The 57,671-nt window shown below is 70.4% G+C and carries 50 protein-coding genes (2 of these 50 cut by a window edge); 26 read left to right on the forward strand and 24 right to left on the reverse strand.

Annotated features, from left to right (window positions below; translation table 11 throughout):
- On the forward strand, window positions 1-1,354 hold the 3' portion of the coding sequence (locus tag MB1_RS06895; protein WP_439646927.1) for a protein adenylyltransferase SelO. The gene continues 236 nt to the left of window position 1, outside the view; 1,354 of the gene's 1,590 nt are visible here — the last part of the coding sequence; its start codon lies beyond the left edge, outside the window; its stop codon occupies window positions 1,352-1,354.
- Between the two features lie 21 nt (window positions 1,355-1,375).
- On the opposite strand, the gene MB1_RS06900 is transcribed toward MB1_RS06895, so the two are convergent.
- Window positions 1,376-1,798, reverse strand: coding sequence for a VOC family protein (locus tag MB1_RS06900; protein WP_066905158.1), 423 nt, complete (start codon window positions 1,796-1,798; stop codon window positions 1,376-1,378).
- 253 nt (window positions 1,799-2,051) lie between these two features.
- Here MB1_RS06900 and MB1_RS06905 point away from each other — a divergent pair, with 253 nt between their 5' ends.
- Window positions 2,052-3,089, forward strand: coding sequence for a DUF6670 family protein (locus MB1_RS06905; protein WP_066905160.1), 1,038 nt, complete (start codon window positions 2,052-2,054; stop codon window positions 3,087-3,089).
- Between the two features lie 47 nt (window positions 3,090-3,136).
- Window positions 3,137-4,030, forward strand: a complete 894-nt coding sequence (locus MB1_RS06910; RefSeq protein WP_245650073.1) for a DMT family transporter — start codon at window positions 3,137-3,139, stop codon at window positions 4,028-4,030.
- Here the strand turns inward: MB1_RS06910 and MB1_RS06915 are convergent.
- Window positions 4,017-5,420, reverse strand: coding sequence for an NAD(P)/FAD-dependent oxidoreductase (locus MB1_RS06915; protein WP_245650074.1), 1,404 nt, complete (start codon window positions 5,418-5,420; stop codon window positions 4,017-4,019). The two genes, MB1_RS06910 and MB1_RS06915, sit on opposite strands and share 14 nt — an antisense overlap.
- 257 nt (window positions 5,421-5,677) lie before the next feature.
- Between MB1_RS06915 and MB1_RS06920 the strand changes: the two genes are divergently transcribed.
- Entirely contained in the window at window positions 5,678-7,204 is a 1,527-nt protein-coding gene (locus MB1_RS06920; protein WP_066905163.1) for a high affinity choline transporter 1, read from the forward strand.
- Here MB1_RS06920 and MB1_RS06925 read toward each other — a convergent pair.
- The 5 genes from MB1_RS06925 to MB1_RS06945 form a co-directional block, all read right to left on the reverse strand.
- Window positions 7,171-7,878, reverse strand: a complete 708-nt coding sequence (locus MB1_RS06925; protein ID WP_066905588.1) for a TetR/AcrR family transcriptional regulator — start codon at window positions 7,876-7,878, stop codon at window positions 7,171-7,173. The two genes, MB1_RS06920 and MB1_RS06925, sit on opposite strands and share 34 nt — an antisense overlap.
- A 150-nt stretch (window positions 7,879-8,028) precedes the next feature.
- Entirely contained in the window at window positions 8,029-11,706 is a 3,678-nt protein-coding gene (gene uca / locus MB1_RS06930) for an urea carboxylase (protein WP_066905590.1), read from the reverse strand.
- An 8-nt stretch (window positions 11,707-11,714) separates the two neighbouring features.
- Entirely contained in the window at window positions 11,715-12,425 is a 711-nt protein-coding gene (locus MB1_RS06935; protein ID WP_066905164.1) for an urea amidolyase associated protein UAAP2, read from the reverse strand.
- Window positions 12,419-13,150 carry an urea amidolyase associated protein UAAP1 gene (locus MB1_RS06940; RefSeq protein ID WP_245650075.1) on the reverse strand — a complete coding sequence of 244 codons (732 nt, stop codon included), beginning with the start codon at window positions 13,148-13,150 and terminating at the stop codon, window positions 12,419-12,421. Before MB1_RS06940 ends, MB1_RS06935 begins: the two co-directional genes overlap by 7 nt.
- Before the next feature lie 323 nt (window positions 13,151-13,473).
- Complete coding sequence (locus MB1_RS06945) at window positions 13,474-13,971, reverse strand: MarR family winged helix-turn-helix transcriptional regulator (RefSeq protein ID WP_066905168.1); 498 nt, start codon at window positions 13,969-13,971, stop codon at window positions 13,474-13,476.
- A gap of 170 nt (window positions 13,972-14,141) precedes the next feature.
- Here MB1_RS06945 and MB1_RS06950 point away from each other — a divergent pair, with 170 nt between their 5' ends.
- Window positions 14,142-14,591 (forward strand): anthrone oxygenase family protein, encoded by a 450-nt coding sequence (locus MB1_RS06950; protein ID WP_066905170.1) that lies wholly within the window; start codon window positions 14,142-14,144, stop codon window positions 14,589-14,591.
- A gap of 46 nt (window positions 14,592-14,637) precedes the next feature.
- On the opposite strand, the gene MB1_RS06955 is transcribed toward MB1_RS06950, so the two are convergent.
- From MB1_RS06955 to arsM, 3 genes are all read right to left on the reverse strand, one after another.
- Window positions 14,638-15,135, reverse strand: coding sequence for a LysE family translocator (locus MB1_RS06955; RefSeq protein ID WP_066905171.1), 498 nt, complete (start codon window positions 15,133-15,135; stop codon window positions 14,638-14,640).
- A 120-nt stretch (window positions 15,136-15,255) separates the two neighbouring features.
- Window positions 15,256-15,771: an Lrp/AsnC family transcriptional regulator gene (locus MB1_RS06960; RefSeq protein ID WP_066905172.1), complete on the reverse strand. Its 516-nt coding sequence runs from the start codon at window positions 15,769-15,771 to the stop codon at window positions 15,256-15,258.
- 131 nt (window positions 15,772-15,902) lie between these two features.
- On the reverse strand, window positions 15,903-16,628 hold the full coding sequence (arsM, locus tag MB1_RS06965; RefSeq protein WP_066905173.1) for an arsenite methyltransferase: 726 nt from the start codon (window positions 16,626-16,628) through the stop codon (window positions 15,903-15,905).
- A 109-nt stretch (window positions 16,629-16,737) separates the two neighbouring features.
- On the opposite strand from arsM, the gene MB1_RS06970 reads away from it, so the two are divergent.
- Complete coding sequence (locus tag MB1_RS06970; protein ID WP_066905177.1) at window positions 16,738-17,598, forward strand: helix-turn-helix domain-containing GNAT family N-acetyltransferase; 861 nt, start codon at window positions 16,738-16,740, stop codon at window positions 17,596-17,598.
- An 18-nt stretch (window positions 17,599-17,616) separates the two neighbouring features.
- On the opposite strand, the gene MB1_RS06975 is transcribed toward MB1_RS06970, so the two are convergent.
- Complete coding sequence (locus MB1_RS06975) at window positions 17,617-18,372, reverse strand: beta-ketoacyl-ACP reductase (protein ID WP_084351104.1); 756 nt, start codon at window positions 18,370-18,372, stop codon at window positions 17,617-17,619.
- 390 nt (window positions 18,373-18,762) lie between these two features.
- Between MB1_RS06975 and MB1_RS06980 the strand changes: the two genes are divergently transcribed.
- Window positions 18,763-22,269: an indolepyruvate ferredoxin oxidoreductase family protein gene (locus MB1_RS06980; RefSeq protein ID WP_066905181.1), complete on the forward strand. Its 3,507-nt coding sequence runs from the start codon at window positions 18,763-18,765 to the stop codon at window positions 22,267-22,269.
- 31 nt (window positions 22,270-22,300) lie between these two features.
- Here MB1_RS06980 and MB1_RS06985 read toward each other — a convergent pair whose 3' ends face one another.
- Window positions 22,301-23,320, reverse strand: coding sequence for a LacI family DNA-binding transcriptional regulator (locus MB1_RS06985; RefSeq protein ID WP_066905182.1), 1,020 nt, complete (start codon window positions 23,318-23,320; stop codon window positions 22,301-22,303).
- Between the two features lie 54 nt (window positions 23,321-23,374).
- On the opposite strand from MB1_RS06985, the gene MB1_RS06990 reads away from it, so the two are divergent.
- Entirely contained in the window at window positions 23,375-24,325 is a 951-nt protein-coding gene (locus MB1_RS06990; RefSeq protein WP_218000199.1) for an amidohydrolase family protein, read from the forward strand.
- Window positions 24,322-24,846, forward strand: coding sequence for a cysteine dioxygenase (locus MB1_RS06995; protein WP_066905183.1), 525 nt, complete (start codon window positions 24,322-24,324; stop codon window positions 24,844-24,846). Before MB1_RS06990 ends, MB1_RS06995 begins: the two co-directional genes overlap by 4 nt.
- Here the strand turns inward: MB1_RS06995 and MB1_RS07000 are convergent.
- From MB1_RS07000 to MB1_RS07010, 3 genes are all read right to left on the reverse strand, one after another.
- The gene (locus MB1_RS07000; protein WP_066905185.1) at window positions 24,813-26,327 is read right to left on the reverse strand and encodes an aromatic amino acid ammonia-lyase; all 1,515 of its coding nucleotides are present in this window, start codon (window positions 26,325-26,327) and stop codon (window positions 24,813-24,815) included. The two genes, MB1_RS06995 and MB1_RS07000, sit on opposite strands and share 34 nt — an antisense overlap.
- A gap of 156 nt (window positions 26,328-26,483) precedes the next feature.
- Window positions 26,484-26,978, reverse strand: coding sequence for a transcription elongation factor GreA (greA, locus tag MB1_RS07005; protein ID WP_066905186.1), 495 nt, complete (start codon window positions 26,976-26,978; stop codon window positions 26,484-26,486).
- 257 nt (window positions 26,979-27,235) lie between these two features.
- Window positions 27,236-27,733 (reverse strand): DUF4307 domain-containing protein, encoded by a 498-nt coding sequence (locus MB1_RS07010; RefSeq protein ID WP_084351106.1) that lies wholly within the window; start codon window positions 27,731-27,733, stop codon window positions 27,236-27,238.
- 212 nt (window positions 27,734-27,945) lie between these two features.
- On the opposite strand from MB1_RS07010, the gene mca reads away from it, so the two are divergent.
- From mca to MB1_RS07025, 3 genes are all read left to right on the forward strand, one after another.
- On the forward strand, window positions 27,946-28,839 hold the full coding sequence (gene mca / locus MB1_RS07015) for a mycothiol conjugate amidase Mca (RefSeq protein WP_245650076.1): 894 nt from the start codon (window positions 27,946-27,948) through the stop codon (window positions 28,837-28,839).
- Window positions 28,840-28,853: 14 nt separating this feature from the next.
- The gene (locus tag MB1_RS07020) at window positions 28,854-29,120 is read left to right on the forward strand and encodes a hypothetical protein (RefSeq protein WP_066905597.1); all 267 of its coding nucleotides are present in this window, start codon (window positions 28,854-28,856) and stop codon (window positions 29,118-29,120) included.
- Window positions 29,121-29,267: 147 nt separating this feature from the next.
- Window positions 29,268-30,071, forward strand: coding sequence for an isoprenyl transferase (locus tag MB1_RS07025; RefSeq protein ID WP_066905187.1), 804 nt, complete (start codon window positions 29,268-29,270; stop codon window positions 30,069-30,071).
- Between the two features lie 44 nt (window positions 30,072-30,115).
- Here MB1_RS07025 and coaA read toward each other — a convergent pair whose 3' ends face one another.
- Window positions 30,116-31,039: a type I pantothenate kinase gene (gene coaA / locus MB1_RS07030; protein WP_066905188.1), complete on the reverse strand. Its 924-nt coding sequence runs from the start codon at window positions 31,037-31,039 to the stop codon at window positions 30,116-30,118.
- 266 nt (window positions 31,040-31,305) lie between these two features.
- On the opposite strand from coaA, the gene glyA reads away from it, so the two are divergent.
- The 4 genes from glyA (at window position 31,306) to MB1_RS07050 (ending at window position 35,863) form a co-directional block, all read left to right on the forward strand.
- Window positions 31,306-32,649, forward strand: coding sequence for a serine hydroxymethyltransferase (glyA, locus tag MB1_RS07035; RefSeq protein WP_084351108.1), 1,344 nt, complete (start codon window positions 31,306-31,308; stop codon window positions 32,647-32,649).
- A gap of 313 nt (window positions 32,650-32,962) precedes the next feature.
- Window positions 32,963-34,282: an RNA 5'-3' helicase PhoH2 gene (gene phoH2, locus MB1_RS07040; RefSeq protein WP_439646928.1), complete on the forward strand. Its 1,320-nt coding sequence runs from the start codon at window positions 32,963-32,965 to the stop codon at window positions 34,280-34,282.
- 55 nt (window positions 34,283-34,337) lie between these two features.
- The gene (locus MB1_RS07045; protein WP_084351110.1) at window positions 34,338-34,904 is read left to right on the forward strand and encodes a MerR family transcriptional regulator; all 567 of its coding nucleotides are present in this window, start codon (window positions 34,338-34,340) and stop codon (window positions 34,902-34,904) included.
- Window positions 34,895-35,863, forward strand: coding sequence for an arsenic resistance protein (locus MB1_RS07050; RefSeq protein ID WP_245650078.1), 969 nt, complete (start codon window positions 34,895-34,897; stop codon window positions 35,861-35,863). The genes MB1_RS07045 and MB1_RS07050 overlap by 10 nt, the downstream gene beginning before the upstream one ends.
- Before the next feature lie 658 nt (window positions 35,864-36,521).
- Here MB1_RS07050 and MB1_RS07055 read toward each other — a convergent pair.
- Window positions 36,522-37,916 (reverse strand): class II fumarate hydratase, encoded by a 1,395-nt coding sequence (locus MB1_RS07055; RefSeq protein WP_157083940.1) that lies wholly within the window; start codon window positions 37,914-37,916, stop codon window positions 36,522-36,524.
- Window positions 37,917-38,027: 111 nt separating this feature from the next.
- A complete protein-coding gene (glpX, locus tag MB1_RS07060; protein ID WP_066905190.1) occupies window positions 38,028-39,068 on the reverse strand; it encodes a class II fructose-bisphosphatase in 1,041 nt (346 codons plus the stop codon).
- 205 nt (window positions 39,069-39,273) lie between these two features.
- Between glpX and MB1_RS07065 the strand changes: the two genes are divergently transcribed.
- From MB1_RS07065 to MB1_RS07085, 5 genes are all read left to right on the forward strand, one after another.
- Complete coding sequence (locus MB1_RS07065; protein WP_066905191.1) at window positions 39,274-39,834, forward strand: DUF4245 domain-containing protein; 561 nt, start codon at window positions 39,274-39,276, stop codon at window positions 39,832-39,834.
- Between the two features lie 208 nt (window positions 39,835-40,042).
- Window positions 40,043-41,239: an acyl-CoA dehydrogenase family protein gene (locus tag MB1_RS07070; RefSeq protein ID WP_066905607.1), complete on the forward strand. Its 1,197-nt coding sequence runs from the start codon at window positions 40,043-40,045 to the stop codon at window positions 41,237-41,239.
- Window positions 41,240-41,289: 50 nt separating this feature from the next.
- Window positions 41,290-42,000 (forward strand): HpcH/HpaI aldolase/citrate lyase family protein, encoded by a 711-nt coding sequence (locus MB1_RS07075; RefSeq protein WP_066905193.1) that lies wholly within the window; start codon window positions 41,290-41,292, stop codon window positions 41,998-42,000.
- A 96-nt stretch (window positions 42,001-42,096) separates the two neighbouring features.
- Complete coding sequence (locus tag MB1_RS07080; RefSeq protein ID WP_066905195.1) at window positions 42,097-43,050, forward strand: LLM class flavin-dependent oxidoreductase; 954 nt, start codon at window positions 42,097-42,099, stop codon at window positions 43,048-43,050.
- Window positions 43,047-44,336, forward strand: coding sequence for an LLM class flavin-dependent oxidoreductase (locus MB1_RS07085; protein ID WP_066905197.1), 1,290 nt, complete (start codon window positions 43,047-43,049; stop codon window positions 44,334-44,336). The genes MB1_RS07080 and MB1_RS07085 overlap by 4 nt, the downstream gene beginning before the upstream one ends.
- A gap of 81 nt (window positions 44,337-44,417) precedes the next feature.
- Here the strand turns inward: MB1_RS07085 and MB1_RS07090 are convergent, their stop codons facing one another.
- The 3 genes from MB1_RS07090 to MB1_RS07100 all read right to left on the reverse strand — a co-directional run bounded on the left by MB1_RS07090 (window position 44,418) and on the right by MB1_RS07100 (window position 46,911).
- Window positions 44,418-44,675, reverse strand: coding sequence for an exodeoxyribonuclease VII small subunit (locus MB1_RS07090; RefSeq protein WP_084351112.1), 258 nt, complete (start codon window positions 44,673-44,675; stop codon window positions 44,418-44,420).
- A complete protein-coding gene (xseA, locus tag MB1_RS07095) occupies window positions 44,672-46,030 on the reverse strand; it encodes an exodeoxyribonuclease VII large subunit (protein WP_281189919.1) in 1,359 nt (452 codons plus the stop codon). Before xseA ends, MB1_RS07090 begins: the two co-directional genes overlap by 4 nt.
- A gap of 137 nt (window positions 46,031-46,167) precedes the next feature.
- The gene (locus MB1_RS07100; protein WP_066905199.1) at window positions 46,168-46,911 is read right to left on the reverse strand and encodes a lipid droplet-associated protein; all 744 of its coding nucleotides are present in this window, start codon (window positions 46,909-46,911) and stop codon (window positions 46,168-46,170) included.
- A 79-nt stretch (window positions 46,912-46,990) separates the two neighbouring features.
- Here MB1_RS07100 and MB1_RS07105 point away from each other — a divergent pair, with 79 nt between their 5' ends.
- On the forward strand, window positions 46,991-47,998 hold the full coding sequence (locus MB1_RS07105) for a 4-hydroxy-3-methylbut-2-enyl diphosphate reductase (protein WP_066905200.1): 1,008 nt from the start codon (window positions 46,991-46,993) through the stop codon (window positions 47,996-47,998).
- 192 nt (window positions 47,999-48,190) lie between these two features.
- Here MB1_RS07105 and MB1_RS26915 read toward each other — a convergent pair whose 3' ends face one another.
- Together MB1_RS26915 and MB1_RS07115 are read right to left on the reverse strand one after the other, a co-directional pair.
- Entirely contained in the window at window positions 48,191-49,246 is a 1,056-nt protein-coding gene (locus tag MB1_RS26915; protein ID WP_369406850.1) for a DUF6542 domain-containing protein, read from the reverse strand.
- 448 nt (window positions 49,247-49,694) lie between these two features.
- Window positions 49,695-50,846, reverse strand: a complete 1,152-nt coding sequence (locus tag MB1_RS07115; protein ID WP_066905203.1) for a DNA recombination protein RmuC — start codon at window positions 50,844-50,846, stop codon at window positions 49,695-49,697.
- Between the two features lie 134 nt (window positions 50,847-50,980).
- Here MB1_RS07115 and MB1_RS07120 point away from each other — a divergent pair, with 134 nt between their 5' ends.
- Both MB1_RS07120 and MB1_RS07125 read left to right on the forward strand, forming a co-directional pair.
- Window positions 50,981-52,168, forward strand: coding sequence for an exonuclease SbcCD subunit D (locus tag MB1_RS07120; protein ID WP_066905204.1), 1,188 nt, complete (start codon window positions 50,981-50,983; stop codon window positions 52,166-52,168).
- Window positions 52,169-52,196: 28 nt separating this feature from the next.
- Window positions 52,197-55,259 (forward strand): AAA family ATPase, encoded by a 3,063-nt coding sequence (locus MB1_RS07125; protein ID WP_066905205.1) that lies wholly within the window; start codon window positions 52,197-52,199, stop codon window positions 55,257-55,259.
- Window positions 55,260-55,297: 38 nt separating this feature from the next.
- Here MB1_RS07125 and MB1_RS07130 read toward each other — a convergent pair whose 3' ends face one another.
- Window positions 55,298-56,566 (reverse strand): AI-2E family transporter, encoded by a 1,269-nt coding sequence (locus tag MB1_RS07130; RefSeq protein ID WP_084351114.1) that lies wholly within the window; start codon window positions 56,564-56,566, stop codon window positions 55,298-55,300.
- Between the two features lie 206 nt (window positions 56,567-56,772).
- Between MB1_RS07130 and MB1_RS24910 the strand changes: the two genes are divergently transcribed.
- Both MB1_RS24910 and ychF read left to right on the forward strand, forming a co-directional pair.
- The gene (locus tag MB1_RS24910) at window positions 56,773-57,399 is read left to right on the forward strand and encodes a CD225/dispanin family protein (protein WP_245650079.1); all 627 of its coding nucleotides are present in this window, start codon (window positions 56,773-56,775) and stop codon (window positions 57,397-57,399) included.
- Between the two features lie 55 nt (window positions 57,400-57,454).
- Window positions 57,455-57,671: the 5' portion of a redox-regulated ATPase YchF gene (gene ychF, locus MB1_RS07140; RefSeq protein WP_066905207.1), read on the forward strand. Its footprint extends 866 nt past the window's final position; only the first 217 of its 1,083 coding nucleotides appear in the window; its start codon is at window positions 57,455-57,457; its stop codon lies beyond the right edge, outside the window.

The following is a 57,671-nucleotide window of genomic DNA, read 5'->3' on the forward strand; positions in this document are numbered from 1 at the left end:
GATCGCGCAGGCCTACGCCGGACACCAGTTCGGCGGCTTCGTCCCGATGCTCGGCGACGGTCGCGCCGCCCTGCTCGGCGAGGTGATCGACCGCGGCGGCCGGCGCCGCGATATCGCCCTCAAGGGTTCCGGCGCCACCCCCTTTTCCCGCGGCGGCGACGGCAAGGCCGCGCTCGGGCCGGTCCTGCGCGAATACCTGCTGGGCGAGGCGATGCACGCCCTCGGCATCCCGACCACCCGTGCGCTCGCCGCGGTCCGCACCGGTGAGACCGTCTTCCGCGACGCCGGGCCGGTACCCGGCGCGGTCCTGACCCGCGTCGCGTCCTCGCACCTGCGCGTCGGCACGTTCGAGTTCGCCGTCCGGCGCGAGGGCGTGATCGATCGGCTCGCCGACTACGCGATCGCCCGGCACTACCCCGAAGCCGCCGACGCGGCCGACCCCTACCTGGCGCTGCTGCGCGCCGTCGTCGAGGCGCAGGCGCGGCTGATCGCCGACTGGATGGGCGTCGGCTTCATCCACGGGGTGATGAACACCGACAACACCACCATCTCCGGGGAGACGATCGACTACGGCCCGTGCGCCTTCCTCGAGGCCTACGACCCGCGCACCGTCTTCTCCTCGATCGACCACGGCGGCCGCTACGCCTTCGGCAACCAGCCCGCGATCATGCAGTGGAACCTCTCCCGCTTCGCCGAGACCCTGGTCGGCCTGTCCGCACAGCTGCCCGGCCCGAACGGAGAGCCGAAGGGGCCCGACGCGGTCATCGAGGAAATGATCGAGGTGCTCAACGGATTCGCCGGTCGGTACGCCGAACTGCGCAACCGCAACCTCGCCGACAAGCTGGGCCTCGACGATCCGGACCCGACCCTGACCGAAGGCTTCCTGACGCTGCTCGAGACCCGCGGCGCCGATCACACCGGAGCCTTCCGGGCGCTGTCCGCGATCCCCGCCCGGCTGGCCGCGGTGGATTCCGCCGGAGCCGAAGCCCCCGTCACGGGACCGACAACCGATCGGGTCGACGATCCGGCCGACGCCCTGCGGACCATCCTCGGACCCGGCGACACCGCCGCGCTCGACGCCTGGCTCGCCGACTGGACCGCCGCCCTCGGCGATGCCCCCGACCGGCTGCGCGCGCGGACCGCGGCGATGCAGGCGGTCAACCCGATCTACATCCCACGCAACCACCTGGTCGAGGAGGCGTTGACCGCCGCTACCGCGGGCGACACGCAGCCCTTCACCGCCTTGCTCGACGTGCTGGCCGATCCCTGGACCGAACGCCCCGGGCTCGACCGCTACGCCACGGCAGCGCCGGTCGAGGTCACCGCCTGCTACCGCACTTTCTGCGGGACCTGACCGGCCGGCGACGCCCCGGCGTCAGCCCGCGGCGGGAGCGGAGATGTTCACCAGCCAGTTGACGCCGAACTGATCCTTGAAGCTGCCGAACTGGTCACCCCACGGCGCGGCGACCAACGGCTGGCCGATCTCGGCGCCGGCGCTCAGCTTGTCCCAGTAGCCGCGCAGTTCGGCCTCGTTGTCCCCGGAGAGGGAGACCGAGATCGAGTCGCCGACCGTCAGCTCCATCGAACTGGGGGTATCGGCGGCCATCAGCGTGAAGCCGGACGGGGTGATCAGCTGCGAGTGCATCACCTTGTCGCCCTCGCCGGGGAAGGCGTCCCCGGCGCCCATTTCCCCGAAGGTGGAGACGGTCAGTTCCCCGCCGAGCGCGTCGCGGTAGAACTCCATCGCCTTGCGGGCGTCCCCGCGAAAGTTCAGATACGGGTTGAGCGTGGTGGACATGGCCTGGCCTTCCGGATCGAATGGACGGCGTCGTCGGGCGTCGTCGCGGCCATGATGCCACCGGCCCCCGACATCCGACGGTGAATATCCGGAGAACGTCCACGGAAGTTGTGCAACCACAGCCGAATTCGACGGATTGTCCGGTGCCCTCGGGTCGCCGCCCGCGATCGAGCCTCTTGACGAGCGCCGATCGACGACTACCCTACCGATGAGTAATAAGAGCTTACCGGCGAGTAGGTTAGGGAGCGCGCAGATGGTTGCGGAGAGCATCAGGTCAACGCTGGATCGCGTGGTCGAATGGGGTGAGCCCGTCGTCAACCGTATCGACGCGATCAACGCGTTCCCCTACGACCCGCAGACGCCCCTACATCTGCAGCAGGACGGCTGGCAGGTGATCCACCACGGCGTGATGATTCCGAACCTCCCGGATCCCGTGCGCTTCTTCGACATCATCTCGGTGATGGGCACCTCGACCTCGATACCCGCCTTCTCCGTCCCGAGCCTGGTGCGGACCACGCGGCGCGATTCGGTCTGGTTGCTGGTGGGGTCGGCGGCTTCGCGGGACAACTTCGGAGTGCTCAGCAAGCAGGACGACTGCGAGTTCTCGGCCGACGGCGCGACCCTGAGCTACGGCAAGAAGCTCGAGATCCGGCAGAACGGCGACGAGATCGCGATCGAGGCGGCGGTGCCGGGGCTGACCGCCTCGCTCGTTCTGCGGCCCACGCCCGTCATCTCCCACTTCGCACATATCCCCGGTCTCTACGACCACTGGAGTCGGCTCTGCCGTTACGAGGGAACCTTCGACACCGACGCCGGTGAGCGCCTGGCCTGCTCCGGGCTGTGCACCTGGGAGTACGCGCGCGGACGCGACAACGTCCCGCTGCCGATCCTGCTGTTCACCTACCAGATCGTGAACATCTCGGACACCGTTCAGGTCCTGTTCGTCGAACTGCGCGGGCCGCTGGATCTGGTTATGCAACGATCGATCTACATTCGGGAACTGGGTGTCGACGGCACGGTCCTGCTGCGCCGCACCGTCACCCACGAGGTCACCGAAACGCTCGCCCCGCATCGGACCCCCGACGGCGTCGAGATGGTCCTGCCCCGGCGGTTCACCTGGGCGGGCCACGACGAGAACGGCGTCGAGATCGTCGCGATCGACGGCACGTGCAACGACGACTTCGCCTACGGCATGGCCGCCGGATTCGCCGGCAGCTACCGCTACGAGGGGCGGTACCGCGGTGCCGAGGTCACCGGGTGCGGGTATATCGAATGGATCGACCGGAGGTAGCTCGCGGGGCGTCCGGTCGCGATGGGAACATCATCGAGGAGGACGGTGTGGGTCTGTCGGTCGATCGGCGTGCCGCGCTCGCCGCGGCGGTGACCGTGGTGCTCTGGGCGTCGGCGTTCGTGTCCATCCGGGCGGCGGGGGAGTACCTCGAGCCCGGTCCGTTGGCGTTCGGCCGGCTGCTGTGCGCCGCGGTGGTCCTGGTGGCGATCTGGGCCATCCGCCGCGGCGGTCTGCCGGATCGGCGGGCCTGGCCGGGCATCGTGACCGCCGGGGTGCTCTGGTTCGGGGTGTACATGGTCGCCCTCAACTGGGGCGAACAACTGGTCGATGCCGGCACGGCGGCGCTATTGGTCAATATCGGGCCGATCCTGATCGCCCTGCTCGGCGGGTGGATTCTTGGGGAGGGTTTCGCCCCGCGCCTCTTCCTCGGTATCGCAGTCGCCTTCGCGGGGGTCGCGGTCGTCAGCCTGTCGACAGCCGGCGACTCGGGCGCGTCGGTCCGCGGCGTGCTGTTGTGCGTGGTCGCCGCCATCACCTACGCCATCGGTGTCGTCGCCCAGAAGCCGGCGTTGCGATATGCAACTCCGTTGCAGTTCACCACCTTTGCGGTGTTGATCGCCACGGTGCTCACCGCCCCCTTCGCGCCGCAGCTGATCTCCGAGCTCGGGTCGGCGCCGCCGGCGGCCGCGTTGAACGCCGCCTACCTCGGGATATTTCCCACCGCGATCGCCTTCATGACCTGGGCGTACGCGCTGCAACATACCGACGCCGGGAAACTGGGAGCGAGCACCTACGCGGTGCCTGCGTTGGTGGTCGCCATCTCGTGGGTGGTGCTGGGCGAGGTTCCGGGATGGCTGACCCTGATCGGCGGCGCGCTCTGCCTGCTCGGCGTGGCGATCTCGCGCAGCCGACCGTCCGCCGATCGCGTCAGCGGCCGCTGATCAGGTTGGCCACCCGGGCGATCGGCGCGGTTCGGCGGCGGCCGTTGAACTCCAACCGATCGGCCCACCCGTAGGCCCGGTACAGCCCGTGAATGCCGATCCACCGCAAGGGTTCCGGCTCCCAGGTGCGGGCGCGCTGGTCGACCCAGGGCAGGATGGTCAGGTCGCTGCGCTCGCCGAGGATCAGGTCGGTCAGCGTGCGGCCGGCCAGGTTGGTCGCGGTCACCCCGGTGCCGACATAGCCGCCGGCCCAACCGATTCCGGTGGATCGGTCGTAGCCGACGGTCGCCCGCCAGTTACGCGGTACGCCGAGCACCCCGCTCCAGCCGTGTGCGATCGGAACATCGGCGATCGCCGGGAACCAGGACACCAGGGTGGCTCGGAGTGCGGCGATCGTGCCGGCGTCGACGCTGCCGTCGTTGTCGGTACGCGAGCCGTAGCGGTAGGGATTGCCGCGTCCACCGATCGCGATGCGCCCGTCCTGCGTGATCTGGGAGTACGAGTAGACGTGGGAGAGGTCCTCGAGGGTGTCGGCGTGCTGCCAGCCGATCTGTTCGAGCGCGTCCTTCGGCAGCGGCTCGGTGATGATCATCGAGGAGTTCATCGGCACCCAGGTACGGTGCTCCCCGGCCAGGTCGGCGGTGAAGCCCTCGGTCGCCCGCACGATATGCCTGGCCCGCAGCCGGCCGCGGGCGGTGGTCGCCAGCCGCGGCTCGATCGCGGTGACCGCGGTGTCCTCGTGGATGCGCACCCCGAGGCGGCGCACCGTCTCGGCCAGACCCCGCACCAGCCGGGCCGGGTGGATGCGGGCACAGTGCGGTTCGTGGAAGCCGGCGAGGGTGCCGGCGATGTCGATCCGCTCGGCGGTCTCCGTCGCGGTGAGCAGCCTCCCGCCGATCTCGGGCCACCGCGCCGCCATCGCGGCGAGTTCCTCGGCCCGGTCGAGCTGGGCGGGGTTGCGCGCGACGAGCAGGGTGCCGCCCTTGCGGATGTGGGCGTCGATCCCCTCCCGCCCGGCGACCGCGATCACCTCGTCGACGGCGTCGTTCATGGTCAGCTGGAACCGGGAGACCAACTCGCGCGGAAAGAGGCGGGCGTAGGTGTCGAGACCGCCGGTGATCGCGGCCGACAGCCAGCCGCCGTTGCGCCCGGAGGCGCCGAAGCCGGCGAAACGCCGCTCGACCACCCGGATGTCGAGGGTCGGATCGGCCCGCGCGAGGTAGTAGGCCGCCCACAGACCGGTATAGCCGGCTCCGATGATCGCGACATCACATTCGTCATCGCCGTCGAGGCGATCGGTGGGCTCGGGGATTCCGATGTCGTTGTACCAGTGCGAGATCCCGCCGGAGAGCGGCTCCCGTTCGCCTGCGGACGCCACCTGCTCGGACACCTGCACCCCTCGTACGACTCGACCGCTTTGTCCACGTGGAGTCTACTGATGGCACCCGCCGGCGCGCCTGCCGTCGAGGTGTGACGAGCCGGGCATCACAACGAATTCGATGCCGCGCATCCGATTCGTCCGATTATGGCGAGCGTTAACGCAGACGTTGCAATTCGGCAAACGTTCACAACAATCCCGCCCCATCGTTGTTTCTATCAACTGACAGAAACCATCGGGGTCGACAGCGTCGACCTTCGGGAGGACCCATGATCATCTTCGGCGTCTCGGTCACGGTTGCCGTCGTGCTGCTCGTCGGCATCGTCGTGGCCCGCAAGATCGACGGAGACTCACAGAACTATCTGGTGGCCGGGCGCCGATTGGGTCTCCCACTGGTATTCGTGTCTCTGATCGGCGCGGCGGTCGACTCGAACGCGACCGTCGGCAATACCGACCTGACCTCCGACTTCGGCTTCTGGGCGGGTGCCTCACTGGCACTGGGCCTCGCGCTGTGTCTGTTCCTGTCCGGCCTGTTCTTCGCCAAGCCGCTCAACCGGATGCGGCTGTTCACCCTCGCCGACTTCTTCCGGATGCGCTACGGGCGCACCTCGGAGGTGACCGCGTCGTTCATCATGATCTTCGCGTTCACCATCCTGCTCGCGGGCAACCTGGTCGCCTGCGGATATCTGATGGACCGCTTCGCGAATATCCCCTACGCCGCCGGCGTGATCATCAGCGTGTTGCTGGTCGTCGCCTATACGATCGCCGGCGGCCTGTACTCCGACGCGTATACCTCGATGATTCAGGTGGTCATCACCGTCGCCGCGACGATCTCGCTGGTCTGGTGGGTCGCGAGCACCTACGGCATCGTCATCCCGGAGGGTATGGGCCCGTTCGACTTCGAGCAGCTCACCACCACCGAGGGCGGCGCCCCGATCAACTGGGCCACACTGATCTCGCTCGGCATCGGTGACCTGGTCGCCATCGACTTCATGCAGCGCATCTTCGGCGCCAAGTCGCCCGAGGTCGCCCGCCGGGCCTGCTTCAGCGCCGCCGCGTTGACCGCCTCGATCGGCACCTGCTTCGCGCTGGTCGCGCTGACCACCTCGTCGGTCCTCGGCCTCTCGCCGGAGAACGGTCCGGTGCTCTTCCAGTTGCTGGACGACTACGCCCCGCCGATGATCGCCCTGCTGGTGTTGTCCGGCATCATCGCCGCGTCCTTCTCGACCGCCTCCGGCGCGATCCTTGCGACCTCGGCGATCGCGGTGCGCAATATCTTCGGGGTGCGCCGGGTGCCCGGACCGCGCGAGGTGGTCGGCGCCGACCCGCTGCTGCGGTGGACCCGCCTGGCGATGGTTCCGGTGGTCGTCTGTGGCTCGTTCCTGGCGATCCAGGTGCACCAAACCGGCATCCTGTTGACGCTGGCGTTCGACATCATGCTCGCCTGCCTGGCGGCGCCGTTCATCTTCGGTGTCTACTGGCGTCGGCCCGGCCCGAGCGCCTATATCGCCGCCGCCGGAGTCGGTTTGGTGGTGCGCCTGACGTTCCTGGCCCTGACGCCGACGCTCTACGGGGTGGACAACAACATCTTCTACATCCCGAACTCGATCGTCGGCACGGGATTCGACGGCTGGGCCACCCTGGTGGCCGCGGTGATCGCCTTCTCGACCTTCGTGATCGTCGGACTGCTCAAGCCGCGCAACGGCAGCCATCACGACGAGGAGCGCACCGAGCGTCAGCGGCTCGACCTGGAGGATTCGTCCTACTCCGAGGACGAGGCCCCCGCACCGGCCTGATAACGACGCGCCTGGACCCCTGCGGCCTCGACGGTATGTCCGTCGAGGCCGCAGAGGCGTAAGCAGGACGCGGCGATGACGTCGGCATCGCGCTCGGGGGCGACGGTGCCATTGCGGCGCAACTGAATCACGATCTCGGCGGTCTGAATGAGCAGCTCTCCCAGGCGATCCCGGCCGACGGATGCCGCCACCTCCGGGGTGGCCGCACGCACGCCGAGGCGGCCGTAGGCATGCTGCAGCTCGCGTCGCTGATCGTGGAAGCGGGCGAAGGTGGGCGACTGCACATCGGGCAGCAGATAGAAGCTGCCGACATTGTGCGGGGTCAGCATCAGGGTGCGGACATCGACCAGCGCCAACAGGTACAACGCCGCGGCGGGCCCGAGTCGGCCGGTCGCCGCCTCCTCGATCGAGGTGACCTCGTCGAGGCTCGGGCGCACCGAGTTGGTCAGCAACTCGATGAGCATCTCGTCCTTGCCCGAGAAGTGGTAGTAGAGCGACGCCTGGCGGATCCCCACACGCTCGGCGATCGCCCGGGTGCTGGTGCCCGCGAAGCCGCGTTCGGCGAAGAGCTCGGCGGCCGCCTCGAGGATCTCGTCCCGAGGCTCCTGCCCCTCTCCGCCCGGCATGAGCCGTGGGCGTCCGGGGCGCGGTCCGCTGCGCTGGTCACTGGTCATCGCCATCCATGGTCCCACGTCGGGGCGATCGGCACCCGGAGGCCCGTACCGGTCGGCTCCGGTCCGCGGGACGCGGCCCCGCACCGACCGGCTCCCACCCGCACGAAGCGGCCCCGGACCGGTGAGGTCCGGGGCCGCTTCGGCGGTGCGCTATTGCGGTCGAACGGCGGCCAGGACCTGGCCCGGCGCAACCTGATCGCCCAGTTGGACGTAGATCTCGACGACGGTGCCCGCCTCGGAGACCGTCAGCGGGGTCTCCATCTTCATCGCCTCGAGCGCGAGGACCCGATCGCCCGCCGCCAGCGTGTCGCCCGGCGTGGCGCTGACCTGCCAGACGGTCGCGGTGAACGGGGCGGTCAACGCGATCGTCCCCTCGGGAACGGTCACCGTGTCCCCGGCGGGGGCGGGCGGTTCGTGATGCATGTCGAATTCGCCCGATTCACGCCACCGTTCGCGTTCGCGGGCGAACGCCTCCGACTGGGTCTGGCGGAATTGTTCGATCGAGTCGTGGTTCTCCGCGAGGAACCCCTGGTACTCCGATAGCGAGAACTCGCCGTCGACCGTCTCGAATGTTGCACGGCCGGCGTCATTTTCGGCGCGCAGCTCCAGTAGCTCGTCGGCGGACACCGGGTACCACTCGATCCGGTCGAAGAAGCGCAGCGACCACGGATGGTCGACGAACATTCCGCTGCGGCGGAACCGATTCCACACCTGGACGGTGCGGCCGACGAACTGGTAGCCGCCCGGACCCTCCATGCCGTAGACGCACAGGTATGCGCCGCCGATGCCCACGGAGTTCTCCGCGGTCCACGTCCGGGCCGGGTTGTACTTCGTGGTCACCAGGCGATGCCGCGGGTCGAGCGGCGTCGCCACCGGCGCGCCGAGGTAGACGTCACCGAGGCCCAGCACGAAGTAGCTGGCGTCGTAGACGATCCGTCGCACGTCCTCGACATCCTCGAGGCCGTTGACCCGTCGGATGAACTCGATATTCGACGGGGTCCACGGTGCGTCGGCGCGCACGCCGGCCATATACCGCTCGATCGCCAGCTTGGTCGCCGGATCGTCCCAGGACAGCGGCAGCCGCACGATCCGTGAGGGCACCGTCAGGTCCTTGGTCGCCCCGATGCTCGGCTCGAGTTCGGCCAACAAAGCCGCGACGTCCCGCGCGAGCAGGACGTCCGGATCGGTGCGCACCTGCAGCGAGCGGATACCCGGCGTCATCTCGACCACACCGGCCGGGGCGTGCTGTTCGAGCAGGGTCATCAACGCGTGTACCCGCATGCGCAGACCCAGATCGAGCGTCATCGGCCCGTACTCGACCAGGACGTTGTCATCCCCGTCGCGGCGGTAGGTCACCGACGGGTGGTCGTCGTCCGCGTCGAGTCGACCGAGCACACCGTCGTCGCCGTCACCCGGTCCGGTGACCGTCGGCGACGCGCAGCTCGCGGACAGCCCGCGCGCCTGCTTCTCGCCGACCGGTACGAACCGGATGGTGTCACCCGGCCGGACCTGGCCGATCTTCCACATCTCGCCGCTGGCGACCACCGCGGGGCAGACGAATCCGCCGAGGCTCGGCCCGTCCGGCCCCAGAATGATCGGGGTATCGCCGGTGAAGTCGATCGCGCCCACCGCGTAGGCGGTGTCGTGGATATTCGACGGATGCAGGCCGGCCTCGCCGCCGTCCGGCCGCGCCCACTGCGGGTGCGGACCGATCAGGCGCACGCCGGTGCGGGCCGAGTTGTGATGGACCGCGTAGTCGGTGGCGTAGAAGGTCTCGATGTCCTCCCGGGTGAAGAACTCCGGAGCCGCGTGCGGCCCCTCGGTGACACCGATCTGCCAGGCGTTGGTCATCGCCGGACGACGCTCCGCCGGGGTCGGCGTGCCGACCCGACCGAGCCGCGCGTCGGCGTCGGTGATCGCCGGATGTGCCGCATCGGAATCCGGGGACCCCGGGCGCAGCACATCGCCGGCCACCAGGGCGCGACCGGCGTGCCCGCCGAACTTGCCGAGCGTGAACGTCGAGGCGCTACCGAGGTAGAGCGGCACGTCGAAACCGCCGCGTACCGCCAGATAGGACCGCATGCCGGGGCCTTCGAGGACACCGATGCGCAGCGTCGCACCGGCGGGTACCTCGACCGGCTCCCACTGCGGGACCGGTTGCCCGTCGAGGTCGACGGTCACCGGGGCACCCGTTACCGCGACGACCCAACTGCTGGAGAAGGTGAGGGTCGGTCCGGTGGCGGTGATCTCCAGGCCGGGCGCCCCTTCCGGGTTGCCGACCAGCAGATTCGCCTCGCGCAGCGAGATCGGGTCGAACGGGCCGCTCGGCGGGACACCGACGTGCCACAGGCCGACCCGGCCCGGCAGATCCTGCACGGTGGTCATCAGGCCGGGCGCGACGACGTCGATGCGCGGATCGGGATCGGACAACCCCGCCGGCGTCGAGGTCGAATGCCGGGCCGCGACGAAGTCGTCGAGCTCGGTCAGACCGATCAACGATCCGAGGTTGGTCACCACGCCGTCGACCCGGCTGACCTGCAGGCCGGCGCGCAGGGTGTCGAGCGCATCGGCCCGGGTGGGACCGGAGGCGATCACCTTGGCGAGCATCGGGTCGTAGAAGGGGGAGACCTCGGAGCCGGTTTCGACCCAGCCGTCGACGCGCACGCCGGGGATCGGGTCGGCGCCCTGACCGGGGAAGACCGCGTTGGTCACCAGGCCGGGGCTCGGCGCCCCGCCCTTGCCCGGATCCTCGGCGTAGACGCGCGCCTCGACCGCGAAGCCGGACGGCTCGAAGGTGCGGGTGAACACCTCGGGATCGACACCGTCGGCGCCGTCGCGGCCCAGCCGCAGCATCAGCTCGACGAGGTCGACGTCGTACACCTCCTCGGTGACCGGGTGTTCCACCTGCAGGCGGGTGTTGACCTCGAGGAAGTACGCCTCCTGCCGGACCGGGTCGTAGATGAACTCGACCGTTCCGGCGCTGCGGTAGTCGACCTCCGCGGCCAGCTTGACCGCGCTCGCGTGCAGCTGTTCGCGCACGGCCGGCGGCAGATCCGGGGCCGGTGCCTCCTCGATGATCTTCTGGTTGCGTCGCTGCAGGGAGCAGTCGCGGTCGCCGATGACGGCGACCCGACCGGCGCCGTCGCCGAAGACCTGCACCTCGACGTGCCGCGCCGGGCGCACGAGCCGCTCGAGGAACATGCCGCTCGAGTCGAAGCTGGCCCGCGCCACCCGGTCGACCTGTTCGTAGGCGTCCCGCAGCTGATCGGCATCGGCGCAGGCCTGCATACCGATGCCGCCGCCACCGCCGGTCGCCTTGAGCATGACCGGATAGCCGATCCGGTCGGCCTCGGCGACCGCCTCGTCCAGGCTGCCGAGCAGCTGCGATCCGGGGACCAGGGGGACCCCGGCCGACTCGGCCAGCGCCCGGGCGGTGTGCTTCTCGCCGAACGCCTCGATCTGCGCGGTCGACGGTCCGACGAAGCCGATCCCGGCCGCTTCGACCGCCCGCACGAAGGGGACGCTCTCGGAGAGGAATCCGTAGCCGGGGTGGATCAGTGTCGCGCCGGTCTCCTCGGCCGCGGCGAGGATGCGGTCGATGTCGAGATAGGACTCGCGCGGCGCGGCGGGGCCGAGCCGCACCGCGACGTCGGCCTCCCGTACGTGCGGCGCGGCCCGGTCGGCGTCGGAATAGACCGCGACGGTGCGCATCCCGAGCGCCTTCGCCGATCGGATGATCCGGCGGGCGATCTCGCCGCGGTTGGCGATCAGGACGGTCCCGTTGGGGGCGTCGGAAACGGGCTCGGGTGCGGCCCCGTTGACCGTGATGGACTCGGTCACCGGCTCGTCTCCGGGGTGACGACGACCATCCGCAGCGGGGTGCAGTTGAAGGCGTTGCAGGGGTTGTTCATCTGCGGACAGTTGGACACGATCACCAGCACATCGCGCTCGGCCCGCACGGCAACCCGCTTGCCGGGCGCCGACATTCCGTCGACGATGCCGAGCGTGCCGTCGGCCTCGACCGGAACGTTCATGAACCAGTTGAGGTTCGAGACCAGGTCCCGCGTCCCCAGGCCGTGCTTGCCCGCCTCGTGCAGGAAGTTCTCCCGGCAGCCGTGCTGGAACTCGGTGTGATAGCCGTAGCGCAGGGTGTTCGACTCCTTGCTGCAGGCGCCGCCGATGGTGTCCTGCCGGGGGATCTCGTTGACCACCACCGTCATCAGCGGGTTGCCGAGGTTGGACCGCAGCACCGTGCCGGTGTCGACGTAGACGTTGCGCTGCCAGGCGATCGTGTCCGGAACGCTGTAGCGCTCATCGTGATCGGTCGCGTCGTAGATCAGGCAGTCGGCCGACTGGTTGCCGCCGACGTCGATGATCGTCAGCACGTCGCCCGCGGCGACATAGGCCGACCACGACGCCAGCGGAGCGACCGTCTCATCGAGCACGGTCGTGCCCGGGACGGCCGACTGCGACCAGTCGAGCGGGCTGTCGGGTGCGTAGACCGCACCGACGGGGACGGTGGAGGTCACTCCGGTCTTGTTCACCATGACGATCCTCCGGTCAATCCCGCCGCCGCGGCGTAGCCGATGCTGTTGAGGTAGGCCCGTTCGACCTCCGGCGTCGCCGAGAAGCGCTCGTCGGCAGCCGATGTGGGCGCGCCGCGCCAGGTGTGCACGCGCAGTGGCCCGACGACGTAGTCGTCGCGCGGGTCGATCGGATGGGGCACGTTGGCCACCAACACGATCAGCGGCAGTTCCGCGATCAGGGTGACGTGGGTGCCGGCGCCGGCCGAACCGGAGAAGGTGGTCGACCCGTCGGATTCGACACGCACGCCCTGGAAGAAGGACACCGCGGGGGGCAGATCCCGACCGGTGAGGCCGTGCTTGGTGGCCGCCTTGAGCAGCAGTCCACGACCGGAGGGGGTGGGTCCCTCGGGCAGGTGGCCGCCGTACTTGTTGTCGTTGGCGGCGTTCGAGGATGTGCCGCAGAAGGTGTCGTGATGGCTCGAGGTGTCCTCGACGATGCTCGCGAGCACCCGGCCGTCGCCGGAGAGCAGCGGATGCCCGACGCCGAGGTAGCCCTGCCACGGAATCTTCACCGTGTCGGCCACATTGAGCCGTTCCCAGGGGGCGATGGCGTTGTAGAGCAGCACATTCGCGCAGGCGTCACCGGTCGGATCGTCGAAGCGCAGGCGGGTGCCGATCGCGATCCGCAGATGGGTATAGCCGCCCGGGGCAACGGTTTCCGCTGAGGTCAGCTCGGAAGGGTCCACACCGTTCGGTACGAACGGCGATGTCGACGCCGGTCGATAGGGCATGTAGTCCGACTGGATGCCGGCTCTCGAACGCGCATCGGCGCGTGCCCGGAGCACGGTGTCGGTGAGATGTTCTGGGGCAGTCATAACGGTCTTTCGAGAGCGTCAGGCCGTGGGCTGCGGTCCGGTTGACCGGCGTCTCCATCCATACCTGTCAAGCGACAGAAATTGGTGACAACAGGTATAGCACGGCGAGTGGCGGGCGGCGAGTCGAAGCAAATCCGAGGGTATCGGCTCCGTCGGCGTCCGGCACGGTGACGATTCGGAACGCCCGCCCGCGGTCAGCGCGGGTAGGTTTCCACAAACGCCGGCAGGCTCGGGCCGCAGCGCAGGACGGCCTCGCGGAATCCGGCGGGGAGCTCGGCGAAGTAGGCGTCCTCGGCGGCGTCGACGGCGGCTACGGCGGCGATGACCGTGTCGTGGCCGAAATCGGTTGGGGCGACCAGACGGGCGCGTGTATCGGTCGGATGGGGGGTGCGGCTGATCAGCTCCGCGGCCTCGAGCTTGCGCAGTACCTGCGAGGCGAGCTGCGGTTCGATCCCGGCGCGGCGGGCGATGTCGATCTGGCTGCACGGGCCCGAGGTGCTCGCCAGCCAGGCGAGCGTCGACAGCACGATGAATTGGGTATGGGTCAGCCCGAGGGGTGCGAGCGCGGCCGAGGTTCGGCGCTGCCAGATGGCGGTCAGATGCCAGAGCACGAAGCCGGGGCGGTGGATCAGCGGATCCGGCGGGACGGCGGTCGGACGGTCGCCGGTTGAGGGTACGGGGACGTCGGTCATGGCTCTCCCGGGCTCGGCGCGCGGGCGTCGGTCTCGGCCCGGCTGCATTCACGGATAGTCGCAGATGCGTTTGTCGCGCCGTTGATCATATGGCGGATGTCGAGCTAGTCTGGGAAGATAGTCGCATATGCGATAATCAATCAGGCGATCGAATGTCTCGAGGGGGATACGTGATCGACGATGCTCTCCGGTTCGCCGCGCTCGTGATCGTCGGCTTCACCGCCTGCGCCGAGTTCGGGTCCTACGCCTTCGTGCACCCGGTGATCCGGCGACTTCCGCAGCGCGAACATGTGCTGGTCGAGCAGGGGCTGTTGGGCACCTTCGGCCGCGTGATGCCTGCGCTGATGACGGCGTCGATGGTGCTCGCCGTCGTCGTCGCGTCCTCGGGCGCGGCCGCGCCCGGCTGGGGGTGGGCGGCGGCCGGCGCGTTGACGGCGGCGGTGGTCTCGACGCTGGTTGTCAACGTCCCGATCAACCGCGCGACCGGCGGGTGGGATGCGTCCGCGCCGCCGGATGACTGGAAGCGGACCCGCAACCGCTGGGAGCGCTTCCAGGGCGTGCGGTCCTGGTTGCTGCTGATCGGATTTGTCGCCCTGTCCGGAGCTGTGGTGGCGGCCTGATCGGGGACCGGAAGCCGCGCCTGCCGCGGCTTCGGGGCCCGGGTCGTCAGGCTCGGGCGGAGTCGGTGGCCAAGCGCAGACCGAAGCCCAGCAGGATCACCCCGGCGGTGGCGTCGAGAGCGCGGCGCACCGTCCTGCGCACCAGATAGGTGCGCACGGTGGCGACCATGGCGGCCACCGCGGCCGGCCACATCAGGCCGAGCAGCGGCAACATCAGCGCATGCGCCAACCACACCGTCACCGGCGCATCGGGTGCGACGAACTGGGGGAGCAGGGCCAGGAAGAAGGCGAACATCTTCGGATTGGTGATGTTGCACAGGAACCCTTGACGAAAACCGCGCGCCCTCCCGGACCCGGCCGCCGCGACGTCGGGTACCGGTGCTCCACGCCGGGCCGACCGCAGCGATTGCAGGCCCAACCACGCCAGATAGGCAACGCCCAACCATTTCAGGGTCAGGAAGATCGGCTGCGACGAGACGATGATCGCCCCGATGCCGAACGAGGTCGCCGTCGCCTGTACCACGGCGGCGGAACTGACGCCCACGCCGGTCTACAGCCCCGACAGTCGGCCGGAGGCAACGGCATTGCGAATCAGCAACATGGTGTCGGCGCCGGGGGTCGCCACCACCAGCACGAACGCTGCGGTCACCGGCCGAAGATTCGCCTACCGGACCGCGCTGGGCGGCGGCGGCGTGGAGCGGCCCCACCCGGCGTCGCGGGTGAAGTGATCCAGCAGCGGCTGTACCCGGTAGTTGAGCGGACTGGTCAGCACGATCGTGGTGACCGAGTGCGTCACCCCCGGGGTGTCCAGGACCCGTTCGACCACCGACTGCAGGTGGGCGTGGGTATCGGTCGCCACGCGGACCAGCAGATCCTCCCGGCCGGTGGTCGTGTGGATCTCGAGCACCGCGGGGATCGCGGTCAGGGTGTTGATGATCTCCTGCAGCCGCGACTGTTCGAGTTCGACGGCGATGTACGCCTGCACGTCCAGGCCGGCGGCGGCCAGATCGACATCGGGACGGTAGCCGCGCACCAGGCCGGTGTCCTCGAGCTTGCGCAGGCGGGCGGCGATCGTATTGCGCGCCACCCCCAACGCGGACGCGAGTTCGACGACCCCCGTGCGGGCATCCTGCGCCAGGCGTCCGAGCAGCAACGCGTCGAGCTTGTCGATCTTGCGCATTCCACCTCCGATGTGACCGCTGTCACTATTCGACCACATCGTGCAGGTATCCAGGCGGAATGTGAGCGTTCGGCCGTTCCCGTGCCGGCCGGGTACCTCGGAGCGCCTCGCCCGGGGGTGCGGGGCGGGTGTCAGCGCCGGGCGCGCACGATCGCGGCGTGCATGCCGTCGGCGACCGCGTGGGTGAACTCGACGGTGATGTCGGTGAAGCCGACCGCGGCGAGCAGCTCCCGATACTCCGACTCGCTCAGCGCGCCGGCCACGCAGCCGACCAGCGAGCCGCGCGCGGCGCGGTCGTCCGGGCCGAGGTGATCCTCGGCGACGACGTCCGAGATGCCGATGCGGCCGCCGGGGCGCAACAGGCGCGCCAGCTCGGCGGCGACGGCCGGCTTGTCCTCGGAGAGGTTGACCACGCAGTTGGAGATGATCACGTCGACGGCGGCGTCCGGCAGGGGGACGCTCTCGATCATGCCGCGCAGGAACTCCACGTTCTCGACGCCGGCGCGGGCCGCGTTCTCGCGGGCGAGGTCGAGCATCTCGTCCAGCGCGTCCACCCCGTAGACCCGTCCGGTCGGCCCGACCCGCTGCGCCGACAGGATCACGTCCAGCCCGCCGCCCGAGCCGAGATCGAGGACGGTCTCGCCCTCGGCGAGGTCCGCGACGGCGGTGGGGTTGCCGCAGCCGAGGCTCGCGAGTCCGGCGGCATCCGGGGCGACGCCGACCGCGGCGCTCGGATAGAGCGAGGCGCCGAACAGTCCGGTCTCGGCGGGCGCGCAACAGGACGCGCCGGATCGGGCGGTGGCGGCCGCTCGGCTGTAGGCCTCGCGAATGTCGGCGCGCAGGTTCGGTTCGGTCATGGCTGCCCCCGGGGGATGTCGACGAACGGATGAGTATCGATAGGCGTCGATAAATATATCGACAATCATCGATGCTGTCAGCATCGAAAGGTATCGATAAAGTGAACCGATGAGCATCTCCACGGGGACCGACGACGGGATCGCAGGCGCCGAGGGGGAGCGGCTCGCCGGCGAGACCGCCGATCGGTGGGCGTTGTGGTTCGCCTGCCTGTCCGACCCGACCCGGCTGCGGCTGCTGCACTGCGTGGCCCGACATCCCCGGGGCATCGCGGTCGGCGAGGCGGCGCGGGAGGTCGGCGTCGGACAGCCGACGGTGTCGCATCACCTGCGCAAGCTGGTCGAGGTGGGGTTCGTATCGGTCCGCAAGCGCGGGACGAGCTCGGTGGTCCTGATCAATCCGCTCTGCTGCACCGAACTACCGCAGGCGGCGGACGTCGTCATGGGAGCGGCCGGACCGCGGCCCTGCTGTCCGTCCGATATCCCCGCGGACGTACGGGTGCGCGCGATGGCCGACACGGACGGCGAGGCGGTGCGCGCGATCTACGCCGACGGCATCGCGACGGGTGTGGCGACCTTCGAGACCGAGGTGCCCCCGTGGTCGACGCTGCGGGCGCGCTGGTTGGCCGACCATCTGTGGGTGGCCGAGGTCGGCGGCGCGGTGGCGGGCTGGGCCACACTGGCGCCGGTGTCGTCGCGCGACTGCTACCGCGGCGTCGCGGAGAGCTCGCTCTACGTCGCCGCTGCGGCGCGCGGTCGCGGGGTGGGACGGGCCTTGCTGCGCACCCAGGTGATGGCCGCCGATACCGCCGACCTCTGGACGGTGCAGGCGGCGATCCTGCCCGAGAACCGCACCTCGATCGGGCTGTACCACTCGGGCGGATTCCGCACGGTCGGCGTGCGCGAACGCCTCGGTCGGCTGCACGGCCGGTGGCGCGACGTCGTCCTGCTCGAACGCCGCGCCCAGCCGTGACAGCCGCCGATCGTCGTCCTACATGTCCATGCCGCCGTTGACCGACACGACCGAACCGGTGATGAAGCCGGCGTCGTCGTCGGCCAGGAACGACACCGCCCGGGCGATCTCCGAGGCCTCGCCGAGCCGGCCGACCGGGATGCGCGAGAGGATCTTCTCCATCGCCGCCTCCGGGACCGCCTTGACCATGTCGGTCGCGATGTAGCCGGGGGCGACGCAGTTGACGGTGATGCCCTTGTTCGCGGTCTCGCGGGCGAGCGACTGGCTGAAGCCGAAGAGGCCCGCCTTGGAAGCGGCGTAGTTGACCTGGCCGATATTGCCGGTCTGGCCGATCACCGAGCTGATGTTGACGATCCGGCCGAAGCCGCGGTCGATCATGTGCTCGAGCACCGACTTGCTCATGTAGAACGCGCCGGACAGGTTGATCCGCAGCACCGCGTGCCAGTCGTCGACCGACATCCGACGCATCGTCTTGTCGACCGTGACGCCGGCGTTGTTGACCAGGACATCGACCCGCCCGCTGCGATCGAGAACCTCGGCGACCACGCGATCGCAGTCCTCGGGGGAGCCGACATTGCCCTGGGCGATCGATACGGTCAGTCCCTCGGCGTTGAGCTTGGCGGCGAGTTCCTCCGCCGCCGAGGAGCTCGAGGAGTACCCGGCGACCACGTGGTAGCCGCCTCGGGCGAGTTCGGTGGTGATCGCGGCTCCGATCCCTCGCGCTCCACCGGTGACGATCGCTACTCGTTGTTCGGATGTTGTCGGCGCAGTCATGACGGTCCCCTCCGTTGCTCGTGGCATGTCTCGATGCGATCGCGGGCGAGGTGCCGCGGCGCGCAGCCAGAGTGTGGTTGATCACACTCTGCCATTAAGTGTGGCTGTGGTCGCGCCGGAGCGGGGAGTTATCACCGGGCGCTGACCAACCGGCGGGGCCGGCGCCCTCCATTGTGCCGGGAGTGAGGGTGTAGACCGGGCGTTCGCGTTGTGGTACCGGTCACGATCCGATCACCTCGCCGGGCGCCTCGTTTGTCGGCTGCCGCGCGAGGGGCGACGTGATGCGCGACATGCTCAGTCGGACGTGTGCCTGCCATCACAACATGTGCGGCCCGCGCAGTTGTGGGCCAATGAATTGAACCCGCCGTTCCGGCACGGGACTCTGAAGGCATGACGACGCTCAATGACGGTGTGCGCCACCAGCGGGAAGCCGTCCTCGGCGAGCGGTACCGACCCGGATCCGGGCCGGTATTGCTGACCGGAGTACAGGCGATCGCCCGACTGCTGGCCGAACAGCACGAACGGGATCGCCGCGCCGGCACCAGGACCGCGACGTTCGTATCCGGCTACCAGGGCAGCCCCCTCGGTGGTCTCGACCGGATGCTCGCCGACCTTCCCGAACTGCGCACCGACCACGATGTCCACCTCCAACCCGGTATGAACGAGGAGTTGGGTGCCACCGCCGTATGGGGCAGCCAACTCGAGCTGCCCTCCGGGGCGCGCACCCACGACGGCGTGATCGGGGTCTGGTACGGCAAGGGCCCCGGCCTCGACCGCGCCACCGACAGCCTCCGCCACGCCGCGATGTACGGCGCCCACCCCAAGGGCGGCGCGCTGATCCTGGTGGGCGACGACCCGGCCGCCAAGTCCTCGACGATCCCCGCCGCCTCCGAGAAGGCCCTGGCGGCGATGAACATGCCGATCGTGTTCCCGCGCAACGCCGATGAGGTCATCCGCTTCGGCATGTATGCGATCGAACTGTCCCGCCTCTCCGGCTGCTTCGTCGGCATGAAGATCGTCGCGGACGTCGCCGACGGGCTGTGGACCTTCGCCCGCGACCTGTCCGACTTCACCGTCGAGGTGCCGAGCATCACCTGGCAGGGCCGGCCCTGGACCTACCGGCAGCGGATCTGCTCCTCGCCGCCGGACAGCCTGCTCGCCGAGGCGGACCTCTACGGCCCGCGCTGGATGATGGTCGAGGCGTTCAACGCCGCCAACCCCTTCGACACCGTGGAGGTCGATCCGCCGCACGCGACGGTCGGCATCGTGGCGGTCGGCACCGGCTACGACAGCACCCGCCAGGCCCTCACCGACCTCGGCGTCGGCGAGTCGGAACTGCTGGACAACGGGATTCGGGTGCTGCGGGTCGGCATGCCCTTCCCACTGGGCGCCGATACCGTGCGGCGCTTCGCCGAGGGGCTCGACACGATCCTCGTCGTCGAGGACAAGACCCCGTTCGTCGAGCAGCAGCTCAAGGAGATCCTCTACGGCACCCCCGACGCCCCCGCGGTGCTCGGCAAGCGGGATCGGCGCGGACGCGCCCTGGTACCGATCGACGGCGAGTTGACCGCCGCCCGGCTGCGCGGCCCGCTGCGCCGCTACCTCGGCGACCGGATGACCCTCGCGCCGGCCGGCCCCGCGCAGATCGACCTCGGTGTCCTGCCGGTCAAGCGCTCGGCGTACTTCTGCTCGGGCTGCCCGCACAACCGGTCCACCGCGGTGCCGGACGGCTCGCTCGCCGGCGGCGGCATCGGCTGCCACACGATGGTCACGATGTCCCCGCGCACCGACTCGCAGGTCGTCGGCATCACCCAGATGGGTGGTGAGGGCGCCCAGTGGATCGGGCAGGCGCCGTTCACCGACGTCGACCACATCTTCCAGAACATCGGCGACGGAACGTATTTCCACTCCGGCCAGCTCGCGGTGCAGGCCGCCGTCGCCGCCGGGGTCAACATCACCTACAAGATCCTCTACAACTCCGCCGTCGCGATGACCGGCGCCCAGCACGCCGAGGCAGCCCTCTCGGTGCCGCAGTTGACCCACAAACTGCGCGACGAGGGCGTCGGGCGCATCATCGTCTGCTCCGACGAACCGGGCCGCCATCGCCGATCGGCCTACGCCCACGGGGTGACCGTCTGGGATCGCGACCGCCTGGACGAGGCCCAGCGCATCCTGCGCACCGAACCCGGCGTGACCGCACTGATCTACGACCAGCCCTGCGCGGCGGACAAGCGCCGCAAGCGCAAGCGCGGCCAGGTCCCCGAGGCGACCACGAAGGTGGTCATCAACGAGGCGGTCTGCGAGGGCTGCGGCGACTGCGGCGTCAAGAGCAACTGCCTGTCGGTGCAGCCGATCGCCACCGAATTCGGCACCAAGACCCGCATCGACCAGACCTCCTGCAATACCGACTACAGCTGCCTCGACGGCACCTGCCCGGCCTTCGTGACCGTCACCGTCGGCGAGGAGAAGCCGAAGCGGCGCACCGCTCCCCGGGCCCCCGAGGTCGACGAACCGTCGCTGCGGCCGATCGTCGGGCTGCACAACACCTTCCTGGCCGGCATCGGTGGCACCGGCATCGTCACCGTCAATCAGATTCTCGGTATGGCGGCGCTGCGCTCCGGCCTGCACGTCGACGGGCTCGATCAGACCGGTCTGAGCCAGAAGGCTGGTCCGGTCACCTCGCATCTGCGGCTGAGTCCGACCGACACCGGCGCGTCCAACCGGATCGGCCCGAACAGCGCGGACTGCGTGCTCGCCTTCGACATGTTGACCGCGGCCGACAGCCGCTACGTCGATTTCGGGCGACCCGGCCACACGATCACGGTCGCGTCGACGGGGCAGACCCCCACCGGTCCGATGGTCTACGACCGGTCGATCGCCTACCCGGCCACCGACAGTCTGGCCGACCGGTTGCGGGCGCGCTGCGACACGTTGGTCGGCTTCGATGCCCTCGGCGCGGCCGAGGCGCTCTTCGGGGCGACCGCGGCGGCGAACTTCCTACTGGTCGGCGCCGCCTACCAGGCCGGCGGCCTGCCGATCCCGCGTGCGGCGATCCTCGAGGCGATCGCGCTCAACGGCGTTGCGGTGGCGGCCAATACGTCCGCCTTCGAGTGGGGCCGCGTCGCGGTCGCCGATCCGGATGCCTTCCGTGCTGCGGTCGTCGGCGCCGAGGAGCCCGCCGGAGCGGCTCGGACGGTCACCGTCGCGCCGGCCGCCCTGCTCGCCGGCCGCCGGCTGCCGGAGGCGGTCCGAGCGATCGCCGAGCGGCGGGCCGGTGAACTGGTCGGCTACCAGGACGAGCGGGTGGCCGCCGGCTACCTCGCGACCGTGGAGGCGGTCGCCGACGCGGAGGCCCGCAGTGGCACCGGCCGCACCGAATTCTCGGAAGCGGTTGCCCGCCTGCTGTTCACGGTGACCGCCTACAAGGACGAGTACGAGGTCGCCCGGCTGCTCACCGATCCGGCGTTTGCCGCGCACCTCGACCGCGAGGTGCCGCAGGGCGGTGCGCACCGCTTCATGTTGCAGCCGCCGACGCTGGCGAAGTTGGGCCGTCGCAAGAAGATCGCCTTCGGTCCGGCGTCTCACGGCGTGCTGCGAAATCTGGCACACGGCAAGCGGCTTCGCGGGACACGGCTCGACCCCTTCGGCCGCACCCCGATGCGCGCCCTGGAGCGGACCCTGCGCGATCACTACCGTCTGATCGTGCTCGAGGCCGCGCGCGATCTGACCGCGGAGAGCTACGACCGCGCGGTGCGGATCGCGGAGGCGGTCGAGGTGGTCAAGGGCTACGAGGAGGTCAAGCTGCGCAATGTGGACACCTACCTCGGCCGGTTGAACGAACTCGGCATCGATGCCGCCGGGCTGCGAGAGGCGTTGCGCGCCAACCACGTGTCCTGAGGGCATCGGTCGGCGTCCGGTTGGCGAGGGGTCAGCCGGGCGCCGGTCCGGAGCTGCCGCGCACCACCAGTCGGGGGGCGAATCGGCGGACCCCGGGGGAGGCGCCGGCGCGAGTCGCCTCCAACAGATAGCCGACGGCGGCCTCGACGACCGCGGCATCGTCCCAGTCGACGGTGGTCAGGCCGGGGCCGGTCAGATCGCCCGGGGTGACGTTCTCGTAGCCGACGACGGTCAGGTCCCCCGGCACGCTCAGCCCGAGGGTTCGGGCGGCGCGCAGCGCGCCGAAGGCGAACGAGTCGGAGAAACAGAAGATCGCGGTCACGGGATCGTGGCCCGCCCGCGCGGCGCGCAGCGCCTCGGTCAGGTGGCCGGTGGTGGTCGCCGGGTCGGCGGTCGGCGGCGGGGTATGCACCACGGTGATCGCCATCCCGCGCCGGCGGGCCTCGGCGGCGACCAATAGTTCCGCCGGGCGATCGAGGGTGGTGGGTCGGGTCGGTACGGCTACCGCGATCGATCGGTGGCCGAGGGCGCCGAGATGGTCGAGGACGAGGGTGACGCCCGCCGGATTGTCGAAGACCATCGCGCCCGCGGACGGCGCGTGCCCCAGTCGATCGCCCAGGGCGAGCACCGGCAGGGTGCGGGCGGCCTGCTCCCAGATATCGGACATCGGATCGAGCGGCGTGACCAGCAAGCCGTCGGGGCGCTGGGTGAGCAGCTGCCGCAGGATCGCCTCCTCGCGCTCCGGATTGCCGTCCGCGTCCGCGACGACGACATAGCGATCCCGGGCGTTGAGGGCCCGGGAGAGTTCGCCGACCAACGACTGCTGCCACAGATCCCGGGTGGAGCCGCAGAGCACCGCGATGGTGCGGGAGCGGCCTCGGGCCAGCGCGGACGCGATCGGATCGATCTGATAGCCCAGGTCGGCCGCCGCCGCGCGGACCCGATCGACGGTGTCCGCGGAGCCCCGCTCGCCGCGCAGGGCGTAGGACACCGTCGCCGGCGCCAAACCCACGGCGTCGGCGACGTCCTGCAGCGTCGGACGCTTCGGCACCCGGCCAGGATAGTCGAGTTGCGCCGGCGATAGTGAAGCGTTTCACTCTTACATGTGAAGCGCTTCCCTCATCCGGTGACCGGGCAGCCGGTCGAGGCCGCCCCGGTGGTGGATTGCCACCAACATCTGTGGCCGCCGGCGCTGATCGAGGCATTGCGGGCGCGCAGCAGCGCGCCGCGGATGGTCGGCTGGGATCTGTACCTCGACGGTGAGCCCGTCTACCGGGTGCGGCCCGAGGACCACGATCCGGCCGCGCGGGCGGCGATCGACGCCGACGACGACATCGACGATGTGCTGTATTCGCTGTCCTGCCCCCTCGGGATCGAGTCGCTGCCTCCGGAACAGGCCGCCCCGCTGCTCGACGCCTGGCATCACCTCGCCGACGATCTCGCGCCGACCGCGACCGGCCACGGGATCTGGGCCGCGGCCGGCCTGGTCGAACCCGACCCGAAGCATCTCGCCGCCGTGCTCGAGCATCCGCGGGTGCGCGGCCTGCAGATCCCCTCCGGAGCGATCGCCGATCCCGCCGCCCTCGACCATCTCGCCCCGCTGCTCGCCGTGGTCGAGGAGGCCGACCTGCCGGTCCTGGTGCACCCCGGCCCCGCGGCCGGCGCCCGCGACGTTCCGGGCTGGTGGCCCGCTCTCACCGCCTATCCGGCGGGCATGGCGGCGGCCTGGTTCGCCTGGCACGTCGCCGGGCGGGCGCTGCTGCCGGCGCTGCGCATCGCCTTCGTCGCCCTCGCCGGGCTCGCGCCCCTGCACCACGAGCGGCTCGACCAGCGCGGCGGCACGTTCGGCCGGATCGACCCGCACGTCTACTACGAGACCTCCTCCTACGGGCCGCGGGCGATCGACGCGATGGTCCGGGTGGTGGGCGTCGACCCCATCGTGCACGGCTCCGATCGCCCCTATGCCCTGCCCACCGACCCCGGACTCGGCGACGCGTTCTCCCGCGCGTTGTTTGTCACCAACCCCGCTCACCTGCTCCACGGAGGTTCTCGATGACCGAGACGACCCCGGCCGCGTCCGCCGCGGCGGACCTGCCGCCGCTTCCCGGGCGGGTGCTGACCCCGGCCGAACTCAAACGCTGGGTGCGCCGGCTCGCCGATCGGCCCGAGCTGTGGGAGCACCTGGTGCGACACGACACCGGCGGGCGGCATTTCGGGTCGCTCTACCGCGACGGTGACATCGACGTCTGGGTGCTCTGCTGGAATACCGTCGACGACACCGGCTGGCACGATCACGACACCAGCAGCGGCGCGGTGGCCGTCACGCGCGGCGCGGTGCACGAGAGCAGGCCGCGGCTCGGCGGGACCCCGCGCACCCGCACCGTCACCGCCGGTCGCGCCTTCGCCTTCGGCCCGGACCACATCCATCGGATGACCGGGGCGGTCGACGGGTCGGTTTCGCTGCACGCCTACTCCCCGCCGCTGTGGCGGATGGGGCAGTACTCGATCAGTCGCAGCGGATTGATGCGCCGGCTGCCGGTGTCCTACGCCGACGAACTGCGCCCGATCGGCGAATAGGTCGCGCATCGGCCGACCACCTCGGCCGCCGCCCGCAGCTCCGGGCCGAGCACATGGTCCTCCCGGATATCGGGCAACACCTCGGCCGCCGCGTCGTAGAGGGCCCGCGCCGGACCGGCCGCCGGCAGCCGGGTCGGCGCCAACCGCAGCGCCCGCACCGTGGTGACCAGCTCGCAGGCCAACAGATCGCGGGCCGGTTCGATCAGCTCCAACGTCTGCCACGCCGACTGGGTCGAATGGCTGGCGTGCTCCTCCAGACCGAGCGCCACCACGGCGCGGCGATGCGAGGACACCGTTGCGAGCGAGCCGGCGCGGGCCAGCAGGTCGGCGGTCAGGTACTCCACGATCAGCAGTCCCGAACTCGCCGCCGACTCGGCCGCCAGGAACGGGGGCAGTCCGCTGAGCCGGGGATCGAGCAGGGCGGACGTCCGGGCCACCGACAACGTCAGCACCGGCAATGCCGCGGCGCGGGCCGCGTCGAGGGTGCCGGCCAGCCGTTGGGTGAGGAATTGCCCGTGGTGCAGGGCGACCGCGTCGACCATCAACGGGTTCTCCGCCGCCCCGTCGATCTCCGCGGCCAGTGCGGCCTCGGCGGCGGCAAAGGCCTCCTCGGCGGCGCCGTGGGCCTGCGGGATCGTGCGCAGACCGAAGGGATCCTGCAGCCGCGCGGCCGGGCCGGGGGAGCCGATCAATGCGGCCATCCGGTCGGCGACCCCGGCGGCATGCGGATCGTTCTTCGCCGCGTGCACCCGACGGTCGTAGGCCTGGGGCGAGCCGCGCAGCGCCGCGTGCGAGAGCGCTCCGATCACCTCGGCGCAGCGGGCCAGCCGGGCCAGCGCGTCGATCGCGATCGAGCCGACCGCGGCGGTCAGCGCATTGCTGCTGATGAAGGGCAGCGCGTCGCCTGCGCCGATCGCGACCGGCGCGACCCCGCCCGACCGCCACGGCAGTTCCCCGGCGAGGGTCAGCGCCAGCTGGGCGAGCACCGTCAGATCGGCGGTGCCGATACCGCCGTAGGCGTGCAGCCCGGGGATCGCGCCGCGGTCGAGCGCGGCCGCCAGGGCTCGGATCAGGTCGGGGTGGACGCCCGCGCCGCCGCGCAGCAGCTGGTGCAGCCGGATCACCATGGTCGCGCGCGCGATGCCGTCGTCGAGTTGTGGCCCGAACCCGGCCGCGTGGCTGCGCAGCAGTCGGCGCGCGTGGCCGGTCGGGGTGTCGTCCGGGTCGACGGCAACGTGCCGCAGCGCGCCGACCCCGGTGGTCAGGCCGTAGACCGAGCCGGTGGCGCGGGCGGCCTCGAGGTGGCCGCGGGCCCGATCGGCGAGGGCCAGGTGGCCGTCGCCGACCGTGGTGCGCACGACGGTGGGGTCGACGGCGAAGGCGGCGACCAGCCGCGGGCCGAGCTCGGCGTCGGCGACGTGGGCGAACGGCCGATCCTCCGGGATCTCACCGGGGAGTTGCCCGGAGCGGTGGTCGGCCATGGACGGACATCGTAGGCGCGTCGGCGCCGGTCGGCCCGGCAACGAAATGTGGCCCCGCTGCCGTGAGGAAGCGGGGCCACAAAGGGTACTGCGGGACGCGGGGGATCGGGGGGCGGTGCGGACGCCCTCGTGTCGACGCCCGCTCCGATGGGACGGCTACGGGCTGTACGGCTCCGCGCTGACCAGCGTCACCTTCATCGTCTTGCCCGACGGCAGCAGGTACTCGCGCGTATCGCCGACGGCGGCGTTGATCAACGCGGCGCCGAGCGGGGAGTTGGGCGAGTAGACCTCGAGCTTGCCGTCGCTGGCGCCCTGCTCGCGGGTGGCGATCAGGAAGGTCTCGGTGTCGGTCTCGTCACCGTCGTAGTACACCTTGACCACGGATCCGGGCAGCGCGACACCGGACTGGGTGGGCGCCTCGCCGACCTTGGCGTTGTTCAGCAGTTCCTGGAGCTGACGAATGCGGGCTTCCTGCTGGCCCTGCTCCTCGCGCGCGGCATGGTAGCCACCGTTCTCCTTGAGGTCGCCCTCCTCGCGCCGCTCATTGATCTCGGCTGCGATTACCGGCCGATTGGCGATGAGCTGGTCGAGCTCTCCCTTGAGTCTGTCGTGCGACTCGCGGGTCAACCACGTCACCTGCGTCTCGGTCATCTCGGTCTCCTTCGGTCCTTGACGGGCACGATCCCGTCGCATGGCGTTCGGCCGCCCGCACCCGGAGCGCGGTCCGTGTCTCGTGTCCTTCGCCCCGCGGCCATAAACGCACCAAACCCGGTCGGTCCCGACCGGGAAAACTACTGCGAATGCAGCAATACACGGCTCCCGCGTGGAGCCGTGTATCGATAGATCGTACCACGCAGCGGGAATTCCCCAGGTCGACGACTATTCGATACCGTCCCGTGACCGGGGATTCAGCTCGTTTCGGTGAGATAGGCGGGCACCGTATCGCCGCAGCCGTACAGGTCGGCCATTCCGGGCGGTGCCGAGGTCGCGATGCGGGTGGTCAACTCGACGGTCTTGCCCTCGGTCGGGCGAATCAGCACCTCGCGGCGGCCGGTTTCCGACCCGTCGCGCGAGCGCGCGCGCACCACGCAGCTGACCGGCTGGGAGGGGTCGTCGCGGGTCACCAGGATCTGGACGTCGATCGCGTTGTCGTCGACCACCTGGTACGACACGGTCTCGCCGGAGACGGCTTCGTCGGTGAACAGTCGGTAGGCCAGGAATGCCACCGCGACGAGCAGGGCGATCAGGCCGACGCCGAGGATGACCGCCAGTACCCGGCCGGTCGCGCGGGAGGTCGGGTATCGGCCCGCGGGCGGCTGCTGCGGGCCGCCGGCCGATCGGGAAGCGCCCGTGGTCGGGCGCGGATCGGGGACCGGCGAGGTGTCGGCGTCGGAAGGTGAACTCATCGCCCGTCAACCCTATCGACGCCCCCGCGGGCGGTGCGCGCCGGCCCCGGTTCCGCCGGCCGAACGCCCGGGGCCGGCCCGCGAGTGGCGCCCGCGCCCGCAGGTGGAACTATTGACAGCAGGACCCTCGCGCCCCACGGGGCGGACGGGGCGGGGTCGGGTGGACCCCGATGGCCGCGACGAGACGGCGGAGAGGACGACGAGGAGTCGACGTGGGCGGATTTCGGCTGATGGCGGTGCATGCTCACCCGGACGACGAGTCGAGCAAGGGCGCCGCGACGATGGCGCGGTACGCCGCCGAGGGCCACGACGTGCTCGTGGTGACCCTGACCGGTGGTGAGCGCGGGGACATTCTGAATCCGGCGATGGACATCGCGGGGGTGCGCGACAATCTCCCGACGATTCGCCGGGAGGAGATGGCGCAGGCCGCGCACATCCTCGGGGTGCGACAGATGTGGTTGGGCTACGTCGACTCGGGCCTGCCCGAGGGCGATCCGCTGCCGCCGCTGCCGGACGGCTGCTTCGCGAAGGTGCCGCTCGAGGTGTCGACCGAGGCGCTGGTACGGGTGGTGCGGGAGTTCCGGCCCCATGTCATCACCACCTACGACGAGAACGGCGGCTATCCGCACCCGGATCACATCCGCTGCCACGAGGTCTCCGTCGCCGCCTTCGACGCCGCCGGCGACCCGGACCGCTTCCCGGACGCCGGGCCGGTCTGGGAGCCGAAGAAGCTCTACTACGTGCACGGCTTCCTGCGGCAGCGCATGCAGATCCTCAACGACGCCGCGGTGGCCGCGGGTCGGGTCGGTCCCTACGCGGAGTGGCTCGAGAAGTGGCCGGCCGAGCGCGGCCGGCTGCTGGATCGGGTGACCACCCGCGTCGACAGCGCCGACTACTTCGATCGCCGCGATGCCGCCCTGCTGGCACATCGGACGCAGATCGACCCGAACGGGTTGTTCTTCGCGTCGCCCATCGACGACCAGAAGGAGTTCTGGCCGACCGAGGAGTTCGAACTGGCCGCCACCCGCGTGCCGTCCGCGCTTCCGGAGACCGACCTGTTCGCCGGGCTCGACCCGAGCGACGCAACCGACGGGGAGAACTGGTGACCATCGCGTCGACCATGACGCTGGCCGCCACCGAGGCGGCACTGATCCTTGCCCAGAATCCGAACGAGACGGGTCCCGAATTCGGCAAGGCGTCGCCGTTCGGCCTGGTGGTCATCCTCTGTCTGCTCGCGGCCACCGCTCTGCTGATCCGATCGATGAATTCGCGGCTGCGCAAGCTGCCGACGACCTTCGACCGCGACTTCCCGGCCAGCGACCAGGCCGCCGACGAGGGCACCGATCGCGGTGGCGTCGACGATCAGCGCGGGGTCGCCCGCGAGTAGTCGGCGCGATGACGGTCACGCCCATGCGTGACCGTTATGCCCGATTCTTGGTCATTCGTCCGATCGGTGGTCCCACTCCGACACGGGACCCACCGCCCGACGCGTTCCGGGCGGCGTACTCTGATTGGTCGTGTTGAAGGTGGAACGATGTGCGCTTTTCGGCGCCGAACGGGGCGGTTGCCGGTGAAGGTCGGAGGGCTGGCGTACTCGATCTACGAGCGGCGATTGCTCGACAGCCTCGATGGCCTGTCGCATCCCGCCCACGTCGCGGTGATGTGTGACGGCAATCGGCGGTGGGCCAAGGAGAACGGCTTCACCGACGTCAGCGACGGCCATCGGATGGGTGCGGTCAAGGTCGCCGAGCTGGTCTCCTGGTGCGAGGCCGCCGCGGTCGGCACCGTCACGATCTACCTGCTGTCCACCGAGAACCTGCAGCGCGACCCCGACGAGCTGGTCTCGCTGCTCGAGATCATCACCGACGTCGTCGAGGAACTGAGCGGTCCCGAGCAGAACTCGACGGTCAAGATCGTCGGTGCGCTCGATCTGCTGCCCGCCGAATCCGCCCGCCGGCTCACCGAGGCCGCGGAGCGCACGATCGGCCGCAGCGGCGTGCATGTCAACGTCGCGGTGGGCTACGGCGGCCGCCAGGAGATCGTCGACGCGGTCCGCTCCCTGGTCGCCAACAACATCGCCGCCGGCTACAGCGGCTCCGAACTGGTCGAACGGATCACCGGGCCGGCGATCGCCGCCCACCTGTACACCTCGGGTCAGCCCGACCCGGATCTGGTGATCCGCACCTCCGGCGAGCAGCGCCTCTCCGGGTTCCTGCTCTGGCAGAGCGCCTACTCGGAGATCTGGTTCACCGAGGTCTACTGGCCGGAGTTCCGGCGGGTCGACTTCCTGCGGGCCCTGCGCGACTTCGGCGCCCGGCACCGCCGCTTCGGCAAGTAGCCGGCCCACTCCCGACCCCTCCCGCCCCGGCCCGGCGCGGGCGGTCAGAGCTTGCGCAGCCGCAGCCGGTTGATCGAGTGGTCGGAGTCCTTCCGCAGGACCAGCGTCGCGCGCGGGCGGGTCGGCAGGATGTTCTCCACCAGGTTCGGTCGGTTGATCGAATGCCAGATGTCCTCGGCGGCCAGGGTCGCCTGCTCGTCGGTCAACGTCGAGTAGTGATGGAAATGCGAGCGCGGATCGGCGAAGCCGGTCTTGCGCAGCGACAGGAACCGGGTGACGTACCAGGCCTCGATGTCCTCGATCCGCGCGTCGACGTAGATCGAGAAGTCGAACAGGTCCGAGACCATCAGCCGCGGCCCGGACTGCAACACGTTGAGACCCTCGACGATCAGCACGTCCGGCCGCCGCACGGTGTGCACCTCGCCCGGCACGATGTCGTAGGTGACGTGCGAGTAGACCGGCGCGTCGACCTCGCCGACGCCGGACTTGACCTCGGTGACGAAGCGCAGCAGCTTGCGCCGGTCGTAGCTCTCCGGGAAGCCCTTGCGATGCATGATGCCGCGCCGCATCAACTCGTTGGTCGGGTAGAGAAAACCGTCGGTGGTGACCAGATCGACCCGGGTGTGCTGCTCCCACCGGGCCAGCAGCGAACGCAGCACGCGCGCGGTGGTCGACTTGCCGACCGCGACGCTGCCGGCGATACCGATCACGAAGGGCACCTGGCGGGTGGGCACGGTCTCCCCGAGGAAGGTCGCCGTCGCCGCGAAGAGGCGGCGTTTGGCCGCGATCTGCAGGTGGATCAGTCGGGCCAGCGGCAGGTAGACCTCGGCGACCTCGACCAGGTCGATCTGTTCACCGAGGCCGCGCAGCTTGGCCAATTCCTCCTCGGTCAGATCCAGGGGGGTCTGCCGGCGCAGCGTGCGCCAGTGCTCGCGGGTGAATTCGAGATAGGGGCTGGTATCGCGCACGAATCAGCAACTCGTGCAGCAGCGGGATACCGGGCGGCCGCCGGCGCAACGGTCGCTCGCGGACAACGGGCTCCGCGGGTCGCCCGCAGGTGCTTCGGCCATGGCGGCATTGTTCACCCCGGTGCCGGTGCGGGGGCACACGGGGTCGCTCCGCAGAGTCCGATTCGAACCGGACGAAGAGCCGGCCATACAATCGGAAAGGTTGAGTTCCGTACACCCGTCCGTTCGGGTGTGCTTCCCCGCCGTCTACCCCGGGAGTCGCCCGTATGTCCGCTGCCCCGACCGCGCCGAATACCCCGACCGGGCCGAACGCCTCGGCCGCGCCCGGATCGTCGTCGATGGCTGCCTCGCTGTCCCAGTTCGACCCGGAGATCGCGGCGGTGCTCGGCGACGAGCTGGGTCGGCAGCGCTCGACGCTGGAGATGATCGCCTCGGAGAACTTCGTCCCGCGGGCGGTCCTCGAGGCCCAGGGCAGCGTGCTGACCAACAAGTACGCCGAGGGGTACCCGGGCCGGCGCTATTACGGCGGCTGCGAATACGTCGATGTCGCCGAGAACCTCGCGCGCACCCGCGCCAAGGAGCTCTTCGGCGCCGAGTTCGCGAACGTCCAGCCGCACTCGGGTGCGCAGGCGAACGCCGCGGTGCTCGCGGCGGTCCTCGACCCGGGCGACACGATGCTCGGCCTCAACCTCGCCCACGGTGGCCACCTCACCCACGGGATGAAGCTCAACTTCTCCGGCAAGCTCTACAACGTCGCGGCCTACGGCGTCTCCGAGGACGATCACCTCATCCACATGGAGGACGTCCGCAAGGCGGCGCTCGAGGCCCAGCCGAAGGTGATCGTCGCCGGCTGGTCGGCCTACCCGCGCCACCTCGACTTCGCCGCATTCCGGGAGATCGCCGACGAGGTCGGCGCGGTGCTCTGGGTCGACATGGCGCACTTCGCCGGTCTGGTGGCCGCGGGCCTGCACCCCTCGCCCGTGCCGCACGCCGACATCGTCTCCTCGACGGTGCACAAGACCCTCGGTGGCCCGCGCTCCGGCTTCATCCTCGCCCGCAAGGAGTGGGCCAAGAAGCTCAACTCCGCGGTCTTCCCCGGCCAGCAGGGCGGCCCGCTGATGCACGTGATCGCCGCCAAGGCGGTCGCCTTCAAGATGGCCGCGAGCGAGGAGTTCGCCGATCGTCAGCGCCGCACCCTCGAGGGCGCCCGCCTGCTCGCCGAGCGGCTCTCGGCCGCCGACGTCGCCGGCAACGGCGTCTCGGTCCTCACCGGTGGCACCGACGTGCACCTGGTCCTGGTCGACCTGCGCAATTCGCCGCTCGACGGGCAGCAGGGCGAGGATCTGCTGCACCAGGTCGGCATCACCGTCAACCGCAACGCGGTGCCCTTCGATCCGCGGCCGCCGATGACCACCTCCGGTCTGCGCATCGGCACCGGCGCGCTGGCGACCCGCGGCTTCGGCGCCACCGAGTTCGCCGAGGTGGCCGACATCATCGGCACCGCCCTGGCGACCGGTACCGCGACCGACGCGCTGCGCGATCGGGTGACGGCTCTCGCGGCCGACTTCCCGCTCTACGAGGGCCTCGAGGAGTGGCCGCTCGTCGGCTGATCGGACTTTCGGTCGGCCATTTCGGTCGCAATTTCGTCCCGGTGTCCGCTCGGTGTCGTCCGTGTGAACGTCGCGTCCGATAAAGGTTTGATTCGTGCCGTGCCGTGCCGACTGACGATTTCGGCGCTAACGTCGGCTGTACGGGCGCGGGGATGCGGCCCGTACGGGAGGTCTCAACTGTGGTCGTTGTTCACACAGTCGTTAGGAGACCGGTGCCCGGTCTCATGACGGTCGACTCACGTCGATCGACATAGCAGACCTGCCGGTCCGCCGATTGCGCCGCGTGGCACGCGCGGCGATCTAGGAGCCTCACGTGACCGATCTTCGCTCCGCACCGACCGCCATTCGCACCTTCGTTCTGGACACATCGGTATTGCTCTCGGATCCGTGGGCAATTACCCGATTCGCCGAACACGAAGTTGTTCTTCCGCTGGTCGTGGTCAGTGAATTGGAAGGCAAGCGGCACCATCCGGAATTGGGATGGTTTGCGCGGGAGGCATTGCGACTGCTGGACGACCTGCGGGTCAAGTACGGGCGCCTCGATCTGCCGATCCCCATCGGCGAGGTGGGCGGGACGGTACGGGTCGAGCTGAATCACACCGATCAGTCGGTGTTGCCGGCCAGTTTCCGCACCGACAACAACGATTCGCGGATCCTGGCCTGCGCGCTGAACCTGAAGGGCGAGGGCAACGACGTTGTCCTGGTCTCCAAGGACATTCCGCTGCGGGTAAAGGCCGGTGCGGCCGGACTCCCGGCGGACGAGTATCACGCGCAGGACGTGGTGACCTCCGGCTGGTCGGGTATGGCCGAGCTCGAGGTTGCCGCCGCCGATATCGACGCGCTCTACGCGCAGGGTGAGATCGACCTCGAATCGGCCCGCGAACTGCCGTGCAATACCGGCGTCCGGCTGCTCGGTGGAACGTCGAGTGCCCTGGGTCGGGTCAACGCGAGCAAGCGCGTCCAGGTGGTGCGCGGCGAGCGGGAGGCCTTCGGCCTGCACGGCCGGTCGGCGGAACAGCGCATCGCCCTGGACCTGCTGCTCGACGAGAGCGTCGGCATCGTCTCACTCGGCGGCAAGGCCGGTACCGGCAAGTCCGCGCTCGCGCTGACCGCGGGACTCGAGGCGGTCCTGGAGCGGCGCAGGCAGCGCAAGGTGGTCGTCTTCCGCCCGCTGTACGCCGTCGGTGGACAGGATCTCGGCTATCTGCCGGGAACCGAGAACGAGAAGATGGGCCCCTGGGCGCAGGCGGTCTTCGACACCCTGGACGGCCTGGCCAGCCAGGAGGTCATCGAGGAGGTCATCAGCCGCGGCATGCTCGAGGTGCTCCCGCTGACCCACATCCGCGGACGCTCGCTGCACGACTCCTTCGTGATCGTCGACGAGGCCCAGTCGCTCGAGCGCAACGTGCTGCTGACCGTGCTGTCCCGACTGGGCAGCGGATCGCGGGTCGTGCTGACCCACGACGTCGCCCAGCGCGACAACCTGCGGGTCGGCCGGCACGACGGCATCGCGGCGGTGATCGAGAAGCTCAAGGGGCACCCGCTCTTCGCGCACGTCACCCTGACCCGCAGCGAGCGGTCGCCGATCGCCGCTCTCGTCACCGAGATGCTCGAGGAGATCGGTCCCAACTGATCCGTGGCTCACAGTGCGCCGGCCGGCTCCCGCATCCGGGGGGCCGGCCGGCCGCATGTGGGGTACCCGATCCGAGACGAACGAGATCCAGCGGCGGCCAGGGTCCACCGTGCCGGTGATCCGATCGGTCGCCGCGACGAACGGATTGACCTTCGATCCGACTCGAACGTTTAGGGTAGGCCCGGTGCGAATCTCACAGCTGTCACGGCGCTCCGGGGTGACCGTCACCGCGCTCCGCTTCTACGAGTCGATGGGACTGATCCATGCGGAGCGGAGTTTGAACGGCTATCGCGACTACGACGAGAGCGTCGTGGAGCGGCTGTCGTTCATTCACGCAGCCAAACAACTGGAACTCTCGTTGCCCGAGATAGCGGAGTTGCTCGACGTCGTCGAGGTCGAGAGTTGCACCAGGGCTCGGGATACGCTGCGACCGAAGCTCGTTCGGCGGCTTCGGGACGTTGATGATCGGCTGGCGACCCTGCAGCGTCTTCGCGAGCGATTGGTGGAGGCGACCGAGCAGGTGATCGCTTGTCCCGACAGCGGTCGGCAGTGCCGGACGGAATGTGCGCTGGGCGACCTGATGTCAACGTGTGATGCCGTCACCACGCAAGCGTGCCGGTGACTCTCGGACGTGCGGTCGATTGGTGGGATCGACACCAGATCGCTCTCTACCTGATTGCCCTCGTCGCAGGCGCGGCAACCGGATTGGCGCTACCGCAACTGGCCCCGGGGTTCGAGCACTCGATCGAGCCGGTGTTGATGCTGCTGCTGTTCGCCACCTTCCTCGGCGTGCCGCTGATCGAGGTCGGCCGGGCGTTTCGGGACCTTCGTTTCCTCTCGGCGGTGCTGGTGGCCAACTTCGCTGTGATGCCATTGATCGCGTGGGGCCTGTCGCGTCTCGTCGCCGACGATCGTGGCCTGCTCCTCGGCGTACTGTTCGTGCTGCTGACACCGTGTATCGACTACGTGATCGTGTTCACCGGACTGGCGGGAGGAGCGCGGGCCCAACTCCTGGCGGCCGCGCCGCTGCTGATGGCGGTACAGATCGTGCTGTTGCCGGTCTTCCTCTACCTGTTCGTCGGTGGCGACGTGCTCCACGTCATCGATATCGGCCCCTTTGTCGAAGCGTTCGTTCTGCTGATCGTGGTGCCCCTGGCCGCAGCCGCTGCTCTTCAGGCGCTGTCGCGGCGTCATCGATCGGGCAGGAGGGTCGAGGGCGTCATGGCCGGCGCCATGGTGCCATTGATGATGGCTACCCTCGCCATCGTCGTGGCATCACAGATCGCCGCGATCGGATCGGAGGTCGTGAGTCTGCTGCGGGTGGTGCCGATTTACGTCGTCTACGTTGTCATCGCACTGGCAGTCGGGCTACTCGTCGGTCGGGTTGGGCGGCTGGACGTGGCCTCTACCCGGGCCGTCATGTTCTCGACGGCAACCCGCAATTCCTTGGTTGTGTTGCCGCTGGCGCTCGCACTGCCGTCGTCGCTCGCGATCGCCCCGCTTGCCGTGGTCACCCAGACTCTGGTCGAACTCGTCGCCATGGTGGTCCTGGTCCGTGTCGTCCCTCGCATTGCGCGCTAGGCACAGCCGGCCGATATCCGGTTTTCGGATGGGTGGATGGGGCCGAAGGGGGGCGGCCCCATCCACCCGCGCAGAAATGGAATCTGGTGCCGCTGTCGGGCGGGTGATCGATATGTATTGCCGTTCTTCGTCATTGTCGTGAATGGCCGAGATGAGTGGAGCGGCCCTCGGGAACGCTCGGCGAAGCACCGGGGTGCACCGCCGAGATGTCCGACCCGGACGCGACCACACCCGCCGAAGGGGCGAACGGCCGAGCACGTTTCGCGCAACGGACCCCCGAGTCCGTTGCGCCCCGCGTCCGGGGCGGACACCATGGGTGGTGCACGAGGGGCCGGGGGGCGAGCGAACACATCGCGTGCCGTCACTACTCGGCGCCGGGTTTTTGCATCCCCTACGTGGCCGCCTCGTGCATTGATGTCAACCTAATGTCGAAACCTGAGAACATGATTAGACGGCCATAATAATGCCCGGCGTCCCGTTTGTTACTCGCCATTAAGTAGTGCGGTACGAAAACGGCCCCCCGCGCCCGGCGCGTGGCCGGACCCGAGGGGCCGAGATCGAAGCGATCAGCGATCCGTGGTGTTGGCGATCAGCGATCTGTCGTGTTGGCGATCAGCGATCTGTCGTGTTGGCGATCAGCGATCTGTCGTGTTGGCGATCAGCGATCGACGTTGGTCATCGCCAGGACGTCGAGGCGCCGGTCGAGTTCCGCCTCGGACAGCGACTCGCCGACCAGACCGCGGTCGATCACGGTCTGCCGGATCGTGGTGCCCTGCTTGAGCGCCTGCTTGGCGACCGCGGCCGCCTCCTCGTAACCGATCGCGGAGTTCAGCGGGGTCACGATCGACGGCGAGGACTCCGCCAGCCGGCGCAGATGCTCGGTATTCGGGGTCAGCCCGGAGACACACTTGTCGGCGAACAGCTTGGAGACGTTCGTCAGCAGCGTGAACGACTCGAGCAGGTTGCGCGCCATCATCGGGATGTACACGTTCAGCTCGAACGCGCCCGCGGCTCCGCCCCAGGCGACGGCGGCGTCGTTGCCGACGACCTGCGCGGCGACCTGGGTGACCGCCTCGGGCAGCACCGGGTTGACCTTGCCGGGCATGATCGAGCTACCGGGCTGCAGGTCGGGCAGCTGGATCTCGCCCAGACCGGTCAGCGGGCCGGAGCCCATCCACCGGATGTCGTTGGCGATCTTGGTCAGCGAGACCGCGATCGTGCGCAGCGCGCCGGACGCCTCGACCAGGCCGTCACGGGCGGCCTGCGCCTCGAAGCTGTCGACCGCCGGGCGCAGCTGCTCGAGACCGGTGGCCTTGATCAGCTCCTCGACGACCTTCTCGCCGAACCCCTCGGGGGCGTTGAGGCCGGTGCCGACCGCGGTGCCACCGATCGGCAGCTCACCGAGGCGGGGGAGCGTCGCCGCGACCCGCTCCACGCCGGCCTGGATCTGCCGGGCGTAGCCGCCGAACTCCTGGCCGAGGGTCACCGGGACCGCGTCCATCAGGTGGGTGCGGCCGGACTTGACCACCGTGCGCCACTCGTCGGCCTTGGCCGCCAGCGCCGCCTGCAGGTACTCGAGCGCCGGGGCGAGGTGGCGCACCGCGGCCTCGGTCGCGGCGAGGTGGGTCGCGGTCGGGAAGGTGTCGTTCGACGACTGCGACATGTTGACGTCGTCGTTCGGGTGCACGGTGACGCCGTTGCGGGCGGCGATCGAGGCGATGACCTCGTTGGCGTTCATATTGGAGCTGGTACCCGAGCCGGTCTGGAAGACGTCGATCGGGAACTGGTCGTCGTGCAGACCGGCGGCGATCTCCTCGGCCGCGGCGACGATCGCCTTGGACTTGGTCTCGTCCAGCAGGCCCAGCTGGTAGTTCACCCGAGCACAGGCGGCCTTCAGCAGCCCCATCGCGCGGATCTGGGCGCGCTCGAGCGGCCGGAAGGAGATCGGAAAGTTCTCGACGGCCCGTTGGGTCTGGGCGCGCCAGAGCGCGTCGATCGGTACGCGGACCTCACCCATCGTGTCGTGCTCGATACGGAACTGCTGCTCGCTCACGTCTTCCTCTCAGCGGAATGTGTGTATGTGGGGAAAGCGGTGTCCGGCCACGCGGGGACCGGAGCGGATGTCGGCGGACGGCGTTCGGTGACCGCCCGAGGGGGGATCGGATCAGAACGCGACGGGCGCCTCGTCCATATCGGGCAGCGCCGGATTCGAACCGGCGTACTCCTGGATCTTGTCCAGGCGGTGGTAGGCGTCGATCATGCGCACCGTGCCGGACTTCGCGCGCATCACGATCGACTGCGTATAGGCGCCGCCGCCGGTGTACCGCACGCCGCGGACCAGGTCACCGTCGGTGACGCCGGTCGCGGTGAAGAAGATGTTCTCGCCGCCGACCAGGTCGTGGGTGTTCAGGACGCGGTCGAGGTCGTGGCCGGCATCGATCGCCTTCTGCCGCTCCTCGTCGTCCTTCGGCGCCAAGCGGCCCTGCAGCGAACCGCCCATGCAGCGCATCGCGCAGGCGGCGATGATGCCCTCCGGGGTGCCGCCGGTACCGACGAGCATGTCGGTGCCCGAGTCGGGGCGGGCGGCCGCGATCGCACCGGCGACGTCGCCGTCGGAGATCAGGCGGATCCGGGCGCCGGTCTCGCGGACGTCGTGAATCAGCTTCGTATGCCGGGGACGATCCAGGATGACCACGGTGATCTCGGAGGTCGAGGACTTGCGGATCTTCGCCATCCGGCGGATGTTCTCGGCGATCGGGGTGCGGATGTCGACGAAGTCGGCGAACTCCGGGCCCACCGCCAGCTTCTCCATGTAGAACACCGCCGACGGGTCGAACATCGCGCCGCGCTCGGCGACCGCGAGGACGGAGATCGCGTTCGGCATGCCCTTGCTCATCAGGGTGGTGCCGTCGACCGGGTCGACCGCGAAGTCGACGTCCGGGCCGTCCCCGTTGCCGACCTCTTCGCCGTTGTACAACATGGGGGCTTCGTCCTTCTCGCCCTCACCGATCACGACGACGCCGCGCATCGAGACGCTCGACACCAGCTGGCGGATCGCGTCGACCGCCGCGCCGTCACCACCCTCCTTGTCGCCGCGTCCGACCCACTTTCCGGCGGCGAGAGCGCCCGCCTCGGTGACCCGGACCAGCTCGAGAGCAAGGTTGCGGTCTGGTGCTACCAGTCGATTGACGATCGGGGACGTCATGGGCTGCTCTGCCTCCTCGCAGGCGGCGTCGGTCCGCCGCTTCGCTGGGTGAACACTCGGGGAAATCTCGGGCTTTCGAGATCCACTCACAGCGATTCTCTCACTACCTGCGACTGTTGTGTCCCGGTACCGCCCTTCGGTCTCGGCTGCGAAGTGTCGGGGTGCTCACTCCGGCGGCCGATGTCGAATGACATATGTTTGCGGGATGGCCGACAAGAAGCCGAGAATCCTCCAGGGGACGGGCGACATGGTGTGGACGATCGCACCGCTGGTCGTCGCCTGCCTGCTGGTCGCCGGCCTGGTCGGCCAATGCTCCTGGAGCCCCGGAGGACCCACCGAAGGCGCGATCCCGACCTTCGACGCCGCGAGCGCCCTCGAGGTCGACGCCGGGATCTCCGACTATCCGATCCGCATGCCGCAGGTCCCCGAGGACTGGACACCGAACTCCGGCAGCCGCCGCGACATCGGTCCGGCCACCGCCAGCACGGTGGGATTTGTCACCGCCGCCCGGCTGTACCTGCAGCTGACCCAGTCCGACGCGGCCGTCCAGCCGCTCGCGAGCGCCTACGCCAAGGGGTCGGTCGATCGCGCCGGTACCGAAACGATCGGCACCACCGAGTGGACCGTCTTCGACGACGACAGCGACGAGCCGATCTGGGTGACCGACCTCGGCGACGTGCGCATCCTGATCCGTGGTTCGGGTACCCCGTCCGACTACGTCACCCTCGCGACGGCGGTCATCGAGGCCGCTCCGATCGAGCGGTAACGGTCGGCCTCACCACCGCCTGTCCTCCGGGCGGTGCCCGATTCGAGTCACTTCGAGCGAATGGATTCTCGCCGTTCGCCCGATAGGGAAACCTTCCTGCTGATCGATGGCGACCGCGGTCGCCGCCGTCGCACCCTCCCGGCCGCGCCCTGTGCCGCCTGCCGCGGGTGCGTCGACCTCGGACGGCATCGGAAGGATCTTCCCGCTCGTGACCAGCACTGCCTCGGCCGCAACCCTTTCCGATCTCGAACGGCGGGCCGGCCGGGTGCTACCCGCGATCGCCGAGCAGGCCGCGGACCGGGAAGCCCAGCGGCGGATGCCCTTCGAGCAGATCCGGCTGCTGGCGGCCGAGGGCCTGGGCACCTGGCGCATCCCGGGCGAGGTCGGTGGGCCCGGGGCGTCGGCGCGCCGATTCTTCGAGTTTCTCCTGGACCTCGCGGCCGCCGACGCCAATATCGCCCAGGCCCTGCGCTCGCATTTCGCCTTCGTCGAGACGCTGCGCACGCTGCCGGACGGCGAGCGCAAGCAGCACTGGTTCGACCGGGCCCTCGCGGGCGAGTTGTTCGGAATCGCCGGCGGTGAGGTCGGCGGCGCGCACGGCGCGATCGCGACGACCGTGCGCCCCGACGACGCCGGCTGGTCGGTAACCGGCACCAAGTTCTACAGCACCGGAACGCTGTTCGCGGACCTGATCGTGGTGCGGGCGGTCGACGAGCAGGATCGACCGCGGCAGTTCGTCATCCCCGCCGATCGAACCGGCGTCGAACGGATCGACGACTGGGACGGCATCGGGCAACGGTTGACCGCCAGCGGTACGACGCGACTGACCGCCGTGCGGGTGCACGACGACGAGTTCCTCGACCTGCCCGAGCCGGGGGTCGGCCGACCGAAGGTGTCGCCGTTCTTTCAACTGGCGCTCGCGGCGATCGAGGTCGGAATCGGCCGCGCCGCACTGGCCGACGCGATCGCCTGGGCCCGGGAGAAGGCCCGGCCGATCAAGCACGCCGGCGTCGCCCGATCGGTGGACGACCCCTACGTGCGGCAGGCGGTCGGCGAGATGTCCGCGCTGATCTACGCCGCCGAGGCCACCGTGCTCGGCGCGGCGGAGGCGATCGGCCGGGTCGACGACGCGCGCGAGCGCGGCCTCGACGAGCAGGAGCCGCTGGTGGCCGCGAGCCTCGACGTCTCCCGCGCCCACTTCGTCGCTGTCGAAGCGGCATTGAAGGCCTCGACGTTGCTGTTCGACGTCGGCGGCGCGTCGGCGACGCAACGACTGCACAACCTCGACCGGCACTGGCGCAATGCGCGCACCATCGCCAGCCACAATCCGCGCGCCCACAAGCTCAACTCGATCGGCGCCTACCTGCTCGACGACATCGAACCGCCGCTGTCCGGCTTCTTCTGAGCCGGAAGGCACCTCGACCCGTCGCCCGACTGTCTCTCGAAAGGCCGGATATGACCGGGATTTCACCCCTCGCGGGGATTCGCTCCTACTTCTACGTCCCCGCCGGGCGGGAGGATCTGGTGGCCGCCGCGTTCGACAACGACGCCGACGCGGTCGTCTTCGATCTGGAGCATCTGACGCCCGACGAGGACAAGGATCGGGCCCGCAAGCTGCTCGCCGAGGTGTTGGCGACCGCCGCCCCCAAGCCGGTGCTCGTGCGGGTCAACGCCGCCGATACCGGGCTGCACCCGGCGGATCTGGAAGCGGTGGTCGGCCCGGCGCTGACCGCGGTTCGGATCCCGAAGGCCGAACGCGCTCGCGAGGTGCGCACGATCGCGCGGGATCTCGACCGGCTGCGTGCCGAACGGGGCATCGCGCGGGTCATTCCGCTGCAGGTGATGATCGAAACGACCGCCGGCATCGAGGCGGTTCGCGAGCTGGCCGAGGCGACGCATCTCGTCGAATCCATCGGGCTGGGGGAGGGCGACCTGCGAGCCGACCTCGGCACCTCCGACGACGAGGGCCTGTTCTACTCGCGGGCGCGACTGGTGGTCGCCGCCCGCGCGGCCGGCCTGCCCGGCCCGGTCCAGGTGACGTTCACCCCCACCGGTTCCCTCGACGAGTTGCGCGCATCCACCGAACTCGGTCTGCGCCTGGGCTACCGCTCGCGCACGCTGCTCAACCCCGACCACATCGCCACGGTCAACGCGATCTACGGCTGAGCACCCCCGGCCCGACCACCGGTCGGACCGCCCCGAACGCCGCCGCCCGACCGCCGCCGCCCGAACGCCGCCGACCCCGACGAAGGACGATCGACCATGACGCAGGATCGCCCGATCCACCTCTACCTGTACCCGGACGACCCGAGCGCGGCCGTTCCGGCGACGTTGTCGGCGGTGATCGCGCAGGCCCGCACCGCCGAACGGGGCCGCTTCGACGCGGTGCTCGCGGCGCCGGTCGTCGCCGGGCTCTTCGAGCCGTCGACCCTGCTGCCCGCGCTGGCGGTGCGCACCACGCGGATCGGGCTGGTCGCGCCGACCTCGATCGACCACCTCGCGCCCTACAACGTCGCCCGCAGGATCTCGACCCTCGACCACTTCAGCCACGGTCGGGCCGGCTGGTCGATCCCCGCCACCGACGAACTCGAACCGTCGCAGTTGCACGGCGCCCCGCCGGTCCGCTCCGAGGAGGGCCGCTGGGAGCGCGCCGCCGAGTTCCGACGGGTGCTCGAATCGCTGTGGGACAGCTGGGATTCGGAGGCGATCGTCGCGGACAAGGAGTCCGGCCTCTACGTGCGGTCCGAGTTGATCCGCCCGATCGGGCATGTGGGTGAACACTTCCGGGTCGCCGGCCCCTTCAACCTGCCGCGCAGCCCGCAACGACGGCCCCCGCTGCACGTCCGGGTCGCCGGGCGTCCGGCCGGGCACTTCGCGCTCGACCACGCCGACGTCGCACTCGTCCGCGAACCCGCCCAAGCGGCCGAACTGGCCACCCGCGCCGCCCGATTGCCCCGGGCGCCCCGGATCCTGGTCGACCTGCCCGTAGATGCCGCGCGGATCGACCGGCTGGCGGATCACCTCATCCGATGGGTCGACACCGACGGGATCGACGGGTTCACCGTGCGCGCCGGCGGGAGCCTCGAACGTTTCGTCGACACCGTCGTTCCCGACCTGCAACGCGCCGGCCGCTACCGCTCCGACTACGACGGCGTCACCCTGCGCGATCACCTGGCCCTGCCGACCCACCTCGAGAACGTGGGAGTCCCCGCATGACCGCCCCGCAGCCGCAGATGACGATCAACCTCAACCTGCGCGGGGTCGGCTTCCACCGCGCCGGTTGGCGCCACCCCTCCGCCACACCGGAACTGGTCAACAGCGTCGAGTACTACACCGACCTGGTCCGCACCGCCGAACGCGGCAAGTTCGACGCGGTCTTCTTCGCCGACAGCCCGCGACTGTTCAGCGAGCGCGAGCCGCTGGCGATGAGCAACGAGCCGCTGACGCTGCTCGGCGCGCTCGCCGCGCAGACGACGCATATCGGCCTGATCGGAACGGTTTCGGCGACCTACAACGATCCCTACGACATCGCGCTGCGGTTCGCCTCCCTCGACCACCTGTCCGGCGGTCGGGCCGGTATGAATTTCGTGACCTCGTCCGGCGACGAGATGGCCCGCAACTTCGGCTACGACAGCCACCCCGAGTTCTCCGCCCGCTACGAGCGGGCGGCCGAATTCGTGGAGGTGATCCTCAAACTGTGGGAGGGACGCCCGGTACGTCACCACGGCCGGTTCTTCGACGTCGACGGCGTCCTGCCGATCGGACCGGGGCCGCAGGGACATCCGGTGCTCGTGCAGGCCGGCGCCAGCGACCGCGGGCGCGATATGGCCGCCCTGCGCGCCGAGGCGATCTACACCGGGTCGTCGACGATCCCCAACGGCATCGAGTTCTACGAGGACGTCAAGGGGCGGGCGGTGCGCTTCGGACGCCGCCGCGACGACCTGCGCATCCTGCCCGGACTGGTCCCGTACGTCGCCGACACCGAGGCCGCCGCCAAGCGCCTGGAGGCCGAACTCGAGGAGTTGGCGGTCAAGAACATCGACGTGATCGGCCAACTCGGCGCCGAACTCGGTGCCGACCTGACCGTGCACGATCCCGACGGGCCGTTCCCGTTTGAGGTCTTCCCGTCCGAGGACGTCTTCCGACGCGGCCTGAGCCGCCTGGAACGGCTGCGCACCTGGGTGCAGCAGGAGAATCTGACGATTCGGCAGCTCGCGGTCAAGGTCGAGAAGGGGCTCGGAGTGGTGCACTGGACCGCCGCGGGCACCGGCGAGCAGGTGGCCGACGAACTCGAACAGTGGTTCCGGGCCGGCGCCGCCGACGGATTCAACGTGCTGATCCCGTTGCATCCCAACGGCACCGAGGACTTCGTCGAGCAGGTGGTGCCGATCCTGCAGCGGCGCGGCCTCTTCCGCGAGGACTACACGGGAACGACGCTGCGCGCGCACCTCGGATTGGAGATCCCGGGCCGTCCCTTCGACGCGGTGGCCCGCTCGGCCTAGGCCGGTCGATCCGGGCCGGTGCTGTCGGGCCGAGCGGCCGGCTCGATCCGGGCGAGTGGTCGGGTCTGTCCTACCGCGCCATCACTCGTCGCGTTCGGCGAGGGCCTCCTCGATCCGTCGTCGCGCGCCCGCGAGGTGTTCCTCGCAGCGCGCCGCGAGCGCCTCGCCCCGTTCCCACAGGGCCAGTGACGTTTCCAGGTCGAGCCCGCCCAGTTCGAGGCGGCGGACCACCTCGACCAGTTCGTCGCGGGCGGCCTCGTAACCGAGGTCGGCGACCGCGGCGGCGTCCGTGGTGTCGATGTCGGTGCCGGGGTCGGGGGTGCCGGAGGCGGGGGTCATGCCGAACCCTTCCTTTTCGTTCGAGCGCGTGGCGTGCGGCGCGCGGGCGTGTCGATGCCCGCCGAGCCGTCCGCGGGAGCGGTGGCGGGGCCGGCCTCGGCAGCGGGTGGCTCGTCAGCCGGCGGAGCGTCGGCGGGCAGAGCGTCGGCGGGCGGAGGGGCGGCGGGGGGTGTCTGCTCGGCGGTGACCGTCGCGGTGAAGGCCCCGTCCTCGACGCGCACCCGAATCGTCGAACCGGGCGGCGCATCCGATGCGCTGCGCACCACGCCGGCGTGGTGGTCGGTGCGCTGCACGATCGCGTAGCCGCGCCGCAGCGTCGCGGCCGGACCGAGCGTCGACAGTTGCGCCGACAGGTGGCTCACCACCGTCTCCTGCCGATCGACCGTGCGGCGAACATCGTTGCGGGCCAGTCGGATCAGCTGACGAACATCGGCGAGGTCGCGGTCGATCGCCGACGTCGGGTCCGCCAGCACCGGCCGGCGCCGCAGCGATTCGAGCGACTGCTCCTCGCGCACCACCCAATTGCGCAACGCCGAGGCGCTGCGTTCCCGCAGCTCGGCGACCAGCGCCAGCTCCGCCCGCGCATCGGGAACCACCCGCTTGGCGGCGTCGGTGGGCGTCGCCGCCCGCAGATCGGCGACGTAGTCGAGCAGCGGGGTATCCGGTTCGTGGCCGATCGCGCTGACCACCGGTGTCGTACAGGCGACCACCGCTCGGCAGAGCGCCTCGTCGGAGAACGGCAGCAGGTCCTCGACGCTGCCGCCGCCGCGGGCGATGACGATGACGTCGACGTGTGCCATCGCGTCGAGCTGCTCGAGCGCGTCGATGATCGCGTCCGCCGCCGTCGGCCCCTGGACGGGGGTATGCCGACGTTCGAAACGCACCAACGGCCACCGCTGGGCGGCGATCGTCACCACGTCGTGCTCGGCGGCGCCCTCGCGGCCGGTGATCAGTCCGATCGTGCGCGGCAGGAAGGGGAGCGGGCGTTTGAGGCGTCGGTCGAAAAGCCCCTCCGCGGCGAGCAGTTCGCGCAGCCGTTCGATCCGCGCGAGCAGGGCGCCGAGCCCGACCGGCCGGATGTCGACCGCCCGCAACGACAGGGTGCCGCGCGCGGGGTAGTACCCGATCTTGCCGTTGACGATGACGCGCAGGCCCTCGCGCAGTTCGACCTCGCTGCGGCGGACCAGATCACGATCGCAGGTCACCGAGATCGACATATCCGCCACCGGATCGCGCAGCACCAGGAAGGCGGTCCGCGCGTTGCCGCGCACCGATACCTGCGTCAGCTGCCCCTCGACCCACACGGCGCCGAGCCGGTCGATCCACCCGGAGACCTTCATCGCGACGGTGCGCACCGGCCAGGGGTTGTCGAGCGAGCTCGCGGGCGCCCGGCCGTCGCCGGAGTCCTCCGGGCTGCCGGCCGACGGTGCGGGAGCGCCGAAGCCTCCCCGGGCGCCGCCGGGGGAGCGGGTGGGCCCGGCGGCGCCGAAGGTCACCGGGCGCGGGCCGAGGTGATGCGGTTGTCGAGCATCGTCAGGAACGGTGGGCGCCGACCGGTCGTGTTCTCGTAGCTCAGCAGGGCGTCGAGATCGTCGGTCGACAGGCTGCGCAGCCGGGCCCGCAACTGGGCGAGGGTGAGATTGTCGTAGTCGAGGTACTCGACGATCTCCGGTACGCGCCGCTCGGTGACCTCGACGACGACCTCCTCCGGCTCCGGCGGGGTGGTGTACAGCGCGAATCGGCCCTCGGCGCCGGCCGGGGAGGCCTCGTCCGCCTCCGGTTCGATCTCGACCTCGATCGTCTCGACCACCTCGGTCGTGGCCTCCACCGGCCCGGGGCGGTCCGGCGCGGCCTCGACCGCGGCAGGATTGTCCGACGTGGCCGCGACCGGCGCAGGATCCTCCGAGGCGGCCTCCACCGGCGCGGGATCGTCCGCGTCGGGGTCGGCGAGGTCGGGAACGGCCCGGATCGGCTCGGTCGCGGCGGTCGTCTCCTCGTCCTCGTCGAAGGTCGCCCACTCCGGCTGCTCCGACGGCCGCTCGAGCCGCGCGAAGACCTCATCGCCGCGGATCGCGAGCTCCGCGACCACCTGCTGAGCGCGCATCGAGGTCTGCAACGCCTGGCTGGCGGCCGTGATCGGCAGCGCCAATACCGTCTGCGGCAGCTTGCGGACTTCGTCGACCACGACGGCGGCGAGCCCGGCGGCGACGCGTGCGGGCAGCGGGAGGCGGATCATCGCTCTAGCCTGCCCCGAACCCCCGCCGACCCACAAGCCGACGGGCGGCCGGCCCCCGAATGCCCGTATCCTGGTCCATATGAGTACCGCGGTGCCGGTTGAGCTGGGCATAACGGGAAGCGCCGCCTCGGGCGGTCGCCGGCCCGGTGGACATCGAGTTCTCCTCGCCGAACCACGCGGCTACTGCGCCGGTGTCGATCGGGCGGTGGAGACGGTGGAGAAGACCCTGGAGCGCTACGGCGCACCGGTCTACGTGCGCAAGGAGATCGTTCACAACCGCCACGTCGTCGAGACCCTGGCCGACCGGGGCGTGATCTTCGTCGACGAGGCGGACGAGGTGCCCGAGGGGTCGGTGCTGGTCTTCTCCGCGCACGGCGTCTCGCCCGCGGTCCGCGACTCCGCCGCCGAGCGGAACCTGCACGCGATCGACGCGACCTGCCCCCTGGTCACCAAAGTGCACCAGGAAGCCAAGCGGTTCGCACGTGACGATTACGACATTCTGCTGATCGGCCACGAAGGGCACGAGGAGGTCGAGGGCACCGCCGGCGAGGCTCCCGATCACGTCCAGCTGGTCGACGGCCCCGCCGCCGTGGACAGCGTCACGGTGCGTGACGAGTCGAAGGTCATCTGGCTGTCCCAGACGACGCTGAGCGTCGACGAGACGATGGAGACGGTCGCCCGGCTGCGGGATCGTTTCCCGAGCCTGCAGGACCCGCCCAGCGACGACATCTGCTACGCCACGCAGAACCGCCAGGTGGCGGTCAAGGCGATGGCCCCCGAATGCGATCTGGTCATCGTGGTCGGCTCGAAGAACTCGTCGAACTCCGTGCGGCTGGTCGAGGTCGCGCTGGCGGCCGGGGCGGACGCCGCCTACCTGGTCGACTACGCGCGCGATGTCGATCCGGCCTGGCTCGACGGGGTCCGCACGGTCGGCGTCACCTCCGGGGCATCGGTTCCCGAGGTGCTGGTTCGTGGACTGCTCGACTGGCTGGCCGAGCGCGGCTACAGCGATGTGCAGCCGGTGACCACCGCCAACGAGACGCTGGTCTTCGCTCTCCCGCGCGAATTGCGCAGCGCCCGCACCTGATATCTGCACCCGATCCGCGGCGGGGACACCCGATCTGCGGCCGGGGACCCGGCAGGTTCGTCCCGACCGGATCTCGGCGGGGCGGATCCGGCAGGGTGGGCTCGGCCGGTCGTCGGTTGGTGCCCGCCCGCAGGTCTCCGGAGCTTGTCTCGCGTCGGCTCCACCTGGTCGAGAGGCGGGGCCGAGGGTGCGTTAGTACCCGAGCGGGGGCTCGCCCCGATAGCGCACCGAGGGGATCGGATGCTCCGGTACCCGGGGCTCGGACTGGAAGCGGCGGCCCGAGCGGGTGCGTCGAGCCGCGTGCAGGGCGGCATCGTCGAACAACGGCTCCGCCGGCGCACCGTCCGGATCGGACCACGATCCGCGGGAGGTGACGCTGTCCGGGCGATAGCGCACCGGCCCGCGGGGGGCGATCGCGGCGTCGGACCGAGGCGGTACCCGCCGGGCCGGACGTGCGGTCGCGGCGGCGGTGCGATCGTCGTCCAACCGATCCCGGTCGTCCGCGGGAGATGCCGCCGGTTCACGCGCCGACAACGGGTCGACCGATGCCAGCCAACCCGCCGCCTGACCGGACAGGCCGGGGGCCACTGCGGGCGAAGCGGAATGCGCCGAGCCGGTCGTGCCGGTCGCCGGAAGCGAGCGCGATACCGGGGCGTGGCGCCGCCGCGCGGCCGCCGGCGACTCGAACCGCTCGGTCTCCGCGGTCTCCGGGTCGATGGCCGGGACCGCAGGGCGCGCGGCGGCCGCCGCCCGATCGGGACGGGACTTCTGCTCGGCGGCGGGGGTGGCGCGACGATTCGGAGCGTGCGCGGAACGGCGAGGACGATTCCGTACCAGGCGAATTGCGCCAATCGTCATCACGACCGTTGTCGCGAACAGCATCAATGGAAATCGATTCACCAGCGGAATCACATTGAGCGCCATGCTTCGGATCGAAAAGGAAGCGTCCCCAAATGTGATGTACGCTACGGGAACCGCGACAAAGAGGATAATTGGGGGCTGTACGACGGCGGTGAACAGTGCGCGATGTCGCACGGCCAGGGCCGCGACGGTACATCCGAGCACATAGATCACGGCAAATCGGGCGGTGAGTTCTCCACTCCCGACGAAATGGTCGACGACGATTCCGAGAATCGCTCCCAGAACACCGATGGCAACCGCAGCCCAGGCCGGCACGCCGTAGATGGACGGCAACGCCGATTGTTCGTCCACCGCGATGGGTGAACGTGTGCGCGGAGATGGAGACACTGCCTGAGATTAACCCGTCGCGAACATTCCGGCCCACCGGCGCGGCGGGTTGGTGCCGAATCGGAATCGACAACCGGACATTACCGGGAGCAGATTCCCGAGAAGTCCGACAAATCGGCCGAGCGACCGCTGACCGACAACCGACGGACGATCCGGTGGTCGCAGCCGAAGCCTACTGGCTGCCGGTCACATACGACGGCGGGCGTCTCCCGGTAGGGGAGACGCCCGCCGCGCGAGGTGGACGGTCGGCGCGCCCGATCGCCTCTCGGCGGCGTGGCGCGACGCGGCTCCGGCCGAACCGGTATTCCGCGAAGGCGGTGTCAAAGTGAGCCCGGGGGATTCACGGCGCACCGACCTACACCCCTCAACGCGTGTCCCCGCGATTGTGTTCCCGAGTCCGGCAATCGGTTTCTGATCCGGACGGCGTACGCCGTCGCGGGCTGCTCGATCAGGTCGACGCCGATGCGCGGGGCGGCTCCGGCGCCGCGTCCGGGGTCTGTGGGTCGGCCGTGACCAGCGGCTGCACCCGAATCGGCCGCACCTCGGCGATGTCGCTGCCGACCACCTGGGCGTCGCGCAGTCGGCGGGCGATGCCGAAGACCTCCGAGTCCAGGGCGGTCAACGCCGCGTTGTACGAGCCGACCGCGCCCGTCAGCTGCGTCCCCAGGCGGGTCATCCGGCCGGCCACCGCACCGATCCGCTCGTGCAGGTCGCGGCCGAGGTCGCGGATGGTCACCGCGTCCCGTGCGATCGAGTCCTGCCGCCAGGTATGCGCGACCGTCCGCAGGAGGGCGATCAGGCTGGTCGGCGTCGCGAGGATCACCGACCGTTCGAAGGCGTGCTCGAGCAGTCGCGAGTCGTCGGCGAGGGCGGCGTCGAGGATCGGATCGCCCGGCACGAACAACACGACGAACTCGGGCCCGCCGAAGGCGTCCCAGTAGCGCTTCTCCGCGAGCCGATCGACGTGGGTGCGCAGGGCCCGCGCGTGCCGGCGACGGTGCAGTCCCGCTGCCTCGGCGTCGTCGGTGGCGGCCGCGTCGAGGTAGCCGTCGAGCGGGACCTTCGCGTCGACGACCAGATGCCGATCGCCCGGCAGGCGCACGACCATGTCCGGGCGGATGCCGTCCCCGGAGACCTGGGTATCGAAGTCACAGTGCCGGGCGAGGCCGGCCAATTCGACGACCCGTTCCAACTGCAGCTCGCCCCACCGGCCGCGAACGCCGGGGGAGCGCAACGCCCCCGCCAGCCGCCCGGTCTGCGACGACAGCTCGACCGAGACGCGGTGGAAGCCGGCGATCTGTTCCCGCAGACCGGAATAGGCGTCGATGCGGCTGCGCTCGATGCGGCGCACCTCGTCCGACAGGGTGTCGACCGCGGCGCGCAGCGGATCGACCATCTCGGCGATCCGCCGGCCGGTATCGGCGCCGTCGGCCTCCGCGGCGACGCCGCGCCGGGCCGCGACCGCTTCCCGTTCGAGCGCCGCGGTCAACCGGTCGCGCAGCACCTCGCGCCCGGCCGCGGCGCGCCAGGACGCGAGCACCCATCCGGCGGCCACCCCGAGCAGCACGGCGACCAGCAGGACCGGCAGCGAGACTGTCATGCCCGTGACCCTGCCGGCACCCCCCGACAAGATGACCCCGACAAGATGACCCCGACAAGACGAGCCCGACCGGGGCCGGGGTCGGCGGTGTGGCATCCGGAAGGTGTCGGTGGGTCTCGCTACGGTCGAAGGCCATGAGGATCCTGCATACGTCCGACTGGCATATCGGTCGGACCTTCCACGGTGCGGACCTCCTCGCCGATCAGCGCGCCGCGCTCGCCGAACTGGCCACGATCGTCGCGGCGGAGGCCGTCGATGTGGTGATCGTGGCCGGCGATATCTACGACCGCGCGATCCCCAGTGCCGACGCCGTCGCGGTCTGCGACGAGGCATTCCGCGCGCTGCGCCGGGCCGGCGCCCTGATCGTCGTCAGCTCCGGCAACCACGATTCGCCGACCCGGCTCGGTGCGGGCGCCGCGTTCAGCGCCGAGGGGGGTCTGCATCTGCGGACCCGCCCGCAGGACTGCGCGGTTCCGGTCGTGCTGTCCGACGAGCACGGCCCGGTCTGCATCTACCCGCTGCCCTATTTGGAGCCGGAGACCACTCGCGACGTCCTCGGTGTCCCGCAGGCGCGCAGTCACCAGGACATCCTGGCGGCGGCCCTCGGCGCGGTGCGCGCCGATCTCGAGCAGCGCCGCGCCGCCGATCCGCGCACCCGGGCCGTCGCGGCCGTCCACGCCTTTGTGGTCGGCGCGGCAGCCTCCGGCTCCGAACGGTCGATCGCCGTCGGCGGCGTCGAGACGGTATCGGCCGATCTGCTGGCCGACTTCGACTACGTCGCGCTCGGCCACCTGCACTCGACGCAGGAGGTGCGCCCGGGTATCTGGTACTCGGGCTCCCCGCTGGCCTACTCCTTCGGCGAGCGCAGCTCGGACAAGGGGGTCCTGCTGGTCGACCTGGATGCGGACGGTCCGGCGGTCGTGCGCCGCGTCCGGTTGGAATCGCCGCGCGGTTCGACCGTGCTGACCGGGACACTCGACGAGCTGCTCGCCGATCCGGCGCACCGCGCCGCGGAGGAGCGCTACGTCTCCGCGATCCTGACCGATGCGGTGCGGCCGGTCGATCCGATGCGCCGACTCAAGGAGCGCTTCCCGTACGCGGTCCACCTCGAATGGGTCGATCAGCGACCCGAACAGACGCGCTCCTACAAGGAGCGGGTCACCGGACGCTCCGATCTCGACGTGATGGCCGGCTTCCTGGCCGACGTGCGCAGCCCGGCCGATCCGGCGGAGGTGGATCTGCTCGAGCAGGCCCTGCGCGCGGCGACGTCCGAGGGCGACGACACCGCGCTCGACGGCCTCGACCACCTCTGGTCGGCGTGACGGTGCCGACGAGCGTGACGGCGGCCCGATGAGACTGCACTCCCTGACGATCACCGCCTTCGGGCCGTTCGCCGGCACCGTCTCGGTCGACTTCGACCGCCTCGGCAGCGACGGGCTCTTCCTGTTGCACGGGCAGACCGGCGCGGGCAAGACCTCGATCCTCGACGCGATCGCCTTCGCCCTCTACGGCGCCGTGCCGGGGGCACGCAGCGACGCCAAGCGACTGCTGTCCGATCACGCTCCGGCCGGTACCGCGCCGAAGGTGACGCTCGAGGCGACGCTGTCGGGACGGCGGATACGCATCGTGCGCTCGCCCGAGTACGTGCGGCCGAAGCGGCGCGGTACCGGCACGACCAAGGCGAACGCGAGCGCGACGTTGACGTGGCTCGACGGCCGGGGGACCAACCTGACGCGGCACGACGAGATCGGCGACGAGATCAACCGCCTGCTCGGGATGAGCGCCGCGCAGTTCTTCCAGGTGGTGCTGCTCCCACAGGGCGAGTTCGCGAAGTTCCTGCGGGCGAGCACCGACGATCGCAGCGCCCTGCTCGAGCGGCTCTTCGACACCGAACGGTTCCGGTCGATCGAGGAGTGGCTGCAGGACCGGCGCCGCCGCAGCGAGGAGAATCTGCGCGACAAGGCCGCCCACGTCGACCGGATCTCCGAGCGCTTCGCGCAGGCCGCCGGTGTCGACACCTGCGACGACGGCGACCCGGTGGCCTGGGCCCAGACCCTGGTGGTCCAGGAGAAGGCGCGCGCCCGGCAGGCCGGACAGACCGTGGCCCGTATCCGCGGGCAGCGCGAGGCCGCCGCCGCCGACCTCGCCCGGTTGACCGGCATCGAGCGGGCCCGCGAGCGCGGCAGCGATGCTCGCCGGGTGCTGGCCGCATTGGCCGCCGATGCCGAGCGGCATGCCGCCCGGGGCCGCGAATTGGCCGCCGCGGGGCGGGTCGGTCCGATCGCCTCCCTGATCGACGCGGAGGAGAGTGCCGCCGGGCGGCGGCTGTCGTCGCGCGCGGCGGTCGAGCGGGCGCGCGCCGGGCTCGCCGCGCTGCCGGACGGCCCGGCCCTGCTGGACCTGTTGCCCACCGATGGTGGGGCCGACCGGGCGGGCGCCGCCGGTGGAGCGGACCGCGACGGCGAGAGTGACGGTCGGGCGGACGCCGAGACCGATGCCGGCGATCGGGCCCTGCGGGTCCTCGACGAGCACGCCACCGGTTGGGCCACGGTGATCGGCGGACTCGAACGCATGCTGCCGCTGCACGAGCGACGCGACCGTCTCGCGGCTCGGCGCACCGACGTCGTCGAGGAGACCGGGCGCCTCGAACGCGGACGCGACCGGATCGCCGCGAAGCTGGCGGACGTGCCGGACCGGATCGCCGGCCTCGACGCCGACATCGAGCGGACCACCCCGGCCGCCCGTGCGGCCGGACCGCTGCGGGAGCGTCTCGCCGCCGCACGGACCGTCGCGGAGGCCGCCGCGCACCTCGAACGCGAACAGGACCGCCGCCGCGGCGCGGTCGAACGGTTCGAGGTCGCGCGCGCCGCCCACCAGGACGCCCGCGAACTGTGGCTGACGCTGCGCGAGCGACGGCTGGACGGGATGGCCGCCGAACTCGCCGCGGGCCTGGTCGACGGCGCGCCCTGTGCGGTTTGCGGTTCGGTCGAACACCCGCAGCCCGCGGTGCGCGCCGCGGCCGCGGTCGGCAAGGCCGAGGAGGACGACGCGCGCCGGCGCGAGCAGGAGGCCGAGGGACGCGCCGGGGAGGCGCAGCGGCTGGTCGCCGAGATCGACCGCCGGCTCTCCGAACTGTCCGGGCGCAGCAACGGCCGCTCCGCGTCGGACGCCGGCGCCGAGGTCGCCCGACTCGACGGGGAGCTGGGCGAGGCCCTCGACGCCGAACGTCGGCTCGAGGCCGCGCGCAAGCAGCGGATCGGGCTGGACGATCAGCGGCGGCGCTGGGAGGCCGAACTGGCCGAGGGACGCGAACTGCTGTCCGCCGCGCTTACCCGGTGCGAGGCGATCGACGCATCGCTGCTCGATATCGACGAACAGCTGCGCGAAGCGGGCGGCAGCGACGGCAGCGTCGCCGCCCGCATCGAGCGGTATCGGCGCCTGGTGTCGGCCGCCGGAGCCCTGCGCGATGCCCTCGATCGCGAGCGGTCGGCGCGCCGGCGCGCATCCCAGCAGCGGGCGGACCTGGCCGCGGCGCTGCGCGACGCCGGATTCGAGACGGTCGACGCCGCCCGCGCGGCGCGTCGCGATCCCGTGGCGATCGCCCGGATCGCCGAACTGCTCGACGACGCCGAACGCCGCCGCATCGGCGCGATCGAGACGCTGGCCCAGCCCGATGTGGTGGCGGCGGAGGCCGAACTGCCGGTCGACCTCACCACCGCCCGCGAGACCGACGCGCTGCTCGCCGACGCCCTGGAACGGGAGATCTCGAAGCGGGAGACCAGCGAACGGCGACGCGCGGAGATGGAGGACCTGGCCGCCCAACTCTGGTCGGCCTGCGACGTCCTCGCGCCGGTGCGCCGCGAGCACACCCGCATCACCGGGTTGGCCGAGGTGGTCGCCGGGCGCGGCGCGAACGTGCGGCGGATGTCGCTGCGGTCCTACGTCCTGGCGGCCCGCCTCGAGGAGGTCGCCATCGCCGCCACCGAACGATTCCGGTCGATGTCCGCCGGGCGCTACGGCTTCGTTCACACCGACGGTGCCGGGCCCCGCGGGACCCGCGGTGGTCTGGGGCTCGAGATCAGCGACAGCTATACCGGCGTGATCCGGTCCGCGGCCACCCTGTCCGGCGGCGAGTCGTTCTGCGCCTCGCTGGCCCTGGCCCTCGGCCTGTCCGATGTGGTCAGCGCCGAGGCCGGCGGGGTCACCCTGGACACGATGTTCATCGACGAAGGGTTCGGCTCACTCGACTCCGAGGCGCTCGACGCGGTGATGGGCGTCCTCGACGAGTTGCGGGCCGGCGGCCGGGTGGTCGGCGTGGTCAGCCACGTCGACGAGATGCGCTACCGCATCCCGAGCCGACTGCACGTCCTGCGCGAACGGTCCGGCTCGACACTCGAGCAGATCGCCGGCTAGGTCGCCGCGACCGGTTCGCTGTCGCGGCGCCGCCGCGGCTAGCTCTTGGTGTCGCCGCCGGGCGCCGGGGCCGCATCGGCCGGTGCGGTGTCGCCGTCGGTGTCCGCCGGCGGTTCGAGATCGGCCGGGTCGACGGCCGCGCCGACGGTGTCCGGTTCGCCGGTGGCACTGCGCGAGATCTGCTCGTTGATGTAGCGCAGCACGACGGCCGCGATCGCGATCGTCGGCACGGCGAGGAAGGCGCCGATGATGCCGAACGCGGAGCCGCCGGCGGTGACACCGAGCAGGACGACCACCGCGTGCAGATTCATCGAACGGCTCTGCAGCAGCGGCTGCAGCACATTTCCTTCGACCTGCTGCACGATGATGATGATCGCCAGCACGGCCAGCGCCGTGGTGAAACCGTTGGCGACCAGGGCGACGAGGACCGCGAGCGCGCCCGCGACGAAGGCACCGACGATCGGGATGAAGCCGCCGAGGAAGGTCAGGGTGATCAGCACCGGCGCCAACGGGACGCCGAGCAGGATCAGGCCGAGGCCGATGAACACCGCGTCGATCGCGCTGACGATCGCCTGGGTGCGGATGAACCCGCCCAGGGTGTCCCAGGCCCGCTCGAAGACCTCGGCGATATGCCGGCCCGACCGCGCCCCCGACATCGCGCGCACCCAGGGGATGAAGGACGGCCCGTCCTTGAGGAAGAAGAAGACGAGCACCAGCACCAGGGCCAACGTCACGACGGTCGATCCGACGGCGCCGACACCGCTGAACACGCCGCCGGCGATCGCCTGGGCGCGGCTCTGCAACTCTTGGCTGGCCTGCTGGATCGCCGTGTCGATCTGGTCGTCCCGCAGGTTGATCGGCGGACCTTCCAACCAGGTCTGAATCTGCGTGACGCCCTGGGTGGCGCGGGTGACCAGGTCGGGGGCCTGGGCGACGATCGACGGGATGATCGAGGCGATCACGCCGCCGAGGATCAGGAAGAACAGCAGCATCACGGCCAGCGACGCCAGCGCCGGTGGGACGCCGAAGCGGCGCAGCGTGCGCGTCGCCGGCCACAGCACGGTGGTCACGATCGTGGCGAGCACCACCGGCAGCAGGATCACCCAGAATTCGCCGACCAACCAGCCGAGCACCCACGCGCCGGCGGCGATGGCGACCATCGCCACCGACCACTTGGCCAGCCAGAGCAGCCCGCGGCCGATCATCGCGCCGCGGTCGGGTCCGGCGGCCCGGTCGGACGTGCCGCTGTCGGACGTTGCCCGATCGAAGTCGAGGGCGGTCTGCTCGGGCACCACACCGTCGGTCATGTCGCTCTCTTCCGTACCTGCCGTGAATCGGGTCCGCCTACCCGCTCGGGACCGACGGATCGGCCCGGAAGCGCTTCGAGGTGCACTCTAACGTGCCCGGTGTGCACGGCTTTGGAACCGTCCGCCGGATGTCGGGACCGCAGGTCGGCCGGGTGATTCGCCCCGAGACCCCGAGCCCGGTACAGGGGGCGTGTCAGACTCTGCGGGTGACCGACCCATACGCGCAGCGCCCCGGCGATTCGTCCCAGCCGTCCGACCAATCCCCGTCCTTCGATCGGCCCCAGCAGTCCGGGCCGAACCCGTTCGACAAGAGCCCGTCGTTCGAGAAGGGCGCGTCCTACGATCAGCCCGGCTCGTCGTACGGCCAGTCGTCGCCCTCCTACGGCCAGTCGCCCTCGTTCGATCAGGGCAGGCAGTTCGATCAGGGACAGCCCTACCCCGGATCGCAGCCGTACGGCGGATCGCAGCCCTACGAGCAGAATGCCTACGGCGCGCCGCAGCCGTACGCGCCCGCGGACCCCTGGCAGCAGGGTGCGGCCTACCCGGCCGGCGACCCCTCGGCCGCGCCGCCGAAGTCGAACGTCGGTTGGGCGGTCGCCGCGGTGATCTTCTTCTGGCCGCTGGCCTTCTCGGCCTTCACCCATGCGCTCGACGTCTTCCCGGCCTGGTCGCGTGGCGACGTCGCCGGCGCGCAGTACCACTCGCAGCGGGCCCGCACACTCGGTCTGTGGGCGTTGGCGATCTGGGCGGTCATCTTCGTGCTGATGGCGATCGCCTATATCGGGCTGATCGCGGTCGCCGTGGGCGCGGCCTCCTCCACCGGCACCTGGTAGGTCGATGTCCGGCGGCGGTGGGGCCGCGGGGGGTCACCGGTAAACTCCAACCCTCGTGAGCCTCACCCTGGGAATCGTCGGCCTGCCCAACGTCGGCAAATCGACCTTGTTCAACGCGCTGACGCGCAACGATGTGCTGGCGGCCAACTATCCGTTCGCCACGATCGAGCCGAACGAGGGCGTCGTCCCGCTGCCGGATCCGCGCCTGGATCAGCTGGCGGAGATCTTCGGTTCGGAGCGGATCGTTCCGGCGACCGTGACGTTCGTCGACA

It is taken from the genome of Millisia brevis NBRC 105863 (genome assembly GCF_001552615.1).
Lineage (GTDB): Bacteria > Actinomycetota > Actinomycetes > Mycobacteriales > Mycobacteriaceae > Millisia > Millisia brevis.

Bases quoted from the DNA above. Each gene is read 5' to 3' on its own strand.
- MB1_RS06905 (WP_066905160.1), top strand. From the start codon at position 2,052: ATGGTTGCGGAGAGCATCAGGTCAACGCTGGATCGCGTGGTCGAATGG.
- MB1_RS07100 (WP_066905199.1), bottom strand. From the start codon at position 46,911: ATGATCCGCCTCCCGCTGCCCGCACGCGTCGCCGCCGGGCTCGCCGCC.
- MB1_RS07085 (WP_066905197.1), top strand. From the start codon at position 43,047: ATGACCGCCCCGCAGCCGCAGATGACGATCAACCTCAACCTGCGCGGG.
- MB1_RS06945 (WP_066905168.1), bottom strand. From the start codon at position 13,971: ATGACCGACGTCCCCGTACCCTCAACCGGCGACCGTCCGACCGCCGTC.
- MB1_RS06995 (WP_066905183.1), top strand. From the start codon at position 24,322: ATGACCGAGACGACCCCGGCCGCGTCCGCCGCGGCGGACCTGCCGCCG.
- MB1_RS07120 (WP_066905204.1), top strand. From the start codon at position 50,981: ATGAGGATCCTGCATACGTCCGACTGGCATATCGGTCGGACCTTCCAC.
- MB1_RS07075 (WP_066905193.1), top strand. From the start codon at position 41,290: ATGACCGGGATTTCACCCCTCGCGGGGATTCGCTCCTACTTCTACGTC.
- MB1_RS07045 (WP_084351110.1), top strand. From the start codon at position 34,338: ATGTGGGGTACCCGATCCGAGACGAACGAGATCCAGCGGCGGCCAGGG.
- MB1_RS06935 (WP_066905164.1), bottom strand. From the start codon at position 12,425: ATGGTGAACAAGACCGGAGTGACCTCCACCGTCCCCGTCGGTGCGGTC.
- MB1_RS06920 (WP_066905163.1), top strand. From the start codon at position 5,678: ATGATCATCTTCGGCGTCTCGGTCACGGTTGCCGTCGTGCTGCTCGTC.
- MB1_RS07105 (WP_066905200.1), top strand. From the start codon at position 46,991: ATGAGTACCGCGGTGCCGGTTGAGCTGGGCATAACGGGAAGCGCCGCC.
- MB1_RS06960 (WP_066905172.1), bottom strand. From the start codon at position 15,771: ATGCGCAAGATCGACAAGCTCGACGCGTTGCTGCTCGGACGCCTGGCG.
- glyA (WP_084351108.1), top strand. From the start codon at position 31,306: ATGTCCGCTGCCCCGACCGCGCCGAATACCCCGACCGGGCCGAACGCC.
- MB1_RS07090 (WP_084351112.1), bottom strand. From the start codon at position 44,675: ATGACCCCCGCCTCCGGCACCCCCGACCCCGGCACCGACATCGACACC.
- MB1_RS07020 (WP_066905597.1), top strand. From the start codon at position 28,854: ATGACGCTGGCCGCCACCGAGGCGGCACTGATCCTTGCCCAGAATCCG.
- glpX (WP_066905190.1), bottom strand. From the start codon at position 39,068: ATGACGTCCCCGATCGTCAATCGACTGGTAGCACCAGACCGCAACCTT.
- MB1_RS06900 (WP_066905158.1), bottom strand. From the start codon at position 1,798: ATGTCCACCACGCTCAACCCGTATCTGAACTTTCGCGGGGACGCCCGC.
- MB1_RS06980 (WP_066905181.1), top strand. From the start codon at position 18,763: ATGACGACGCTCAATGACGGTGTGCGCCACCAGCGGGAAGCCGTCCTC.
- arsM (WP_066905173.1), bottom strand. From the start codon at position 16,628: ATGACCGAACCGAACCTGCGCGCCGACATTCGCGAGGCCTACAGCCGA.
- MB1_RS06975 (WP_084351104.1), bottom strand. From the start codon at position 18,372: ATGACTGCGCCGACAACATCCGAACAACGAGTAGCGATCGTCACCGGT.
- MB1_RS07130 (WP_084351114.1), bottom strand. From the start codon at position 56,566: ATGACCGACGGTGTGGTGCCCGAGCAGACCGCCCTCGACTTCGATCGG.
- MB1_RS07080 (WP_066905195.1), top strand. From the start codon at position 42,097: ATGACGCAGGATCGCCCGATCCACCTCTACCTGTACCCGGACGACCCG.
- MB1_RS07025 (WP_066905187.1), top strand. From the start codon at position 29,268: ATGTGCGCTTTTCGGCGCCGAACGGGGCGGTTGCCGGTGAAGGTCGGA.
- MB1_RS06970 (WP_066905177.1), top strand. From the start codon at position 16,738: ATGAGCATCTCCACGGGGACCGACGACGGGATCGCAGGCGCCGAGGGG.
- MB1_RS07010 (WP_084351106.1), bottom strand. From the start codon at position 27,733: ATGAGTTCACCTTCCGACGCCGACACCTCGCCGGTCCCCGATCCGCGC.
- MB1_RS07115 (WP_066905203.1), bottom strand. From the start codon at position 50,846: ATGACAGTCTCGCTGCCGGTCCTGCTGGTCGCCGTGCTGCTCGGGGTG.
- greA (WP_066905186.1), bottom strand. From the start codon at position 26,978: ATGACCGAGACGCAGGTGACGTGGTTGACCCGCGAGTCGCACGACAGA.
- MB1_RS07065 (WP_066905191.1), top strand. From the start codon at position 39,274: ATGGCCGACAAGAAGCCGAGAATCCTCCAGGGGACGGGCGACATGGTG.
- MB1_RS07000 (WP_066905185.1), bottom strand. From the start codon at position 26,327: ATGGCCGACCACCGCTCCGGGCAACTCCCCGGTGAGATCCCGGAGGAT.
- MB1_RS06925 (WP_066905588.1), bottom strand. From the start codon at position 7,878: ATGACCAGTGACCAGCGCAGCGGACCGCGCCCCGGACGCCCACGGCTC.
- MB1_RS07125 (WP_066905205.1), top strand. From the start codon at position 52,197: ATGAGACTGCACTCCCTGACGATCACCGCCTTCGGGCCGTTCGCCGGC.